The sequence below is a fragment of the Bradyrhizobium sp. AUGA SZCCT0158 genome (assembly GCF_018130065.1).
Lineage (GTDB): Bacteria > Pseudomonadota > Alphaproteobacteria > Rhizobiales > Xanthobacteraceae > Bradyrhizobium.
The window spans coordinates 57,672-115,342 of the sequence record NZ_JAFCME010000012.1; the positions used below are offsets into that span (position 1 = coordinate 57,672).

Annotated in this window: 49 protein-coding genes (1 of these 49 only partly in view); 25 read left to right on the forward strand and 24 right to left on the reverse strand. The window is 63.1% G+C overall.

Features of this window, described 5'->3' with window-relative positions; translation table 11 throughout:
- Both JQ574_RS35905 and JQ574_RS18685 read right to left on the reverse strand, forming a co-directional pair.
- Nucleotides 1-149: the 5' portion of a DUF2185 domain-containing protein gene (locus JQ574_RS35905; RefSeq protein ID WP_409363370.1), read on the reverse strand. The gene continues 103 nt to the left of window position 1, outside the view; 149 of the gene's 252 nt are visible here — the first part of the coding sequence; it begins with the start codon at nucleotides 147-149; its stop codon lies off the left edge, out of view.
- Between the two features lie 203 nt (nucleotides 150-352).
- Nucleotides 353-1,486, reverse strand: a complete 1,134-nt coding sequence (locus JQ574_RS18685; RefSeq protein ID WP_312014673.1) for a helix-turn-helix domain-containing protein — start codon at nucleotides 1,484-1,486, stop codon at nucleotides 353-355.
- 163 nt (nucleotides 1,487-1,649) lie between these two features.
- On the opposite strand from JQ574_RS18685, the gene JQ574_RS18690 reads away from it, so the two are divergent.
- The 5 genes from JQ574_RS18690 to JQ574_RS18710 all read left to right on the forward strand — a co-directional run bounded on the left by JQ574_RS18690 (nucleotide 1,650) and on the right by JQ574_RS18710 (nucleotide 6,150).
- Complete coding sequence (locus JQ574_RS18690) at nucleotides 1,650-1,985, forward strand: helix-turn-helix domain-containing protein (protein ID WP_249119429.1); 336 nt, start codon at nucleotides 1,650-1,652, stop codon at nucleotides 1,983-1,985.
- A gap of 301 nt (nucleotides 1,986-2,286) precedes the next feature.
- Nucleotides 2,287-2,952 (forward strand): hypothetical protein, encoded by a 666-nt coding sequence (locus JQ574_RS18695; protein WP_409363375.1) that lies wholly within the window; start codon nucleotides 2,287-2,289, stop codon nucleotides 2,950-2,952.
- Between the two features lie 117 nt (nucleotides 2,953-3,069).
- A complete protein-coding gene (locus JQ574_RS18700) occupies nucleotides 3,070-4,500 on the forward strand; it encodes a DUF1254 domain-containing protein (protein WP_212205140.1) in 1,431 nt (476 codons plus the stop codon).
- A gap of 83 nt (nucleotides 4,501-4,583) precedes the next feature.
- Nucleotides 4,584-5,705 carry a transporter gene (locus JQ574_RS18705; RefSeq protein ID WP_409363560.1) on the forward strand — a complete coding sequence of 374 codons (1,122 nt, stop codon included), beginning with the start codon at nucleotides 4,584-4,586 and terminating at the stop codon, nucleotides 5,703-5,705.
- Between the two features lie 10 nt (nucleotides 5,706-5,715).
- Entirely contained in the window at nucleotides 5,716-6,150 is a 435-nt protein-coding gene (locus JQ574_RS18710) for a DUF2721 domain-containing protein (protein WP_212205136.1), read from the forward strand.
- A gap of 138 nt (nucleotides 6,151-6,288) precedes the next feature.
- On the opposite strand, the gene JQ574_RS18715 is transcribed toward JQ574_RS18710, so the two are convergent.
- From JQ574_RS18715 to hpaR, 7 genes are all read right to left on the reverse strand, one after another.
- Entirely contained in the window at nucleotides 6,289-7,167 is an 879-nt protein-coding gene (locus tag JQ574_RS18715; RefSeq protein WP_212205134.1) for a transglutaminase family protein, read from the reverse strand.
- The gene (locus JQ574_RS18720; protein WP_249119430.1) at nucleotides 7,164-9,686 is read right to left on the reverse strand and encodes a circularly permuted type 2 ATP-grasp protein; all 2,523 of its coding nucleotides are present in this window, start codon (nucleotides 9,684-9,686) and stop codon (nucleotides 7,164-7,166) included. Before JQ574_RS18720 ends, JQ574_RS18715 begins: the two co-directional genes overlap by 4 nt.
- A 23-nt stretch (nucleotides 9,687-9,709) precedes the next feature.
- Entirely contained in the window at nucleotides 9,710-12,985 is a 3,276-nt protein-coding gene (locus tag JQ574_RS18725) for a DUF2126 domain-containing protein (protein WP_212205132.1), read from the reverse strand.
- Between the two features lie 245 nt (nucleotides 12,986-13,230).
- On the reverse strand, nucleotides 13,231-14,754 hold the full coding sequence (locus tag JQ574_RS18730; protein ID WP_212205130.1) for a UxaA family hydrolase: 1,524 nt from the start codon (nucleotides 14,752-14,754) through the stop codon (nucleotides 13,231-13,233).
- A gap of 115 nt (nucleotides 14,755-14,869) precedes the next feature.
- On the reverse strand, nucleotides 14,870-15,649 hold the full coding sequence (locus tag JQ574_RS18735; protein ID WP_212205128.1) for an HpcH/HpaI aldolase/citrate lyase family protein: 780 nt from the start codon (nucleotides 15,647-15,649) through the stop codon (nucleotides 14,870-14,872).
- A gap of 52 nt (nucleotides 15,650-15,701) precedes the next feature.
- Entirely contained in the window at nucleotides 15,702-16,787 is a 1,086-nt protein-coding gene (locus JQ574_RS18740; protein WP_212205126.1) for a malate/lactate/ureidoglycolate dehydrogenase, read from the reverse strand.
- 211 nt (nucleotides 16,788-16,998) lie between these two features.
- A complete protein-coding gene (hpaR, locus tag JQ574_RS18745) occupies nucleotides 16,999-17,529 on the reverse strand; it encodes a homoprotocatechuate degradation operon regulator HpaR (protein WP_212205118.1) in 531 nt (176 codons plus the stop codon).
- A gap of 134 nt (nucleotides 17,530-17,663) precedes the next feature.
- Between hpaR and hpaH the strand changes: the two genes are divergently transcribed.
- The 6 genes from hpaH to JQ574_RS18775 all read left to right on the forward strand — a co-directional run bounded on the left by hpaH (nucleotide 17,664) and on the right by JQ574_RS18775 (nucleotide 24,070).
- Nucleotides 17,664-18,470, forward strand: coding sequence for a 2-oxo-hept-4-ene-1,7-dioate hydratase (hpaH, locus tag JQ574_RS18750; RefSeq protein ID WP_212205116.1), 807 nt, complete (start codon nucleotides 17,664-17,666; stop codon nucleotides 18,468-18,470).
- Between the two features lie 31 nt (nucleotides 18,471-18,501).
- Entirely contained in the window at nucleotides 18,502-18,900 is a 399-nt protein-coding gene (locus JQ574_RS18755; RefSeq protein ID WP_212205113.1) for a 5-carboxymethyl-2-hydroxymuconate Delta-isomerase, read from the forward strand.
- Nucleotides 18,893-20,437, forward strand: coding sequence for a 5-carboxymethyl-2-hydroxymuconate semialdehyde dehydrogenase (hpaE, locus tag JQ574_RS18760; protein WP_212205111.1), 1,545 nt, complete (start codon nucleotides 18,893-18,895; stop codon nucleotides 20,435-20,437). Before JQ574_RS18755 ends, hpaE begins: the two co-directional genes overlap by 8 nt.
- 116 nt (nucleotides 20,438-20,553) lie before the next feature.
- Nucleotides 20,554-21,537, forward strand: coding sequence for a 3,4-dihydroxyphenylacetate 2,3-dioxygenase (gene hpaD / locus JQ574_RS18765; RefSeq protein WP_212205109.1), 984 nt, complete (start codon nucleotides 20,554-20,556; stop codon nucleotides 21,535-21,537).
- An 8-nt stretch (nucleotides 21,538-21,545) separates the two neighbouring features.
- Entirely contained in the window at nucleotides 21,546-22,415 is an 870-nt protein-coding gene (locus JQ574_RS18770) for a fumarylacetoacetate hydrolase family protein (protein WP_212205107.1), read from the forward strand.
- 26 nt (nucleotides 22,416-22,441) lie between these two features.
- On the forward strand, nucleotides 22,442-24,070 hold the full coding sequence (locus tag JQ574_RS18775; protein WP_212205105.1) for a thiamine pyrophosphate-dependent enzyme: 1,629 nt from the start codon (nucleotides 22,442-22,444) through the stop codon (nucleotides 24,068-24,070).
- Here the strand turns inward: JQ574_RS18775 and JQ574_RS18780 are convergent, their stop codons facing one another.
- From JQ574_RS18780 to JQ574_RS18810, 7 genes are all read right to left on the reverse strand, one after another.
- Entirely contained in the window at nucleotides 24,071-25,309 is a 1,239-nt protein-coding gene (locus JQ574_RS18780; protein WP_212205103.1) for an MFS transporter, read from the reverse strand.
- Nucleotides 25,310-25,526: 217 nt separating this feature from the next.
- Nucleotides 25,527-26,180, reverse strand: coding sequence for a DNA oxidative demethylase AlkB (alkB, locus tag JQ574_RS18785; RefSeq protein WP_212205101.1), 654 nt, complete (start codon nucleotides 26,178-26,180; stop codon nucleotides 25,527-25,529).
- Between the two features lie 27 nt (nucleotides 26,181-26,207).
- Nucleotides 26,208-26,954: a 2OG-Fe(II) oxygenase gene (locus JQ574_RS18790; protein WP_212205099.1), complete on the reverse strand. Its 747-nt coding sequence runs from the start codon at nucleotides 26,952-26,954 to the stop codon at nucleotides 26,208-26,210.
- 193 nt (nucleotides 26,955-27,147) lie between these two features.
- A complete protein-coding gene (locus tag JQ574_RS18795) occupies nucleotides 27,148-27,834 on the reverse strand; it encodes a DUF2848 domain-containing protein (RefSeq protein WP_212205889.1) in 687 nt (228 codons plus the stop codon).
- Nucleotides 27,827-29,182 (reverse strand): amidase, encoded by a 1,356-nt coding sequence (locus JQ574_RS18800; RefSeq protein ID WP_212205097.1) that lies wholly within the window; start codon nucleotides 29,180-29,182, stop codon nucleotides 27,827-27,829. The genes JQ574_RS18795 and JQ574_RS18800 overlap by 8 nt, the downstream gene beginning before the upstream one ends.
- A 30-nt stretch (nucleotides 29,183-29,212) precedes the next feature.
- On the reverse strand, nucleotides 29,213-29,533 hold the full coding sequence (locus tag JQ574_RS18805) for a hypothetical protein (RefSeq protein ID WP_212205095.1): 321 nt from the start codon (nucleotides 29,531-29,533) through the stop codon (nucleotides 29,213-29,215).
- 1 nt (nucleotide 29,534) lies between these two features.
- Nucleotides 29,535-30,875, reverse strand: a complete 1,341-nt coding sequence (locus JQ574_RS18810) for an acyclic terpene utilization AtuA family protein (protein ID WP_212205093.1) — start codon at nucleotides 30,873-30,875, stop codon at nucleotides 29,535-29,537.
- 204 nt (nucleotides 30,876-31,079) lie between these two features.
- Here JQ574_RS18810 and JQ574_RS18815 point away from each other — a divergent pair, with 204 nt between their 5' ends.
- From JQ574_RS18815 to JQ574_RS18830, 4 genes are all read left to right on the forward strand, one after another.
- Nucleotides 31,080-31,493, forward strand: a complete 414-nt coding sequence (locus JQ574_RS18815) for a Zn-ribbon domain-containing OB-fold protein (protein WP_212205085.1) — start codon at nucleotides 31,080-31,082, stop codon at nucleotides 31,491-31,493.
- Between the two features lie 5 nt (nucleotides 31,494-31,498).
- Entirely contained in the window at nucleotides 31,499-32,638 is a 1,140-nt protein-coding gene (locus JQ574_RS18820; protein ID WP_212205083.1) for a thiolase C-terminal domain-containing protein, read from the forward strand.
- 175 nt (nucleotides 32,639-32,813) lie between these two features.
- Nucleotides 32,814-33,728 carry an SDR family oxidoreductase gene (locus JQ574_RS18825; RefSeq protein WP_212205081.1) on the forward strand — a complete coding sequence of 305 codons (915 nt, stop codon included), beginning with the start codon at nucleotides 32,814-32,816 and terminating at the stop codon, nucleotides 33,726-33,728.
- A 409-nt stretch (nucleotides 33,729-34,137) separates the two neighbouring features.
- Nucleotides 34,138-35,073 carry an SMP-30/gluconolactonase/LRE family protein gene (locus tag JQ574_RS18830; protein WP_212205079.1) on the forward strand — a complete coding sequence of 312 codons (936 nt, stop codon included), beginning with the start codon at nucleotides 34,138-34,140 and terminating at the stop codon, nucleotides 35,071-35,073.
- A 102-nt stretch (nucleotides 35,074-35,175) separates the two neighbouring features.
- Here JQ574_RS18830 and ppc read toward each other — a convergent pair whose 3' ends face one another.
- The 3 genes from ppc to JQ574_RS18845 form a co-directional block, all read right to left on the reverse strand.
- Complete coding sequence (gene ppc, locus JQ574_RS18835; protein ID WP_212205077.1) at nucleotides 35,176-37,959, reverse strand: phosphoenolpyruvate carboxylase; 2,784 nt, start codon at nucleotides 37,957-37,959, stop codon at nucleotides 35,176-35,178.
- 218 nt (nucleotides 37,960-38,177) lie between these two features.
- A complete protein-coding gene (locus JQ574_RS18840; RefSeq protein WP_212205075.1) occupies nucleotides 38,178-39,722 on the reverse strand; it encodes an acyl-CoA synthetase in 1,545 nt (514 codons plus the stop codon).
- Between the two features lie 144 nt (nucleotides 39,723-39,866).
- Nucleotides 39,867-40,682, reverse strand: a complete 816-nt coding sequence (locus tag JQ574_RS18845) for a crotonase/enoyl-CoA hydratase family protein (RefSeq protein ID WP_212205073.1) — start codon at nucleotides 40,680-40,682, stop codon at nucleotides 39,867-39,869.
- Nucleotides 40,683-40,780: 98 nt separating this feature from the next.
- On the opposite strand from JQ574_RS18845, the gene JQ574_RS18850 reads away from it, so the two are divergent.
- Together JQ574_RS18850 and JQ574_RS18855 are read left to right on the forward strand one after the other, a co-directional pair.
- Nucleotides 40,781-41,656: an SDR family oxidoreductase gene (locus JQ574_RS18850; protein WP_212205071.1), complete on the forward strand. Its 876-nt coding sequence runs from the start codon at nucleotides 40,781-40,783 to the stop codon at nucleotides 41,654-41,656.
- A gap of 194 nt (nucleotides 41,657-41,850) precedes the next feature.
- Nucleotides 41,851-43,431, forward strand: a complete 1,581-nt coding sequence (locus JQ574_RS18855; protein ID WP_212383768.1) for a fatty acid--CoA ligase — start codon at nucleotides 41,851-41,853, stop codon at nucleotides 43,429-43,431.
- A 95-nt stretch (nucleotides 43,432-43,526) separates the two neighbouring features.
- On the opposite strand, the gene JQ574_RS18860 is transcribed toward JQ574_RS18855, so the two are convergent.
- Nucleotides 43,527-44,801 (reverse strand): acyl-CoA dehydrogenase family protein, encoded by a 1,275-nt coding sequence (locus JQ574_RS18860; protein ID WP_212205067.1) that lies wholly within the window; start codon nucleotides 44,799-44,801, stop codon nucleotides 43,527-43,529.
- Between the two features lie 205 nt (nucleotides 44,802-45,006).
- Here JQ574_RS18860 and JQ574_RS18865 point away from each other — a divergent pair, with 205 nt between their 5' ends.
- On the forward strand, nucleotides 45,007-45,786 hold the full coding sequence (locus JQ574_RS18865) for an enoyl-CoA hydratase-related protein (RefSeq protein ID WP_212205065.1): 780 nt from the start codon (nucleotides 45,007-45,009) through the stop codon (nucleotides 45,784-45,786).
- A 118-nt stretch (nucleotides 45,787-45,904) separates the two neighbouring features.
- Here JQ574_RS18865 and JQ574_RS18870 read toward each other — a convergent pair whose 3' ends face one another.
- The 3 genes from JQ574_RS18870 to JQ574_RS18880 are packed head-to-tail and all read right to left on the reverse strand — an operon-like array spanning nucleotide 45,905 to nucleotide 48,055.
- A complete protein-coding gene (locus JQ574_RS18870) occupies nucleotides 45,905-46,279 on the reverse strand; it encodes a DUF6285 domain-containing protein (RefSeq protein WP_212205056.1) in 375 nt (124 codons plus the stop codon).
- A 1-nt stretch (nucleotide 46,280) separates the two neighbouring features.
- Entirely contained in the window at nucleotides 46,281-47,267 is a 987-nt protein-coding gene (locus tag JQ574_RS18875) for a phosphotransferase family protein (protein ID WP_212205054.1), read from the reverse strand.
- Nucleotides 47,264-48,055: an enoyl-CoA hydratase/isomerase gene (locus JQ574_RS18880; RefSeq protein ID WP_212205052.1), complete on the reverse strand. Its 792-nt coding sequence runs from the start codon at nucleotides 48,053-48,055 to the stop codon at nucleotides 47,264-47,266. The genes JQ574_RS18875 and JQ574_RS18880 overlap by 4 nt, the downstream gene beginning before the upstream one ends.
- A 150-nt stretch (nucleotides 48,056-48,205) precedes the next feature.
- Between JQ574_RS18880 and JQ574_RS18885 the strand changes: the two genes are divergently transcribed.
- Nucleotides 48,206-48,985 carry an SDR family NAD(P)-dependent oxidoreductase gene (locus JQ574_RS18885; RefSeq protein WP_212205049.1) on the forward strand — a complete coding sequence of 260 codons (780 nt, stop codon included), beginning with the start codon at nucleotides 48,206-48,208 and terminating at the stop codon, nucleotides 48,983-48,985.
- Between the two features lie 811 nt (nucleotides 48,986-49,796).
- Here JQ574_RS18885 and htpX read toward each other — a convergent pair.
- Nucleotides 49,797-50,735, reverse strand: a complete 939-nt coding sequence (gene htpX / locus JQ574_RS18890; protein WP_212210721.1) for a zinc metalloprotease HtpX — start codon at nucleotides 50,733-50,735, stop codon at nucleotides 49,797-49,799.
- 239 nt (nucleotides 50,736-50,974) lie between these two features.
- Between htpX and JQ574_RS18895 the strand changes: the two genes are divergently transcribed.
- From JQ574_RS18895 to JQ574_RS18920, 6 genes are all read left to right on the forward strand, one after another.
- Nucleotides 50,975-51,346, forward strand: coding sequence for a hypothetical protein (locus tag JQ574_RS18895; protein ID WP_212210719.1), 372 nt, complete (start codon nucleotides 50,975-50,977; stop codon nucleotides 51,344-51,346).
- Between the two features lie 83 nt (nucleotides 51,347-51,429).
- Nucleotides 51,430-51,837: a FixH family protein gene (locus tag JQ574_RS18900; protein ID WP_212210717.1), complete on the forward strand. Its 408-nt coding sequence runs from the start codon at nucleotides 51,430-51,432 to the stop codon at nucleotides 51,835-51,837.
- The gene (locus JQ574_RS18905; protein WP_212210715.1) at nucleotides 51,834-53,246 is read left to right on the forward strand and encodes an efflux RND transporter periplasmic adaptor subunit; all 1,413 of its coding nucleotides are present in this window, start codon (nucleotides 51,834-51,836) and stop codon (nucleotides 53,244-53,246) included. The genes JQ574_RS18900 and JQ574_RS18905 overlap by 4 nt, the downstream gene beginning before the upstream one ends.
- Entirely contained in the window at nucleotides 53,243-56,407 is a 3,165-nt protein-coding gene (locus tag JQ574_RS18910; protein ID WP_212383769.1) for an efflux RND transporter permease subunit, read from the forward strand. Before JQ574_RS18905 ends, JQ574_RS18910 begins: the two co-directional genes overlap by 4 nt.
- Nucleotides 56,408-56,437: 30 nt before the next feature.
- Complete coding sequence (locus JQ574_RS18915; protein WP_212210708.1) at nucleotides 56,438-57,061, forward strand: trans-aconitate 2-methyltransferase; 624 nt, start codon at nucleotides 56,438-56,440, stop codon at nucleotides 57,059-57,061.
- Nucleotides 57,062-57,131: 70 nt separating this feature from the next.
- Nucleotides 57,132-57,665 carry a Spy/CpxP family protein refolding chaperone gene (locus tag JQ574_RS18920; RefSeq protein ID WP_212210706.1) on the forward strand — a complete coding sequence of 178 codons (534 nt, stop codon included), beginning with the start codon at nucleotides 57,132-57,134 and terminating at the stop codon, nucleotides 57,663-57,665.
- Nucleotides 57,666-57,671 lie beyond the last annotated feature (6 nt).

Genomic DNA, 57,671 nt, shown 5'->3' on the forward strand with positions numbered 1-57,671 from the left:
GCTGCATCATTCATGTAGTCGTCTGTTTCGCCCGGCCATGAACCTCTATCCGCTATCGATCGAGTTGCCGGCCTTTTCCCGGTACATGAAGCGGACGCGCATGCCGTCGACTTTGATCCTGTCCGTTGCGAAACATGCTCCGTAACCACAGGCGAGCGGTTTGAAATCTCCGGCAGTCTTTGCGAACCGCTTCTGCATCAGGCCTCTCACCGAACGGGTAGCGCGGCCACAATGATCTAGCTTTGTGCAACGTTCAGATAAGGTCAAAAGCTGACTTCCGGCGTGGACGTCAATTCCGCTTGGATCCAAAACGGACATTGAACCCGTCGAAACAGCTTCGTAGAAACAAATATTATCGAGGTCGCCATTGTTCGCGAAACTGCCCCGGCGTTACGCCGGCAACCCTCCGGAAGGCGCGGGTAAAGTGGGCAGGATCCGCGTAGCCAGAAGCGAACGCGATTTCGATGATCTTGGAATCGGTGTTACGTAAGAGCTGCCTGGCATTTTCAAACCTGACGGCATCCACAAGCTCCGAATATGTAAAGCCGGCGCGCGAGAGCTTGCGTTGAAGGCTACGCGCACTGACCCCTGCCAGTTCTGCAATTTCAGCAAGCATTGGAGGTCGCTCGTCCAGGTAGGAGGGAAGCATCAGCTTCAAGGCCTGGATGAAGTCAAAACTTGAATGTTGGACGTGGTCGCTCTTCAGATCGAGAGAACTTTCGCTGGACCTGTTAGGGAGTGCCAGAAGCGAAACAGGCACGTCGATCCACGATGCTTCTTGACCGGACAGGAATCGAGAGGTCGGCCAAAATGACTGACATGCCGGACCCGGCGTGTACCGCGCTTCAAAGGCGATAGTTGCCGGAGCCCAATCCGGTCCGGCGAATTGCCGGACGATGTAAATCGGAAAAACGTTCTGAAGCCACTGTGAATGCTCGAGATGCTGAAGCCCCTTGGTCCCGGCAAGCCTGCTGCAATAGCGCACATGATCGTCGTGGTGCTCGAGCCAGTTGCTCAAGTTTGAGTCTTCGAGCGATGCCCATTTGCAGGCCTGTTGTAGCGCGACAAGCAGCGTCGGAGAATGACCGATTAAAATCCGGGTCCTTTCACTCAGGTGGCCGAAATGTAGCGTCTTGGCAGCGTGGAATCCGAAATCCTCTATGCCCTGCGACCTACTGGCAAACTCCGCAAATTCGATCGCAGGTAAAATCGGAACGTAGTGATCGGATTTTTCCTCCAGCGACGCTGGTAAACGAAATTTCTCCAGCAGCGAAGCGGTTGGCGTGCCAAGATTATTCAGAATGTCCGCGAAAGGACTAAGGTGTTGACAACGCGTCAAATGAATCTTCGGCACTGACTGCACCTCAAAACGAAATCTAAAACGTACTAAAGAACGCGCAGTTGGCAGCCCAACTGCATGCCTGCCTGAATCTTGTCGACAGACTATCAGTTCCGCACCGCTTTTTGCTTCCGTTTTATCGAGCACAATCCTTCCGAGAGAGTTTCAGGTTTCGGACAATTCCATTTGACGAAAATTTTGGCGCCTATTGGCCAGATGAGTCCCATCAAGGGCCCGTAGTCTCATCACCCGAATTCCATTGAGGGAGCATAGGCTTCGCGCCTCGCACCAACCGATGAGAGCTGTCCGCTTGCCTTCACCCAAGGCGGTCCGCGCCGCCATTGTTGCATCACTGCGGCACGGTGACGCAACCCTGGATAGCACAGCCCACGCGCTCAAAATCAGTGGACGCACATTGCAGCGTCATCTCGAACGCATGGGTACAAGCCACGGCAAACTGCTCGCCGAGGTGCGTTTGCAGATCGCGTGCCACTTGCTCGCCGATTCGAGTAAGCGCTTGTCGGATATCGCTAAATTCCTCGGTTATACCAACGCGAGCAGCTTCAGCCGATCTTTTGCCCGTTTGATGAAAATTCAACCTGTTGTTTATCGGCGGCAGCAACGTGGCCGCAAGCATGATGGTTGATTTGCTCGCCGTCGTTCTCATGCGATCAGCCGCTGAACAACTTCTGACGATTGGCGCGAAATGGCAAGACGCGCGATGTGAATTGGCGCGAAATGCAGAACGGTCGCCGCGGCGGTGAAAGCGTCACCAGCGCGAGCGAGCTATCCCGCCATTGATCTATATCAATGACGACCATGGTGAATTGGGAGGTGTCGCTAGCGTTTTCGGCTTGTCTGCACGGCGCTGCTCCAAGCTGCTTTTTGAATTGCTCAAGTGCCGATCGAAAAAGAACAACCAGCCTGCAAAGGAGAACACCATCATGATGGCTCGCCTTGCCCTGATCGCGGCTTGCGCCGCTGGTTTAGTGGCTCTTCCGCACCAACTTCTTGCTCAATCGCCGGCAGAGAACAAGCCGCACATTCCGCTTGATAAATCCATCGGTCAGGCAAAGCCGGAAGTGGTCCCGTCTCTTTTTGTCCTCAACTCGCGCGGCGCGAGTCTGAAGGAAGGTAAACTGGTGCTGACGGGAATTTCACCGAATGCGATCGTCTTTGCCGATCGGCCTGTTCGCGCCGCCGGGCATGATCTCACGTCGCGAATTGTCGAGGATTGGGGCAACGGCAGCGACAACTTTGCGAAGGATCCCCCAAACGCCACCGTGTCCGGATTCAAGAAGGACGGATCATCCGTGGTCGATGCCGTCGTCGTACTGAAATCGCCCAAGCTTGAGGGTGACAAGCTGACTTTCGATGTCGACATACTCGAAGGCGATCTCGCTGGAGCGGACGGCCCGGCATCAGTCTTTATCGACATCATTGGCCGGCCATTCACGCCGTTGTCTTTCGCCGGCGTCGCCCGCCGCACGGCCTGGCGGGGAGCGTTCTACCGTGGCGCTGCTTTCGCGGGAGCGGCCGCTGTGGCCGGCGCAGCGGCGTATCCCTATTACGCTCCCCGATGCGGATACTACCCCTATCCGCCTTGCTATTGAGCGTTGCCGATTAGCGGCATCGTAGCCGCCAATTTTTACACTCGTCTAAACGACGCCGTTGCAAAAGGCGTGAGCCACGAACCTACGTCATTCGTTTGTATCAGGAAGGAGATAACGATGAACATCACCCGTCGATCCCTCGCACTTGGCGGAATGGGGTTGCTCGCAGGAGTCGCCGCAACACGACCGACTCTTGCGCAGGATTCCTTTCTCGGAGTGGGACAAGGCCTGGAAGAGTTTTGGCTGGCCAGCGACGCCTACATCTTCGGCTATCCGCTGATGACGATGGAGATGACCCGGCGGATCATCACCAATGTCGCCGAGCCCGTGGGCACGCGCGGCCCGATGGGGCATATCATCAAGCTACGACAATATCCCGACGCCTCGTTCCGGGACGTCACGGCGCCGAACGCGGACACGCTCTACACGACCTCGTTTTTCGATGTCGGGAAAGAACCATGGGTGCTCAGCATCCCCGACATGAAGGGACGCTATTTCCTGATGCCGATGCTGGACGGTTGGACGACGGTTTTCCAGGTGCCCGGCAAGCGTACCACTGGCACCGGCGCGCAGACCTACGCGATTACCGGGCCCGGTTGGAAAGGCACGCTGCCGGATGGCGTGAAGCAGTATAAGTCGCAGACCAATATCGTGTGGCTGCTCGGCCGGATCTACTGCACCGGCACGCCGGAAGATTACGCGGCCGTACACAAGCTGCAGGACGAGTGCAAGCTCGTGCCGCTCAGCGCTTACGGCAAGCCGTACACGCCGCCTGTGGGCAAGGTCGATCCGTCGATCGACATGAAAACGGCCGTCCGCGAACAGGTCAATCGCATGGACGCGGTGTCGTATTTCAAGCTGCTGTGCGAACTCATGAAGTCCAATCCGCCCTACGCAGCTGACGCACCTCAGCTTGCGAAATTTGCTCGCATCGGCATCGTACCCGGGCAGGATTTTGACGAGAGCAAGCTGAAGGCGGACTTCCTGAAGCGCGTGCCGGAGGTGTCGTTTGACCGGATCATGGTTCAGTTCAAGATCAACAAGGCCATCAAGGACGAGAACGGCTTCGCTTTCACGACGAAGACCGGCATCTATGGCACCGATTATCTGATGCGTGCCCTGGTGACAGCGATCGGACTTGGTGCCAACCGTCCGCAGGACGCGGTGTATCCCACCTCGCAAAAAGACGCCGATGGTCACAAGTACAATGGCGCGAACAAGTACGTGATGCGGTTTCCCAAAGGCCATTTGCCTCCAGCGGAGGGATTTTGGTCGCTTACGATGTATGACAGCGGCTATTTCTTCGTAAAGAACCCGCTCAACAGGTACTCGGTCAGTGCTCGTGAAGATTTGAAGGAAAATCCGGACGGCTCAACCGACCTGTACATTCAGAAGGACTCTCCCGGCAAAGACAAGGAATCCAACTGGCTGCCTGCGCCAGAGGGAGATTTTATCCTCATGCTACGCATGTACTGGCCGCAGGAGACAGACCCGTCGATCATCAACGGAACATGGACGGTTCCTGCAGCCAGGAAGGTTGGCGCTTGAGACCACGGTCTCATGCCGGCGCGACGGCGCCGGCATGAGGCCGACCGTTCGGAGTAGGGCTTAAGGCGCGGTACTCTCAAAACATGCGGGGGGCTATCATGTGGGGGCTTGACCTTGGAAGAGGAAGACACCGCGTTGGACGAAGCGAGGTAAGGTCATCTCTCCGTCCCGCGTTCAAGAATGCGGCCATTGCCTCGGCGATTGCGGCGCTGTTGGTGCCCGCTACCACCGTCCGCGCCGATGAGGGCGGCGTGTCCTACTGGCTTCCTGGCCGCTTCAGCAGCCTTGCTGCGACACCTCAGGTTCCCGGCTGGTCGATGGCGGCAGTCTACTATCACACCAGCGTAAGTGCATTTGGTACTGCGGCCGCCGCGAGAGAAGTTCACGTCGGCAGAATTCCCGCAACAGTAAACGTCGATCTGAACTTGCGTCTGAATGGGCGGGGGGATCTCGTCCTGCTCAATCCCACTTACACCTTCGCAACGCCGGTGCTGGGCGGGCAACTCGCCATCGGTGTAACGGGACTGTTCGGGCGATCGAGCGCCGATCTTGCCGGAATGCTGACGGCGGCCGTTGGCCCGTTCGGGGTAACGCGTGCGGGCAGTTTCGGCGACTCCGTCACATCGGTCGGCGATCTCTACCCGCAGGCGACGCTCAAGTGGAACGCAGGCGTCCACAATTTCATGACCTATGTCACAGGAGATATTCCCGTTGGCGCTTACAGTTCGACCCGGCTCGCCAATCTCGGCATCGGTCATGCTGCCATCGACGGCGGCGGCGGCTACACATACTTCAATCCGCAGGCCGGTCACGAGTTTTCCGCCGTCGCGGGCCTCACCTACAATTTCAAGAATCCGGATACGCAATACCAGAACGGCATCGACTTCCACGTGGATTGGGGAGCCTCGCAGTTTCTGTCGAAGCAGGCCTTCGTTGGCCTCGTTGGCTATGCTTATCAGCAGATTACCGATGACTTCGGCCAGCATCCCGCCTTGGGAGGCTTTCGGTCCCGTGTGCTAGGCATCGGTCCGCAGGTCGGCTTCCTGTTCCCTGTGGGAGACATGCAGGGATATCTGAACCTGAAAGGTTACGGTGAGTTCGCTGCCGAGAATCGCCCGGCCGGCTGGAATACATGGTTGACCTTCTCAATCTCGCCGATGGCGCCAACCAGCACGGTGACGCCAACCAGGCGGCTAGCGAAATAGCGGCCAGCCAATGTTGCCGGACACGCCATCAATCAGTCAGCTCTCTCACGTCATTTCCCAGGCGGCCGCACCCGCGTTTCTTCTTGGCGCACTGGCGGCCTTTATCGCCCTGCTGATATCTCGCCTGAACAGGATCATCGATAGGTCGATCTACCTGAACCAGATTTCTGATCAGGACCAAGCGAGAAGCCGGCTCAAGGCAGACTTGCCCCGCCTTGTTCGGCGTGCCGCCATGATCAATCGTGCGATCTTCTGGGCCATCATGGGAAGCATTTCGATAGGCATCGTCATCATCGTGGGCTTCGTAAGTGCATTCTTTGAGATCCGGCACGAACGAGGCGTCGCCATCCTCTTCGTCATTTCTGTTTCAGCCTTCATCGTGTCTCTGACGGATTTCGCGCGAGAGGTTCGGATTGCGCCGAACGAGTTTGACCATTACGGCTGATTTGACCTATACCTGATTCGGTCAAAGACATTAGAAAACAGCAGCTTAGTTTAGGGTATAAAGATACCGGTGCTGTGCATGGGGTTGTTTTCAACATTTTGAGTCCGGCCCACCGGCGCTCACCTGGAACGGTACTGATTACTCCACCGGCACCACGTCCACGGCCACCGCGAGCTTTTGCTTGCGCGATCCCACGATGATGCCATCGACCGGCGAGACGTCGGAGAAGTCGCGCCCGACCGCCAGGATGATGTGGTCGTTCTCGACCAGGAGGTCGTTGGTCGGATCGAACCCGATCCAGCCGATCTCACTGCCGCACCACACCGACACCCAGGCATGGGTGGCGTCGGCGCCCTGCAGGCGCGGCTGGCCCGCCGGCGGGTAGGTGCGTAAGTAACCGCTGACATAGGCCGCCGGCAGCCCGAGGCCGCGAAGGCCCGCGATCATCACATGGGCAAAGTCCTGGCAGACGCCGTGGCGTTTCTCGAACACTTCTCGCAGCGGCGTCGAGATCACGGTGGCTTTCGGATCGTATTTGAACTCGTGGCGGATGCGGTGCATCAGGTCGATGGCACTAACGAGAATGCCCTGCCCTTGCGGAAAGCTTGCAGCGGCGTAAGCGGTAACCGGCCCGAGCACCGGCACCAGCGAACTTGCAAAGACGTAGCCGACCGGCGAGGCCGGACCGAGGCTTGAGGCCTCGAAGGCGACGTCGCGCACGCTCTCCCATGACGGGCTCGGCGCGGTGCGGGCGAGCGCCTGGCGCGCGACCTGCACCCGCGACCTGGAATCTATCCGCAAGCTGCGATGCGCGGTTTCGATCAGCACGCTCTCGGTATGGGTTCCGAAAAAATCCCGCCGTATCGTGCGCTCCGCCGGCTTGGGGCGGATCTCGACGGAATGCGAGACCAGCTGCTGCCCGTCGCCGCTGCGCGGCTCGAGCCGCAGCGAGCAGCGCGCAAAACTCACCGGGCTCTCATAGCTATAGGTCGTGACGTGACGGATGTCGTAGATCACGCGAGGCCCGTCAGCTTCTCCGGCCGGCTCGCATTCGGTCCGTGCGGGAAGTAATGCAGGCCGATGGCGTCGGCGAGGTTGAGCAGGTCCTGCTCCAGCGCGAACAGGGCTTTGACATCCAGCGCTGCGGCCTCCGCGGTCGTCAGCATCGCCTGCAGCGCCACCGCCAGACGCTGCGGCCGCTCGATCAAGCCATGCTCCTTGAGGCTCGGAAGGCTCGCAATGTGCTCGTTGAGCGCCGCCACCTGAAACGCTACCGAGCGCGGATTGTAGGGGTCGAGCACCGCCAGATCGCGCACCGGCGCCAGGGCCGGCCCGACCAGATAGCGCGAACGGTAGGTGATCTGGCAATCCACCAGCGTCAGCAAAACGTCGAGGTCCTCGTCGCCGGCCTCGTCATAGGCGAACTGTCGGGCAAACCGCGCGGTGTTGATGGCGCGCTCGGCGCGGCGGCCCATCTCGAGGAAGCGCCAGCCGGCGGCGCGGTTCATGTTCTCCTGTGCGAGCCCGGCAAAGCTCGCGAGCTCCTGCAAGGACAACTCGGCGGCGCTGACGATGCCGTCATCATCGTCGGCTTCCACAGAGAGGCGTTCCACCATCTCGGTGATGACCTGCCAGGCGTCGGGCGAAAGCCGCTCCCGCAGCGAGGTCGCGGTGCGCTGCGCCGATCGCAGCAGCGACAGTGCCGAGCCGAATTTTTCCGCACTTTGCAGCGCCTCGGCGGCGACCTTGGCGGAATTGGCCCGGCTCGCCTGCGAGGTCGCGCCCCAGGTCACCAGAAGCCGCTGGATGCGCTCGACCGAATGCAGCGCGGTCGATGCCCCGCTCGGTGCGCCCTTGCCGGAATCGCGCGTCGGCGTGCCGAGCGCGCGGATCAGCCGCAGCGTCGCCTCGGCGCGTTCGAGATAGCGGCCGAGCCAGAACAGATTGTCTGCGGCACGGCTGGGCACCACGCCGGCGATGCGCCTGATCCGCACCGTGTCGGCCGCCGGCAACAGCGTCGAAGCCGCTATTGGTTTGTCGGACACCACCCAGACGTCGGCCGCGCGCGCCCCGTCGCCCATCGACACCGCACGGGCGTCGGGCTGATCGGCGATCCGGCAGAAGCCGCCCGGCAGAATGGTCCAGCCGTTCGGGGTGGCGGCGGCAAACACCCGGAGTACGAACGGACGCGGCGTGATCCGGCCGTTCTCCCAGGTGGGCGTCGTCGACAGCCGCACCAGCTCCTGGCCGACAAAGTCGATGCCGCGGTCGGAAATCGCAGACCTGAGCCGCTCGCGCTCGGGCGGAGACAACTCGCCCGCAAGCACGGGTCCGCTGCCCGGAAAGCCCGGCACGGCACGGCCATAGGCGCCCTCGATCGCAAAATCGTCGAGCCGCGACAGCACTTCCTCGCGCGCCGATTTCTGGCCGCACCACCAGGTCGCGATGTGCGGCATCAGCAAATCCTCGCTGAGCAGGCGGCGGCACAGATTGGGCAGGAAGCCGAGCAGCGCCCGCGCCTCCAGCACGCCGGAGCCGGGCATGTTGGCGACCACGACGCCGCTCTTGCGCAGCACGTCGATCAGGCCGGGCACGCCAAGATGCGAGGACGCATCGAGCTCCAGCGGATCGAGGAAGTTGGAATCGACCCGGCGCAGCAGCACATCGAGCCGCTTCAGGCCGGCGACGGTGCGGATATGGATGCGGTCGCCGCTGACGGCGAGATCATCGCCCTCGACCAGCAGGAAGCCGAGATAGCGCGCGATCGTCGCATGTTCGAAATAGGTTTCGTTGAAGGCGCCCGGCGTCAGCAATCCGATGCGCGGCTCGTCGCGGTCAGCGCTCGCGCGCAGCGCGTCGCGGAACGCCTCAAAGAACGGCGCGACGCGTTCGACATTCATCGACTTGTAGAGATTGGAGAAGGCGCGCGACAGCACCAGGCGGTTTTCCAGCGCGTAGCCGGCGCCCGACGGCGCCTGCGTACGGTCGCTGAGCACCCACCAGCGGCCATCGGGGCCGCGGCCGACATCGGCGGCGTAGAGATGCAGGTAGCGTCCGCCCGGCGGTTTGACGCCGCAGACCGCGCGCAGATATTCGTTGCTGCCGGCAATCGCCGCCGCGGGCACGGAGCCATCCGCGACCAGCCGGCCCTCGCCATAGAGGTCGCGCAGGATCATTTCGAGCAACTGCGCGCGCTGGGCGATGCCCGTGGTCAGTTGCCGCCAGTCGGTCTCGTCGATGATCAGCGGCAGATGGCTCAGCGGCCAGAGCCGGTCAGCGGTCTCGCCGGGCGCGCGATAGGTGACGCCGGCCTCCCGCAGATGGCGATCCGCGGAGGCGAACCGGCGCTCGATGTCGGCGGGCGAAAGCGCGGCAAAGGCATCGAAAAACCGCGCCCAAGCTGGCCGGGGCGCACCGTCCTGGCCGATATATTCATCCGGAATACCCGGCAGCCGGGCGTAGTCACGGGTCCATTGCGCCATCCGGCGCTGGCCCGGACGGGTCTTGCTATCCTGACTGCCGGCGTGCCCCGCCATCCGACTCTCCGATCTCAGCGCCTTTAGTGCCGGAGCGGCGTCCTCAAGTCGAGCGTCAAAGGAAATTCTATTGTGCGTTCCTCGGGCGGCAGATCGACCTTGCCCGGGGTGTGGCCGTGATCCTGAAACCGGGCCAGCCGCCGCGCCTCGGCCTCATAGGAATTGACCGGCTTGGTGTCATAGCTGCGGCCGCCGGGATGGGCGACATGATAGACGCAGCCGCCGAGCGAGCGGCCGTTCCAGGTATCAATTAAATCAAATGTCAGCGGGGCGTGGACCGGAATGGTCGGATGCAGCCCGGATGCCGGCTGCCAGGCCTTGAAACGGACGCCGGCGACCGCCTCACTGGCGCGGCCGGTGGCTGTCATCGGCATCCGCCGGCCATTGCAGGTGACGACGTGGCGGCCTTCGACAAAGCCCGACGCCTTGACCTGCAACCGCTCCACCGACGAATCGACATAACGCACGGTGCCGCCGGCCGAGCCCTCCTCGCCGAGCACGTGCCACGGCTCCAGCGCCTGACGCAGCTCCAGCGATACGCCGCCGTGATGGACCCGGCCGAACACCGGGAAACGAAACTCGAGCTGGGCCGAATACCATTCCGGCGAAAAATCGTAGCCGGACAGCTTGAGTTCTTCGAGCACCCCCAAGAAATCTTCCCAGAGGAAATGCGGCAGCATGAAGCGATCATGCAGCGCGGTGCCCCAGCGCACGAATTGGCCTTGCTGCGGCTCGCGCCACATTTTTGCGATCAGCGCCCGGATCAGGAGTTGCTGCGCCAGCGACATCCGCGGATCGGGCGGCATTTCCAGCGCGCGGAACTCGACGAGCCCGAGACGGCCGGTCGGGCCATCAGGCGAATAGAGCTTGTCGATGCAGATTTCGGCGCGATGGGTATTGCCTGTTATGTCGACCAGGATGTGCCGGAACAGGCGATCGACCAGCCATAGCGGCGCCTCGATGCCCGGCGGCGGCACATGGGCCAGCGCGATTTCAAGTTCATAGAGGCCGTCATGCCGCGCTTCGTCGATGCGCGGCGCCTGGCTGGTCGGGCCGATGAACATGCCCGAGAATAGGTAGGACAGCGACGGATGGCGCTGCCAGTACAGCACGAGACTCTTCAAGAGATCGGGCCGGCGCAGGAACGGCGAGTCCTGCGGCGTAGAGCCGCCGACCACGACGTGGTTGCCGCCGCCGGTGCCGGTGTGGCGGCCGTCGACCAGGAAACGGTTGGCGCCGAGGCGCGTTTTCGCGGCGTCCTCGTAAAGGCCGAAGGTGATGTCGACCGCCTCGCGCCAGCTCTGCGCCGGCTGGATGTTGATTTCGATCACGCCGGGATCGGGCGTCACCTTGATGACTTCGACGCGCGGATCGTATGGCGGCGAATAGCCCTCGACATGGACCTGCAATTTCAGCTCTTCGGCGGTCGCCTCCACCGCCGCGATCAGCTCCAGATAATCTTCGAGCTTCTCGACCGGCGGCATGAAGGCGCACAAAACGCCGTCGCGGATTTCGATCGACATCGCCGTGCGCACGGGCTCGAGTTTTGGCTTCTCTTTGGCCTTCGCGTCCTCGGCCTTAGTCCCCGTGTCGGAAGCTGCCAGTTCGTCGCGCGGCTCCATCGGATCCTGCTCGACGATATAGGGATATTCTTCCGGCGGAATGTGTTCCAGCGAAGCGATCGGCAGCCGCAGGCCGAGGGGGGAATCGCCTGGAAACAGGAACAGGTGGCCGCGCCGGATCTTCCAGCGTTCGCTGCGCCAGTGGCCAGGTGGGTGCTTGAAGGCCTCGTTCCAGCGCTGGATCGGCAGCACAAATCCCTTTGGCTTGTTGAGGCCGGAATCGAACACCCGCGCCATCCGCGCGCGTTCTTCCGGATCAGCCAATTTGGAGTCGGTCGGATCGACATTGGCCGGCAGCGCCGCTTCCTTCTGCAGCCAATGCGCGGTGTCCTCGAACGCGGGCAGCACGTAGTCGGTTGTGAGTCCGAGCTTTTGTGCGACGCCTTCGGCAAAATGCTCGGCGTCGGCGATTTCGGCCTTGCGCGGATTTTCGATGTTCGCGATCAGTTCGGCGTTCTTCCAGATCGGCACGCCATCCTTGCGCCAATAGAGCCCGAACGCCCAGCGCGGCAGGCTCTCGCCCGGATACCATTTGCCCTGCCCGTAATGCAGCAGGCCGCCGGGCGCAAAACGCACGCGTAATTTGCGAATGAGATCGTCAGCGAGCGTGCGCTTGGTCGGACCGACCGCGGCGATATTCCACTCCGGCGATTCCAGATCGTCGACGGAGACAAACGTCGGCTCGCCGCCCATCGTCAGCCGCACGTCTTCCATTTTCAGATCGGCGTCGACGGCTTCGCCTAACCTGTCGAGACGCGACCAGGATTCGTCCGAGAACGGCCGCGTGATCCGCGGCGCCTCGCGGATGCGCTTGACGCTCATCTCGAAGCCGAATTCGGTGTTGGCGAATCCTGCGGTGCCCGAGATCGGCGCCGCCGAGCGGTAATGCGGCGTGGCGGCGACGGGGATGTGCCCCTCGCCGGTCAGCATGCCCGAGGTGACGTCGAAGCCGATCCACCCTGCCCCCGGCAGATAGACCTCGGCCCAGGCATGCAGGTCGGTGAAATCGCTTTCGACCTCGCGCGGGCCTTCGACCGGATCGATGTCGGGGCGGAGTTGAATGAGATAGCCGGAGACGAAACGCGCGGCGAGTCCGAGATGCCTGAAGATCTGGATCAGGAGCCAGGCGGAGTCGCGGCAGGAGCCGGAGCCGGCGGCCAGCGACTCCTCCGGCGTCTGGATGCCCGGCTCCATCCGGATGACGTAACCGATTTTCTTCTGCAGCTGCGCGTTGAGGTCGACCAGGAAATTGACCGTGCTGTCGGCCTCACGCGGGATGTCCTTCAGATAGGCGGCAAACAGCGGCCCCTCGTCCGAGGTCGCCAGATATGGCGCCAACTCGGTCTTGAGATCGTTGGTATATTGAAACGGAAAACTGGTGGCGTAGGGTTCGACGAAGAAGTCGAACGGATTGACCACGGTCATCTGCGTCGAGAAATCGACCTCGATCTTCAGCTCGCTCGCCTTCTCCGGAAAAACGAATCGCGCCAGCCAGTTGCCTTGCGGATCCTGCTGCCAGTTCACGAAGTGATTTGAGGGCGTGACCTTGAGCGAATAGCTCAGCACCGGCGTGCGCGTGTGCGGCGCCGGCCGCAGGCGTACGGTTTGAGGCCCGATGTCGATCGGTCGGTCGTATTTGTAGTGCGTAACGTGATGCAGTGCGACGAAGATCGACACGGACGGGCTACTCCAGCAGCTTTTTTAAGCAGAACACTGGTTCCGGTGTGGATCAAGCACTAACAACGGGCAGCGGTTGCCTATGGGAAGTGCGGATATCGCCCTCGGTGTCGTCCCGGCCTTGAGCCGGGACCCATACCGCGTGATCTCTCTATGGGGCACACTGGCCAACACCTTCCGCAAAACCAAAGCCTGTGGTTATGGGTCCCGGCTCAAGGCCGGGACGACAGCGGAATGTGCGTCATCTACATCGTCGCGCCAATCACCCATGGCGCGAACTCCGCGCCGCCGAAATCAAAACTCTCGCTCTTGGTCGGCTGGCCGGATGCGGTTTTCAGCATCAGTTCGAAGATGCGCTGGCCGCATTCCTGCACCGTCTCCTGGCCGTCGAGGATGGTCCCGCAATTGACGTCCATGTCCTCTTCCATACGGGTGTACATCGGCGTGTTGGTCGCAAGCTTGATCGAGGGCGCGGGCTTGCAGCCGAACACGCTGCCGCGGCCGGTGGTGAAGCAGACCAGATTGGCACCTCCAGCCACCTGCCCGGTCGCCGCGACCGGGTCGTAGCCGGGCGTGTCCATGAACACAAAACCCTTCTTGGTGACGGGCTCGGCGTAGTTCAGCACGTCGACCAGATTGGTGGTGCCGGCCTTGGCCATCGCGCCCAGTGACTTTTCCAGAATGGTCGTGAGGCCGCCGGCCTTGTTGCCGGGACTCGGATTGGCGTTCATCTCGGCGCCTTCCCGCGCCGTGTATTCATCCCACCAGCGCATCAGGCCGACGAGTTTCTCGCCGACCTCGCGGCTGACCGCGCGCCGCGTCAGCAGATGTTCGGCGCCATAGGTCTCCGGCGTTTCCGACAGAATGACGGTGCCGCCATGGCGCACCAGCAGATCGCTCGCAGCTCCCAGCGCCGGATTGGCGGATACACCGGAATAGCCGTCGGAGCCGCCACATTGCAGGGCCACGGTCAGTTCGCTCGCCGGTACCGGCTCCCGCTTCACTTTATTCGCGTCGATCAAGGCTTCGCGCACAAAGGCGACGCCGGCCTCCACGGTCTTGCGGGTGCCGCCGACTTCCTGGATGTCCATCGCGCGCAGACGGCCCGCGAGCTTCTGCTCCTGCATCAAGCCGCCGATCTGGTTGACCTCGCAGCCGAGGCCGAGCACCACGACGGCCGAAAAATTCGCATGCCGTGCGTAACCGCCGAGCGTCCGCCGCAGCAGCGCCAGCGGTTCGTCCTGCGTCATGCCGCAGCCGGTCTTATGCGTCAGCGCCACCACGCCGTCGACATTGGGAAAATCCGCGAGCGGATTGTCGCCGGTGAACGGATTTTTCTTGAACATGTCAGCGACGATACCGGCGACATGCGCGCTGCAATTCACCGAGGTGAGAATGCCGATATAGTTGCGGGTCGCGACCCGCCCGTCGGAACGGCGAATGCCGTCGAAGGTCGCGGGCAGGTCGAAATTCGGTGTCGGGGTGACGTCGACGCCGAACGCATAGTCCTTGGAAAAATCGCCCATGCCGCAATTCTGGGTGTGGACGTGCTGGCCCGGCGCGATAGGAATCGTCGCAAAGCCGATGATCTGGCCGTAACGCCGCACCGGCTCGCCGGCCGCGATCGGCTTGATCGCCACCTTGTGGCCGGCGGGAATCCGCTCGACCGTGGTGACGCCGTCGGCCACGACCATGCCCGCCGGCAGGCTGGAACGTGCAATCAGCACGCCATCATCGGGGTGCAGGCGGATCACGGGGGCTGGGGCCATGACAGGTCTCCTGGCTAAGTTGGCGAATAGCGAGTGGCGAGTAGCGAATGGTTTTACTCCACTCGCTACTCTCTCGAAACCCTATTCGCCATTCGCTACTCGCTATTCGCGAGTCTTACGCCTTGCCGGCTGAGTCCTTGCGGGTCTGGTTCACCTGCATCTTGGCGTAGGTCGCCATCAGGCCGCTCTCGTTCGACAGCGTCACCAGCTTGAAGCCCATGTCGATCGCGCGGACGGCGCCTTCTGCACCCGAGCAGTGGATGCCGGCGTGCAGACCGCGCTTGCCGCATTCCTTGATGATCTTCTCGTAGATCTTGAGGATTTCCGGCTCTTCGCGGTCGAGCTTCGGCACCAGGCCATAGGAGAAGCCGAGATCAGAGGGTCCGATATAGACGCCGTTGATGCCCTCGACATCGAGGATCGCTTCCATGTTCTCGACCGCGGTCTTGGTCTCCATCATCGGCAGCAGCACGATTTCGTCATTGGCGGTCTGCTGATAGGTGCCGGCGGAACCGTACATGCCGGAGCGGATCGGGCCGTTCGAGCGCGTGCCCTTTGGCGGATACTTCGCATACTGAACCAGGTTCTTCGCTTCCTCCGGCGTGTTGATCATCGGGCAGATCACGCCATAGGCGCCGCCATCGAGAACCTTGCCGATGATGCCCGGCTCGTTCCAGGGAACGCGGACCATCGGCGTCACCGGGTGACCGTTCATCGCCTGGAAACACTGCACCATCGACAGGTAATCCTGCACACCGTGCTGCATATCCACGGTGACGCTGTCGAAGCCGCATTGCGCGATCACTTCGGCCGAAAACCCTGACGGGATGGCCAGCCAGGCGTTGACGACGGCCTTGCCCGAAGCCCAGACTTTCTTGACGTTGTTTGTAGTCATTGATCGCGTTTCCTTTTGTGATCGTTGCAATCGGTGGATTTCACGGAACAGCCTAGCTCACGGCCCGCTGGATACTGACCTCGCTGACACCGACCTCGCGGGCGGTATTGACGATCGCTGCCCAGGTATCATCAGGCAGCGGCACACCATTCTTGGTGCGGTCGGCACGCATTTTCTTCTCGGGATCGCCGGGGATCAGCACGGCGTCAACGCCTGAGATCGGCTTGGTGGCCCGGATGAAGTCGACATAGCGCGAGATTTCGCCGTCGAAGAAATTGCTGGTGTCGACCACCTTGGGATCGACATAGATCGCGAGCATCCCGTTGGCGAATTGCCGGTCCGCCGAAGTAGCACCGGTGCCGGTCAATGCGCCGCCGAGCAATTCGCAGATGAACGCGAGCCCTGATCCCTTGTGCTCGCCGAACGCGCGGATCGCGCCGGTACCCTTGGTGTGATCGCGCGGGCCTTCCGCGCTGTGCGGCCCGTACAGCACCGCCGGATCTTCGCTTAGCGTGCCGTCGGCATCGACCAAAGCTCCCTTTGGCAATTTCTTGCCGCCGCGGCTTGCGACCAGCACCTTGCCTTCGGCGACGACCGAGGTCGCAAAATCGAGCACGATCGGATCCTGGCCCTTTCGCGGAATGCCGACGCAGTAAGGTGCGGTCGACAGCCGTTTCTCGACGCCGCCATAGGGCGCAACCAGCAGCGAGCCGGCCGCGTTGACGAAATGCACCGAGACCAGGCCTTCGGCCGCAGCCATCTCCGCCCAGTCACCGACGCGGCCGATATGGCCGGCGTTGCGCAGCGCGATCGCGGCCAGCCCCGCCTTCCTGCATTTCTCGATGCCGATCCGCACGGCTTGCGGCGTCACCGTCTGTCCGTAGCCGAACTTGCCGTCAATGACAGCGAGCGAAGGCGTATCGACCACAACTTCGGCGATCTGATCGGGAACCACCGAACCCTTTTGCTGCCAGCTGACGTAGAGCGGTACCCGGATCACGCCATGGCTGTCATGGCCGGTCAGATTGGCTGTGGTCAGATAGGTCGCGATACGCCTTGCTTCTTCAGGTGAGGATTTCGAGCGGGAAAAAACCTCGGCAACGAAATCGATCAAATTGCTGACTTGGATCGTGACCATGTCTGGAGTTCAGCCTGTTCTTCGTCTTGGGTCCAGCCGCATCATCCCGCGACGAAACCGCTAGCTCCCGCGCCGGTTTTCACGACCAGCTTGGCTGCACTTTGAGCGAAAAATCGCGTGCGTGTCTATGGCCTCAGTCGCACTCCGGCAATGATTGCAATCATTTGCCGCCCGCTATGCGTGGCGCCGGTAGCATCATGCAAATTTGTGCTCACTCCTCGATCTCGCCGCCTTCCTCGCCTGCCACTTCCATGGCCACGAGGCTGCGTTCCAGCACGCCCAGCATATCCTGCAATTCGGCAAGCTTGCGGGCACCATAGCGGCTGGTGATTTCGGCGTAGATCGCTTCCGAGGTCGGCGCCACCGCCTCGATCAGTTTCAATCCCTTGGCCGATATCGACACTACGGCGCGGCGCAGATCGGCCTTGGCCGTACGGCGCTCGATCAACTGCCGCGCTTCGAGGTCGCGCAGGATGCGCGACAGGCTTGGTCCCAGCAGAAACGCGACGCGCGCCAGTTCGGTGACTTCAATGGCATCCACGGTCGTGAGCGCGCGCAGGATCCGCCATTGCTGTTCGGTGAGGCCGTGATTGCGCAAGGACGGGCGGAACTGTCGCATCACGGCCTCGCGGGCGCGCAGCAGCGACATCGGCAGCGAACGCGAGAAGTCGCGCATCGGCGCGCGCCGCGTCGTCTCGGCCGTTTCCGTGCTGGTTTCCGTCTCCGACTTCTTCCGTGCCATCCGCCAATCGTCCGCCATCAGTAATGCTGATCAAAGGGAATAAAATTTTGCGGTGCAGCAAGCGCTAATTCGGTTTGATCGATTTCACTTAACATGTTAATCATCTCCCGGCACCCTCTTTTTGCTGAGAGCATATGGCCCTTTCCAACGACCAAATTCGCGCCGCCGCCGAGCGGCTGGACCATGCGGAAAAGACCCGCACGCAGATCCGGCAGATTTCGCTCGAACATCCCGGCATTTCAATCGCAGATGCCTACGCGATTCAGAAGGCGTGGGTCGACATGAAGATCGCGCAGGGCCGCATTGTCAAAGGCCACAAGATCGGCCTGACCTCGAAGGCGATGCAGAGCGCGCTCAATATCAACGAGCCGGATTCCGGCATCCTCCTCGACGACATGTTCTTTGCCGACGGCGGTCTGGTACCATCGGACCGCTTCATCGCCACCCGCGTCGAGGCCGAACTGGCGTTCGTGATGAAGACCCGGCTTTCGGGCCCTGACTGCACAGTGTTCGATGTACTCAACGCCACCGATTTCGTGGTGCCGTCGCTGGAAATTCTGGACACACGCGTCGAGCGGGTCGATCCGCAAACCAAGGCAACGCGAAAAATCTTCGACACCATCGCCGACAACGCGGCCAATGCCGGCATCGTGCTCGGCGGTCGGCCGATCCGCCCGATGGATGCGGATCTGCGCTGGATCGGCGCGCTGTGTTTTCGCAACGGCCAGCTGGAAGAAACCGGCCTTGCCGCCGGCGTGCTCAATCATCCCGCCACCTCCGTGGCCTGGCTCGCCAACAAGATCGCGCCCAATGGCCTGGCGCTGGAGGCTGGTCAGGTGGTGCTGGCGGGATCGTTCATCCGACCGATCGAAACCCGCAAAGGCGACACGATCCAGGCCGACTATGGTCCCTACGGCTCGGTGAGCTGCTACTTCGCTTGATGCTTTCGCGGGAAACGCTGGAGTTAAGGACATGCCGCATTTCACGATCGAATATTCAGCCAACCTCGACGGACGCGTCGATATGGGTGCTGTCGTGGAACTGGTACGCAAGGCCGCGGTTGAAACCGGTATCTTCCCGCTCGGCGGCATCCGTGTCCGGGCGATCAAATGCGAGCACTATGCCATCGCTGACAACAGACTCGATTACGGCTTCCTCGACATGGTGCTGCGGCTCGGCGAAGGCCGCGATCTCGCCACCCGAAAGAAGGCCGGCGAGCACATTTTCAAGGCCCTCTCGGCCCATCTCGATCCGGTATTCACCGAGACAAAGTTCGCATTGTCGTTCGATATGCAGATCAACGACAAGGACACCAGCTGGAAGCGCAACAACATCCACGAAGCCTTGAAGGTGGAGACGGTCAATGGATAAGGCGACACCGAAGGACGTATTCCAGGCCAACCGCGACCGCGCGGCTCCCCTGCTCGCCAAGCTGAAGGACGAGGGCATCGGGCACATGATAGACGGCAAGGTGGTGCCGTCGATTTCAGGACAGACGTTCGAGACCAAATCGCCGATCGACGGCGCGGTGCTGGCCTCCGTCGCGCGCGGCAAGCCTGATGATATCGACCGCGCCGCGACCGCGGCTTCTAAGGCGTTCAAATCCTGGCGCGATATGCCGGCGATGACGCGCAAGAAGCTGCTGCATCGGGTGGCCGATGCCATCGAAGACCGCGCCGACGATATCGCGGTGCTGGAATGTATCGATACCGGGCAGGCCCATCGCTTCATGGCCAAGGCCGCGATCCGCGCCGCGGAGAATTTCCGCTTCTTTGCCGATAGATGCGCCGAAGCCCGCGACGGCCTCAGCACGCCGAGCGAGGAGCACTGGAACATCTCGACCAGGGTGCCGATCGGTCCGGTCGGCGTGATCACGCCGTGGAACACGCCGTTCATGCTGTCGACCTGGAAAATCGCGCCGGCGCTCGCCGCCGGCTGCACGGTGGTCCACAAACCCGCCGAGTGGTCGCCGGTGACGGCCGATCTCCTCGCAAAGCTGGTGAAGCAGGCCGGCGTGCCGGACGGGGTGCTCAACACCGTGCATGGCATCGGCGAAGAGGCCGGCAAGGCGCTGACCGAACATCCCGCGATCAAGGCGATTGGGTTCGTCGGCGAAAGCTCGACGGGTTCGGCGATCATGGCGCAGGGCGCGCCGACCTTGAAGCGCGTGCATTTCGAACTCGGCGGCAAGAACCCCGTGATCGTGTTCGACGACGCGGATCTCGACCGTGCGCTCGATGCTGTCGTGTTCATGATCTACTCGCTCAATGGCGAGCGCTGCACCTCGTCGAGCCGGCTGCTGGTCCAGCAAGACATTGCGGAAAAGTTCATCGAAAAACTCACGGCGCGGGTGAAGGCGCTGAAGGTCGGCCATCCCCTCGATCCCGTGACCGAAATAGGTCCGCTGATCCATGAGCGGCATCTGGCAAAAGTCTGCAGCTATTTCGAGGTCGCGCAGAAGGACGGCGCGACCATCACGGTCGGTGGCAAGCCGCATGACGGCCCTGGCGGCGGACATTACGTGCAGCCGACGCTGGTTACCGGTGCGAATTCAAAAATGCGTGTCGCGCAGGAAGAGGTGTTCGGGCCGTTCCTGACAGTAATTCCGTTCAAGGACGAGAACGACGCGATCGAGATCGCCAACGGCGTGCAGTACGGCCTCACCGGTTATGTCTGGACCGGCGACATGGGGCGCGCGCTGCGCGTCGCGGACGAACTGGAAGCCGGCATGATCTGGCTCAACTCCGAGAACGTGCGCCATCTGCCGACGCCGTTCGGCGGCATGAAATCATCCGGCATCGGCCGCGACGGCGGCGATTACTCGTTCGACTTCTACATGGAAACCAAACACGTCTCGCTGGCGCGCGGGACGCACAAGATACAGCGTTTAGGCACGACCTCATCCTGAGGAGCGCGCGTAAGCGCACGTCTCGAAGGATCGGTTACGGGCCTCATGGTTCGAGACGGCGCAAGAGCGCCTCCTCACCATGAGGAGAAGCAACACCGCGAAACTGGGAAAGTGACATGCCGGTACCTACACACACCTTCGATCCGCCGTTCAACATCATCCGCTCCAGCCACGCCGTGCTCGACGTGACGGATCTGAACGCCTCTAGCGACTTCTACGAAAAGACCGTCGGCCTCCATGTCGAGGATCGCGACGACAACGCGGTCTATTTGCGCGGCGCCGAGGAGCACCAGCATCACTCGCTGGTGCTGCGAAAGGCGCAAACCGCGGCCTGCAACCGGCTCGGCTTCAAGGTCGGCAATGACGGCGATCTCGACAAGGCAGCGAGCTTCTTCTCCGAGAATGGCATAACCTATGCCTTCGCCGAGCAGCCGTTCCAGGGCCGCACGCTGCACTTTACCGATCCCTTCGGCTTCCAGATCGAGCTCTATGCGACGATGGAGAAGCGCCCGCATCTGCTGCGGCGCTACGACCTCTACAAGGGCTGCCATCCGCAGCGGCTCGACCATTTCAACGTCTTCGCGGCCGAGGTGCAGGGCACCGTCGACTTCTACGCGCGGCTCGGTTTCCGCCTGACCGAATATGGCGAGGAGGACGGGCCGAACGGGCGCATCGCGGCGGCCTGGATGCACCGCAAGGGCAATGTGCACGATTTTGCGATCACCAACGGCAAGGGCCCTCGCCTGCACCATTTCGCTTATTGGGTGCCGACCGCGATGAACGTGCTGCATCTCTGCGACGTGATGGCTTCCAGCGGCTTCCTCAAAAATATCGAGCGCGGTCCCGGCCGCCACGGCATTTCGAACGCCTTCTTCCTCTACATCCGCGACCCCGACGGCCATCGCCTCGAACTCTACACCAGCGATTATTTTACCGGCGATCATGACCACGAGCCGCTGCGCTGGTCGCTGAAAGATCCGCGCCGGCAAACGCTGTGGGGCGCACCGGCGCCGCGCTCCTGGTTCGAGCAGGGCTCGCCGTTCACGGGCCAGGCGGTGCGCGAACCGGCGTTCGTCGCCGACGTCACGATTGCGGATTAGGATCCCAGATGACCTCACCTCGCCTCGCGACCTATTCAATCGGCGGCGCCGCCAAGTATGGCGCCGTGACGGATGCCGGCATCGTCGATCTTTCCGCGCGCTTCGGCAAGGAGTATCCGACGCTGCGCGAAGCCATTGCCGCCGGCGCATTGACAAAACTAGCCGAGGACGCCGCAAAGCGCTCGCCGGATCATGCGCTCGACGCCATCACATGGCAGCCGCCGATCCCGGCGCCGGAAAAGATCATCTGCATCGGCGTGAACTATCCGGACCGCAACGCCGAGTACAAGGACGGCCAGGACGCGCCGAAGTTTCCCAGCATGTTCATGCGCACGCCGCGCTCCTTTGTCGGCCACAACGCGCCGCTGATCCGCCCGCGCGCGTCAGCGCAGCTCGATTACGAGGGCGAACTGGTGCTGGTGATCGGCAAGGCCGGCCGCCATATCAGGGAGAGCGACGCGCTGGATCACATCGCCGCCGTAACGCTCTGCAATGAAGGCACGATCCGCGACTGGGTGCGGCATGCCAAGTTCAACGTCACGCAGGGCAAGAATTTTGATTCCACCGGCAGTCTTGGCCCATGGCTGGTTCCCTACACCTGTGAAGCACAAATTGCGGACGTCCGCCTGACCACAAAGGTCAATAGCGAGACGCGGCAGGACGACCGCACCTCGCGGCTGATCTTCGGTTTCCGCTACCTCCTCAACTACATCTCGACCTTCACCACGCTGGTCCCCGGTGACGTCATCGTGACGGGAACACCGACGGGCGCCGGCGCACGGTTCGATCCGCCCCGCTACCTGAAGCCGGGCGACGTGATCGAAGTCGAAGCCGAAGGCGTCGGCATCTTGCGCAACGGCGTCGCCGACGAAACCTGATCACCCTGCAATGATGGAACAGTGACATGACTTCAACATCCGGCGGCGAAGCGATCGTCAACGGCCTCGTCGCGCACGGCGTCGATACCGTGTTCGGCCTGCCCGGCGCGCAGGTCTACGGGCTGTTCGACGCCTTCCATCAGGCACAGCTGAAAGTGATCGGCGCGCGACACGAGCAGGCCTGCGGCTATATGGCCTTTGGCTATGCGCGCGCCAGCGGACGGCCCGGCGTGTTCAGCGTGGTCCCCGGCCCCGGCGTGCTCAACGCAAGTGCGGCGCTGCTGACGGCATTCGGCTGCAACGAGCCGGTGCTGTGCCTGACTGGCCAGGTGCCGACGGCGTTTCTCGGCAAGGGCCGCGGCCATTTGCACGAGATGCCGGACCAACTCGCAACGCTGCGCACCTTCGTCAAATGGGCTGATAGAATCGAATATCCCGACGACGCCCCGGCAAAGGTCTCGCGCGCGTTCCAGGAAATGCTGTCGGGACGCCGCGGTCCCGTGTCGCTGGAAATGCCGTGGGACGTGTTCACGCAGCGTGCGCAGGTCGGCGGTTCAGAGCCGTTCGATCCCTTCCCGGCGCCGCAGCCTGATCCTGATCGTATCAAAGCGGCCGCGGCGCTGGTCTCCGGCAGCAAGCGGCCGATGATCTTTGTCGGCAGCGGCGCGATCGACGCATCCGAGGAAATCCTCGAACTCGCCGAAATGATTGATGCGCCCGTGGTGGCGTTCCGCAGCGGCCGTGGCATCGTCTCCAACGCGCACGAACTAGGGCTGACGATGGCGGCGGCCTACAAGCTGTGGCCGCAGACCGATTTGATGATCGGAATCGGGACGCGCATGGAATTGCCGGCATCGGGCTTTCGGTGGCCGTTCCAGCCGGCCGGCTTGAAGTCCATTCGTATCGATATCGATCCGTCGGAAATGCGACGGCTGACGCCGGACGCCGCCGTGGTCGCCGATGCCAGGGCCGGCACCGCCGATCTGGTCGCCGCCGTGAAAAAGGCCGGTTACAGCAGGACCAGCGGACGCCGCGCCGCGATCCGCGAAGCCACCGCCGCCGCGCATCAGGAGATCCAGAAGGTTCAGCCGCAGATGGCGTATCTGAACATCCTGCGCGAGGTGCTGCCGACGAATGCCATCGTCACCGACGAACTGTCGCAGGTCGGCTTCGCCTCCTGGTACGGTTTTCCGATCTACGAGCCGCGTACCTTCATCACGTCAGGCTATCAGGGCACGCTCGGCTCTGGATTCCCGACCGCGCTCGGCGCCAAGGTCGCGCATCCGGAGCGGCCGGTGGTCGCGATCACGGGTGACGGCGGTTTTATGTTCGGCGTGCAGGAACTTTCAACCGCGGTGCAGTTCAAGATCGGCGTGGTAACGCTGATCTTCAACAACAACGCCTATGGCAATGTGCGGCGCGACCAGCGCGAGCGTTTCGACGGCCGCGTGGTGGCGTCCGATCTCGTCAATCCGGATTTCGTCAAGCTCGCGGAATCCTTCGGCGTCGGTGCCGCGCGCGTCACCTCGCCCGATCACTTCCGCGCCGCGCTGGAAAAGGCGCTGGCCGATGGCGGGCCCTATGTGATTTCGGTGGAAGTGCCGACCGACTCCGAGGTCAGCCCGTGGAAGTTCATCCATCCGGCGATGCCGTAACTAAGCCCCCCGCGCCATCGCGCCGCGCTGTACCCGCGAAGCCGCGATCACCAACAGGCCCGCACCCGCGACCGTCCAGCAGGCGACCGGCGCCCAGTGCAACAATGGCGCGTATTCCGGCAGCTTTTGCAGGCCGCCGGCGACTGCCGCCATCCGCGCAAAGGTCGCCAGCGCCAGCGCTGAAAACATCAGCCCGATCACCTTGCCCTCGGCGCCGGTGTCGCCGATCGCCAGCGCCGCCGATACCGCGCTCATCAGCATGCAACCCCACGCCGCGCCCGCCACAAACTGCGCGACGATCAGGATGTTGAGACTGCTCGACAATTCTGCGGCGAGCACTGCCAGCGCGCCCAACAGGCCGGCGGCACCCATCACGATCAGCCCGCCGCGGTGCTTGACCACGACACTCGCCGGAAACATCGCGATGTTGAAGCCGATCCAGAACACCGGCAACAGCCACTGCAGCTGATCTTGCGTCGTGAAACGCAGGAAGAACGACGAACTGTTGAGGCTGAAGTGCAGTTGATAGCCGAGCGACAGGATCACCATCGAGGCGATGAAGAACATGGGGATCGTGCTGAGCGCTTTGGGTGGGACTGCCTTCTCGCTCGGGGCGGGCGCTTGTGCCACAGCGTCGCGCTCGACCTTCGACAGCGCCAATGTGGTGAGCAGCAGGACGACGCCCGAGATCAGGAACGGCAGCCGCGGATCATGGTTGCGCAGCACCGTTCCAAGATAGGGCGAGATCGCGCCGGCCAGGCCGTAACCCAGCATCGCCAGCGCCGCCAGCAACGGCACCTGTGACCGCGCGCGATGCTTGCCGAGCAGCGTCAGCGGCGGCGCACGCAACGCCGACGACGTCACGACCCAGATCACGATCAGCACGATGAACCAGGCTTGCGCGCCCGGACCCGTGCCGGCCACGAACGGCAACGCCACGAACGCCGCGCAGGAGATCGCGGTCAGGATGCCGACGAAGACACCGAGCCGGCCGATAAAGGGGGCGATCTTGTCGGCCGCGATTCCCATCGCGGTGTCGGTGATGGTGAAGATCGCCTGATCGAGCATCAGGATGAAGATCACCATGCCGGGTGCGATCCCGACCTGCGCTGCAAGCTTCGGCAGATAGATGACGTAAGTGGTCCAGCCCAGCGTGAAGATCAGTTGCAGCACGGCCAGGTAGATGCCGGTGCCGCTGGCGCCCGCGCGGCTGTCGGCTTTTGCCTCAGTCGTGGTCATATTTCGCTCCCCGCCCGACGGAGAGCATAGACCAGACGAAACTTCGATGGGAAGTCCTTCCCTCTCTTCCTTCTCCCCTTGTGGGAGAAGGTGGCGCGAAGCGCCGGATGAGGGGTCTCTATCGTCATCGCGAAATCCTGCCGTGAGGAAGCAACCCCTCACCCGTCTTCGCTTCGCGAAGCCACCCTCTCCCACAAGGGGAGAGGGGAAGAGACCATCAACGCGCTTTTCGAAAAGTCAGGTTGATGCGCTGGCGGCCCATGGCTGCGTGTTCGCCGTCGGCCAGCGGGGCCACGCCGTGAAAGAACAGCCGCGACGGCCCGCCCCAGACCACGACGTCGCCATGCACCAGCCGAAACCGGGCCGGCTTGTCGCTGCGTTTTGATCCCCCGAACAGGAAGATCGCGGGTATCCCGAGCGACACCGAGACGATCGGCGCGGCAAAATCCTGCTCGTCCCTGTCCTGATGCAGCGACATCCGGGCGCCTGGCTGGTAGCGGTTGATCAGGCAGGCATCGGGTGAAAAGTGTTCGAAGCCGCCTTCGGTCGCCGCTTCGGCGGCCAGTCCGCGAAACACCGCGGGCATCGCCGGCCACGGCTGGCCGGACTCGGGATCGACACCGTCATAGCGATAGCCGGTGCGATCGGTGACCCAGCCGGCATTGCCGCAATTGGTCATCGCCACCGACATCTGATGGCCGCCCGGCGTCGACATATGACGAAACGGCGCCTGCGCCACGATCCCGCGCAGCGCCGGAATCAGATCGGCTTCAAAGCGCAGCGCGAAGCCGCGCAGCAGCACGGCGCCGTCGGCCATCGCTTCTCGCGACGGCGGCACATCGGCGATGGCGTCGAACAAATCTGCAGTCAATGCGCTTCGCACTCACATGGCGGTGAATTACTTGGCGTCGTGAAAGATCACGCCGACGGTATGACGGTGGCCGGACCGGATCTGGCTGACGCCATGGCGCAGATTAACGCGATAGAACCCGCGCGTCCCCTGCACCGGGCGGTGATGCACAGCAAATGCCACCGCGTCGCCTTGTGTGAGCGGCACCACCTCGGGCCGCGACTGCATCCGCGGCCGCTGCTCGGTCAGCACGAACTCGCCACCGGTGAAATCGCGCCCCGGTTCCGAGAGCAGGATCGCGACCTGCAGCGGGAACACATGCTCGCCATAGAGATCCTGATGCAGGCAATTGTAGTCGCCGGGCCCATATTGCAGCAGCAGCGGCGTCGGCCGAATTTGCCCCGCGTCATGGCAGCGCTTCAGGAATGCCTGATGCGCCAGGGGATAGCGGATATCGATCCCCATCGTCTGGTTCCAGCGATTGGCAATACCGCACAGCCGCGCATACAGCGCCGGGCGCAGTTCCGCGATCAGGTCGGGCAGTGGATAGGAAAAATACTTGTATTCGCCGCGCCCAAAACCGTGACGCCCCATCACGATGCGGCTGCGGAACTTGCTGTCATCAGGATACAGCGCCGCGATCGCCCGGCATTCGTCCGGCGACAGCAATCCCTTCAGCACGGCGCAGCCCTGCCCGTCGAGATCGGCCGTCACCTGCGTCCAGTCGATGGCATCGACCCGGGCGGCGATGTCGGGGGAGGCGTGGCGATCGGTGGTTTTTGCGGTGGCTTTCATGGCGGGCAGTTTCGCAAGACGGGTAGCGGTGTGCCACCCGATTTCCGTTAAGCGTCGTCCCGGCCTAGTGCGCAATTGCGCACGGGGGCCGGGACCCATAGCCACCGGCGGGAATGTTGCGAAAGGTCTCTGCCGTCGTGCCTAATCGACAGATCACGCGGTATGGGTCCCGGCTCAAGGCCGGGACGACAAATCAACCCAACACCGGCAGCGCAATCACATCATAGCCGTGGCCGATCTTGCGCTTCAGCACTGGGTCTTCCAGTTCGAACTCGAAGCGATCAGCCGGGCGGATGCCGCCCTTGGCCGCGAAGGTGCCGCCGAACATCGCGCAGCCGTCCGGCAGGCCTTTGCCGCCAAAGCCGCGTTCGATCAGGTCCTTGACCGGCAGCATGGCATCGAGCGTGCCCTCCTGGTACAGCACCTTCTTGCCGTCGATGACGGCCCAGGAGCGCAGGATCATCTGGTCCCAGTGGCCGATGATCTCCTCCAGCTCCCACAGCGTGGATGCCATCGGCTTGTCGCACATCTGCTTGGAAACCGTGACGCTGTAGGCTTCCACCTTGCGATCGGTATGGTCGGAGCCGCAGCCGACAAGGATCCGCCCCTGCCAGCCGATCAGCACGAACTCGACCTCACCGCTGGAATCGCCGCCGCTGACTTCGATGTTGTCAGTGGTGGTGATCCGGCACGCGGAAACACGGTAGTAGATCGGCGTCGAGGCCGGCCGCGCGATGCCGATCGCTTCCAGTTCCGCAATGTGCTTGTCGCGCGCCACCGGATCGCGCCCGGTCCAGCCGGCAATCACGGCTTGATCGATCGCCAGCGTCAGCGGCGTCGGCGCGCCCTTGTCCTGAACAGTAAAGGTAAGATCAACCACGGATGACATTCTCCATTCCAGCCGCGAGTTCAAAGATGCAGCGATCTCTTCCGCCAGCGCCCGCCAGCATCAAGCCGACCGGCACCTCGCCTTCGCGGTGCGCGGGCAGCGAGATCGCGCAGCCGTCGAGCATGTTGATCAGCGTGCAGTTGCGCAACGCGCGCAGGTTCTGCGTGGCAAACGCCTTGTCGTCCGCGAGATCGGCGATCTTGGGCGGGGTGTTCGCCGTGGTCGGCATGACGAGCGCGTCATAGGGGGCGATGCGCGCCTCGGTATGCTCGATGAACGATTTTCGCGCGCCGAGCAGATCGATGTAGTCGGCGGCGCTCATGCCTTCGCCGCGCAGGATGCGGACGTGCACGCGGGGATCGTAGACGTCGCCCTTGCTGACGATCAAATAGCGGTGCCAGGCATAGCTTTCGGATGCTGCAAAGCCGCCTTTGGCGTTCATCGCGCCAACATCGAGGAATTCCGGCACCTCGATCCGTTCGATCAGCGCGCCCTGCCGCGACAGCGTTTCCAATGCGCGCTCAAAGGTCTTTGCGACTTCGTCATCGAGATCATCGAGCGCGACCGTGGTCGGCACCGCGAGCCGCATGCCCCTGACAGGGCGCGGCTGCAGGACAGGCAGTTCGGGTTCATCGGCCAGCACGGCGTCCATCGTCGCGCAGCACTGCACCGTGCGCGCCAGCGGCCCAAAACTGTCGAGCGAGGATGACAGCGGCACGCCGCCGTCGAGCGGCACGCGGCGCTGCGTCGGCTTGAAGCCGACGATGCCGTTGAACGCCGCCGGAATCCGGCAGGAGCCGCCGGTGTCGGTGCCGAGCGCACCATGGGCCATGCCGTCGGCGACCGAGACCGCCGCGCCCGAAGACGAGCCGCCAGGCACGTGGCCGACGCCGCGGTTCCAGGTGCTTTTCGGCGTACCGTAATGCGGGTTGATGCCGATGCCGGAATAGGCGAACTCGGTCATGTTGGTGCGGCCGATCACGATGAAGCCGGCGCGGCGCAGCCGTGCCACCACGGGCGCATCGGCTTCTGCCGGCGTGCAGTCTTCCTCGAGCGCCCGCGAGCCGGCGCGGGTCACCTGCCCCTTGATGTCGAACAGATCCTTGATCGAGACCGGGATGCCGGCAAACGGCGACGGCGCCGCATGGGCCTTGCGCAGCCGGTCCATCGCGTCGGCCGCACCAATGGCGCCTTCCTTGTCGACATGGATGAAGGCGCGCGACCCCTCACCCGAGGCGTCGGCGATTTTGGCGAGACATGCCTCGACCAGCTTGCGGGCGGAGGTCGCTCCGCTATCGAGATCGGCGGCGAGTGAGGCAAGTGTTGTTGTGTTCGGCATGAGTTTCTCTCGCTGCTTCTCTTCGCTTTGCTACTTGTCATCTGATCCGGGCTCAATGTCGAGATCGAGCAGGGCCGAACTCAACGATTTGCCGTGGGCATCGAGCGCCAGCGAACGGGTGACGCCGCCGCCGAGCGCCTGCGTCATCACGAAATTCAAGGCCGATAGATTGGGCAGCTCGTAGCGAACCACTTCGCCCTCGACGACCCCGGCGAAATGCGCCTTCACCCGTTCGCTGGTGACCTGCTCGCGCAGCAGCGGATAATGCTTCGCATCATAGGCGATGACGGAAATGTTCGAAATGTTGCCCTTGTCGCCGGTGCGGGAATGGGCGATCTCGCGCAGCCTCACCTTATGCCCCCACGAAACGAACTTGCGGCTTTGCCAGTTCGCGGGGCAACAGCACCGATGCCACCGCGACGACATCGCGCGCGGATTTCCAGGCGCCGCCGCCGGCTGCCGGGCCGTTGGTATAGAGCGTTTCGACCTCGTTGCCGATCCTGACCGCCTCGCGCAGATTTTCCGTGCGCCCCGCGACCCGAACGCGCACTTCATAGGGCTCGTTCGCGCGGTTCGAGATTTCCGCGCCGTGCAGGGAATCGACGCCGACCAGCTCGAACCGCAACTCGCTGGACGCGACGCCGGTCAGTTTCAGCCGTTCGCGCACGATCTCCAGCGCGAGCCGGCCGCGCGCCAGCGCCCCGGGGCCGGCATAGGAAATCTGCCCTTCACCGATATAGCTGTCGACATAGCCGACCGAGACTTTCAGCGTATCGGTTCGCTGGTGACCGCGCCCGCCACTGACGCGCACACGATCGGGCCCGATCTCCTCAATGGACACTTGCGAAAAATCCGCGACCACGTCCGGCTGGAAATACTGCCGTGGATCGTGCACCTCGTAGAGCAACTGCTCCTTGCAGGTCCGCGCCGTCACCGCCCCACCGGAACCCGCAACCTTGGTGATGACGAGACTGCCGCCCTCGCCGACTTCACCGATCGGAAAACCGAGCCGCGCCAGATCCGGAACATCCTTGTAACCGGGATCGGCAAAATAGCCGCCGGTGATCTGCCCCGCACATTCCAGCAGATGCCCGGCAACGGTGCCCTGCCCGAGCAAATTCCAGTCGTCCATCGCCCAGCCGAAGGCGTGGATCATCGGCGCCAGGAACAGCGCCGGATCCGAAGCCCGCCCGGTGATGACGATATCTGCGCCTGATTTCAGCGCCTCTGCCATTGGCTCGGCGCCGAGATAGGCGTTCGCCGACAGCAAGCGGTTGCCGAGCTGCTTGATGGTGCCGTCGAATTCCATGATCGGCAGATCGCCGTCCTTGCAGGCGTCGAGCACGTCGTCACCGACGATGGCGGCGATCTTCAGCGCGGACAGCCCAAGCGACTTCGCGATCTCGGCGGTCCGGCGCGCGGCGGCTTCCGGATTGGCGGCGCCCATATTGGTGACGATCTTGATACCTTTGGCGGCACACTGCGGCAGCACCGCGCGCATCCGCTCCTCGAGCAGCGGATCGTAGCCGCCTTCCGGGTTTTTCATGCGCGCCTGTTGCGCCAACGCTACCGTGCGCTCGCCGAGGCACTCGAACACCAGGTACTGGATGTCGCCCTTTTCGGCGAGTTCAAGCGCGGGCTCGATGCGATCGCCCGAATAGCCGGCACCGGATCCTATTCGAATCGTTCGCACATCGCCTCCATCGTCACCGCGGACATTCCGTGCGGCGCAATCAGCAACACCCTAGCGCGGGAAATCACTGGCATACAAGCGCTGTCGGCTTGCGGGAATGCGGCCATGCGACGGCGCCGCTGGACCGTTGACGCGGAATGGTCAAATGTCGCATCAAGATCGCAACATGCGGGCCGAAGCCCGCCTCGAGGAGGAATGCCTGATATGGCAGAGCCAGCGCGCGCTAAACCGAAGCCGACCCCGGAAACCCAGCATTTCTGGGACGGTACTGCGGCCGGCGAATTGCGCCTGCAGCGCTGCGACGCCTGCGCCAATGTCTATTTCCCGCCGCGCCCGTTCTGCCCGTCCTGCGCCTCGCGCAAGGTCAGCGTGTTCAAGGCGAGCGGCAAGGCCAGGCTTTACAGCTACGTCATCAACCATCGCCCCGCCGCGCCCGGCTTTACGCCGCCTTACGCGATCGCCGTCGTCGAGCTCGACGAAGGTCCGCGCATGATGAGCAACATCCTCGATTGTCCGCAGACGCCCGAAGCGCTCGTACTCGACATGAAGCTCGAGGTCGCCTTCGAGAAGCTCGACGACAAGATCACCCTTCCCCAGTTCCGTCCGGCGAAGGGCTAGGCATCATGCGCAGAAACCAGGTCGCCGTTGTCGGCGCTGCCGAGACCACCGAACTCGGCGTCATCCCCAACATGTCGCAGATCCAGCTTCATGCGGATGCGGCGCTCAACGCCATCGCCGATGCCGGGCTAAAGCTGTCCGACATCGACGGTATCGCCACGGCGGTGGAAACCCCGCAGCAGATCGCCCACTATCTCGGTATCAAGCCGACCTGGGTCGACGGCACCTCCGTCGGCGGCTGTTCGTTCATGCTACATGTCCGCCACGCCGCGGCCGCGATCGAGGCAGGCCTCTGCAAGACAGTACTGATCACGCACGCCGAGAGCGGCAAGTCGATGATCGGAAAGCTGCCGCGCTCGACGCCGCCGGACAGCCTCAACGGCCAGTTCGAACAGCCGTTCGGCGTGTTCGGCCCGCCCAGCATGTTTCCGATACCCGTGCTGCGCTACATGAAGACTTACGGCATTACCCATGAGCAGATCGCCATGGTCGCGGTGGTGCAGCGCGAATGGGCCGCGAAGAATCCCCGCGCCACCATGAAGGCGCCGATCACCGTCGAGGACGTGCTGAACTCGAAGATGATCGCCTATCCGTTCCGCATCCTGCAGTGCTGCCTCGTCACCGACGGCGGCGGCGCGCTAATCCTCACGTCAGCCGACCGCGCCAAGGATTTCCCGAACAAGCCGGTCTATATCCTCGGCACCGGCGAGAGCGTGGAAACGCCGATGGTCAGCCAGATGGAGACTTTCAACTCCTCGCGCGCCTTCACGACCGCGGGACCGCTCGCCTTCAAGGAGGCCGGCATCGCCCACAAGGACGTCGATCATCTGATGATCTACGACGCCTTTGCGCATCTGCCGCTGTTCGGTCTCGGCGATCTCGGCTTCATGCCGCACGAAGAAACCGGCAAGTTCATCGCCGAGGGCAACACGCGCCCCGGCGGCAAGCTGCCGCTCAACACCAATGGCGGGGGCCTGAGCTACATGCATTCGGGCATGTACGGCATGTACGCACTGCAGGAGAGCGTCCGGCAAATGCGCGGCATCGCGCCGGCCCAGGTCAAGGACGCGAGGATATCGGTGTGCCACGGCGTCGGCGGCATGTTCGCGGCATCAGGCACGATCATTTTTACGAACGAGAAGTGACGATGAGCCGACCTTCCCTGCTCCCTCGCCCCGCCCTTGCGGGGAGAGGGTCGGGTGAGGGGCTCCCTCGGCAAAGTCGGACTCGCGGAGAGTCCCCCTCACCCGGATTGCTTCGCAATCCGACCTCTCCCCGCAAGCGGGGCGAGGTAAGAACAAACAGCATCGGAGAACCACCATGACCAAATCACTGCAGGACAAAGTCATCATCGTCACCGGCGCTGGCCGCGGCATCGGCAGGGAGATCGCCCTGCTCTGCGCCGCCGAAGGGGCAAAGGTCGTGGTCAACGATCCCGGCGTTGCCGCCGACGGCGCGGGCAACAGCGCAGCTCCCGCAGAGGAAGTGGTGGAAGAGATCAAGAAGCGCGGCGGCACGGCCGTGGCCAATTTCGAGTCGGTGGCGGACGCGATCCCCGCGAGCAAGATCGTGAAGACGGCGACCGATCATTTCGGCCGGCTTGACGGTGTCGTCAACAATGCCGGCATCCTGCGCGACATGATCTTCCATAAAATGAGCGTCGAAGCCTTTGAATCCGTCATCAAGGTGCATCTGATGGGCTCGTTCTATGTCAGCCACGCCGCGGCACGACTGTTCCGCGAACAGGAGAGCGGCTCCTTCGTGCACTTCACCTCGACCTCTGGGCTGATCGGCAATTTCGGCCAGGCCAATTACGCGGCCGCCAAGCTCGGCATCGTCGGCCTGTCCAAGTCGATCGCGCTCGACATGGGCCGCTTCAACGTCCGCTCGAACTGCGTCTCGCCGTTCGCCTGGACCCGCATGATCGGCACCATCCCGACCGAAACCGATGCCGAGAAAGCGCGCGTCGAGAAGATCAAGCAAATGGGCCCGGAGAAGATCGCGCCGGTCTGCGCGCACCTGCTCAGCGACGACGCCAAGGACGTGACCGGACAGATTTTTGGCGTGCGCATGAACGAGATCTTCCTGTTCGGCCAGCATCGTCCGGTGCGCTCGGTTCACCGCGGCGAAGGCTGGACGCCGCAGACCATCGCCGAGCACGGCATGCCGGCGCTGAAGGGATCGTTCTCCAAGCTCGACCGTTCCGCGGACGTTTTCACCTGGGATCCGATCTAAGCCGCGACAACACAGGGTGGGCAAAGACGCTTTGCCCACCCTCCAAAGCTGGCCCGGCTCCCGGCATAAGGACGCTACTTCCGCTTCATCCCCAGGTTGTTCGAGCGAAACTCGCCTGCTTTACGCCCAATTGCGGGCACATGATTTCCTTCCAACGAAAAACTGGGAGGAAAAAATGACAACTCCGCTACCCCAACCTTACTCCGCTGACACCAAGGCGAACGGACTGGATCGCCGCGCGCTCTTGCGCGGTGCAACCGTGCTGGCCACCACGGCCGTAACCATGACAGCGGCCTCCGCGGCAAGCGTAGCCCCCTTAGGCCAAACGGGCGTCCCAACCCCGTCAACCGGCCCGCTGCCCCTGGGTCCGCTACCCGGGGCCCGCTATCCGGATGCCCGCCTTGAGTCGATGAAAAAGAAGGGGGTCTCGTTCGGGCCTACCGGTTTCCCGGCCTTTGCCGGCACCATGGCCGTCGAGCGCGTCGCAACCGGCTTCCGCTGGGCCGAGGGGCCGGTTTACTTCCCGGCCGGCCGCTACGTGCTGTTCTCCGACATTCCCAACAACCGCATCATGCGCTTCTCGGAGGATGACGGTCACGTCAGCGTCTACCGCCAACCATCGATGAATTCGAACGGCAACACCATCGATCGGGAAGGACGCCTGATCACCTGCGAACATAGCGGCCGGCGGGTCACCCGGACCGAACTCGACGGCTCGATCACCATCATCGCCGACAAGTACAATGGCAAGAAGCTGAACTCGCCGAACGACGCGGTCGTCGCGGCCGATGGTTCGATCTGGTTCTGCGATCCGGCCTACGGCATCGGCGGCTTCTATGAGGGCATCAAGGCCGATGCCGAGCAGGACAAGAAGAACGTCTACCGGGTCGATCCGAAATCCGGCGACATCAAGATGGTCGTCGACGATTTCGTGCAGCCGAACGGCCTTTGCTTCTCGCCCGACGAGAAGAAGCTCTATATCTGCGATACCGGCTTCACCGACGGGCCGGACAACCCGTCGCATATCCGCGTGTTCGATGTGGATCTCGCGGGCGGAAAACTCTCGAACAGCAAGGTGTTTGCGGACATGCCCAAGCCCAGCATTACCGACGGGCTGCGCTGTGACACCGCCGGGCGTCTTTGGTGCTCCGTGGGTTGGGGCGATCCGAACGAGGACGGCGTGCGCTGCTACATGCCTGACGGCGATCTGCTCGGCAAGATCCACATCCCGGAGACGGTTGCAAACTTGTGCTTCGGCGGCATGCAGCGTAACCGGCTCTACATCTGCGGCTCGTCATCGCTCTACGCCGTCTACACCAGTGCGCAAGGCGCCATGAAGCCGTAAATCACCGCAGTCATTCCGGGGCGACGCGAAGCGTCGAACCCGGAATCTCGAGGTTCCGGGTTCGCGCTTGCGCGCGCCCCGGAACGACGGTGATCGAACTCCCTACCCGCTATTCCTCAACCCCGCCGAAATCCCGTTGATGGTGATCTGAATGCCGCGAAGTACCTGCTCGTCGGGGTTTTGCGCGCGGTGCTCCTTCAGCAATTCCACCTGCACGTGGTTCAGTGGGTCGAGATAGGGAAAGCGGTTGCGGATCGAGCGTTCGAGCAGCGGGTTACTCTGCAGCAAACGGTCCTGTTGCATGATCTTCAGCAGCAGATCGATGCAGCTATGCCATTCTTCGCGGATGCGGCTGAAAATCTTCTCGCGCAGCGCCACGTCGGGCACCAGTTCGGCGTAGCGGGAGGCGATCGCGATCGAGCTCTTGGCCAGCACCATGTCCATATTCGACAGCAACATCCGAAAGAACGGCCATTCGCGATAGAGCTCCTGCAGGAAGGGCATGCCCTGCTCGGGATGCTCTGCGATCCAGGTCTCGACCGCGCTGGCAAAGCCGTACCAGCCCGGCAGCATCAGGCGACATTGCGCCCAGCTGAACACCCAGGGGATGGCGCGCAAATCCTCGATCTCGCGGGTTTTCTTGCGTGAGGCCGGACGGCTGCCAATGTTGAGCGTGGCAATCTCGTTGATGACGGTGGAGCCCCAGAAGTAGTCGGCGAAGCCCTCGGTCTCATAGACCAGCCCGCGATAGGCCCTGAAGGCCAGCGCGGACAATTCCTCCATCGCCTTCAGATATTCGGCGCGCGGCGCGCTGTGCTTCGGCTGCAGCAGGCTCGCCTCCAGCGTCGCCGCCGTCAGAATTTCCAGATTATTGCGGCCGACCTCGGCGTTGGAATATTTGCTGGAGATGATCTCGCCCTGCTCGGTGATGCGGATCTGGCCGTTCACCGCGCCGCCGGGCTGCGCGATGATCGCGTCATAGCTCGGCCCGCCACCGCGGCCGACCGATCCGCCGCGGCCGTGGAACAGCCGCAGCCGGACGTGGTGGCGTTCGAACACCTCGATCAGGCCGATTTCAGCCTTGTAGAGTTCCCAGCCCGAGGTGACGAAGCCGCCGTCCTTGTTGCTGTCGGAATAGCCGAGCATCACTTCCTGAATCGCTCCGCGACTGTCGACCAGTTTGCGGTAATCGTGCAGCGACAATATGCGGTCCATGACGCCGCTGGAGCCCTGAAGATCCTCGATGGTCTCGAACAGCGGCACGATGTTGATCGCGCAACGGCCCGAGGGGCGAACGAGGCCGGCTTCCTTCAGAAGCAGCGCGACCTCCAGCATGTCGGACACCCCCTTGCACATGGAGATGATGCACTGGGGGATAGCGGCGGAACCATAGCGGGCATGCGCCTCGGCGGCCGCATGGAACAGCGCGAGTTCGCCGATCGTTTCCTCGCTGTACTTCACAAAAGCCGACGTCAGCGGACGCGCATTGCCAAGCTCCTTGACGAGCAAGGCGATCCGCGCCTCCTCAGTCAATGCCAGATAGGACATGCCGGGCATCGCCGCGTCGATCAGCTCTGCAACGGTACGTTCGTGCACGGCCGAATTTTGCCTGATGTCGAGGCTCGCCAGGTGGAAACCGAAGCAATCCACGGCCCGGCGCAACAGGCGCAGCCGACCGCGCGCAATCACGCCGGAATTGTTCGAGATCAGCGAGCGATAGAGGATATCGAGATCGGCCTTGAATTCCGCGACATCGGCATAGGGCGCGGCCTCGCCGACCGCCGGACGTCTGGTCTCCACGTCCAGCCTTGTCGCGGTCGCGGTGAGGCGCGCGTAGATGCCGGATACCGCAAGACGATAGGGCTCGCCGCTTCGGTGCGGCGACTTATCCGGCGAACGCTCCGCAAGGACACGCAAATCCTTGGAAACATCGGCCAGATGCGCCGCCATCGACAGTTCGGCGCCGAGCAGATGCAATTCCTCCAGATAAAACCGCAGCACCCGGCTGGACTGCAATTTCAGCGTCCCGCGCACCACGTCGGCGGTCACGAACGGATTGCCGTCGCGATCGCCGCCGATCCAGCTTCCGATCTTGAGAAACGAAGCCAGTTCGCCCCTTGAGCTGTCGCCCTCGTTCAGCCGGTCCTCCAGCGCGCAATGCAGCCGCGGCACCTCATGCAGGAACGTGTAGTCGTAGAACGACAGGCCATTGGCGACCTCGTCGAGCACCGTGAGCTTGGTCCGGCGCAACAGGTTGGTCTTCCACAACGTCAGTACCGCGCGGCGCAATTGCTCGTCGCTCGCCTCGATCTCATCCGGCGTCAGTTGCACCCGCTCCTTGCGGTCGAGCAGCGCGGCGATTTCCATTTCGCGATCGATCGTGCTCTTGCGGCGGACTTCGGTGGGATGGGCCGTGAGGACCGGACTGACCTGGGCGCTTGCGAAAAACTTGCGCAGATCGGCGGCGCTGATTCCGACCGTGCGCGCGTGCGCCAGGGTCTGGGCCAGCATGCTGGCGCGCGGCGCCCCGCCGGGCTCGGTCCGCGCCCGCATCTGGCGGATGTTGTTCTGGTCCTCGGCAATGTTGGCCAGATGCGAAAAATAGCTGAAGGCGCGCACGATCCGCACCGTCTGGCTGATCGACATGCTGTCGAGGATCTGCTCGAGCTCGCGCCGCGCCGGCTTGTCGTCGTCGCGGTGGAACCGGATCGAGGTCTGCCGGATGCGCTCGACCAGGTCGAAGACGTCGGCGCCCTCCTGGTCACGCACGGTATCGCCGAGAATGCGCCCGAGCAGCCTGATATCGGTCCGCAACCGGGCGTCCTCCGCGTCTTCGACGCGATTGGCACGGACTTCGGGATCGGAAGGCACGGTCTGGGGTGACATGGCTTGCTACTCCAGAGGGCTTGCCCGGCAAGTTCTGGAGTGTGCAAGTTTTTTGCCGCAGTGCAAGATAAAGATGGAGGCGGTGCAAGCCCAACGACTTTCACCCACCAACCTCATCCTGAGGAGCGGTGTCTTCGCCGCGTCTCGAAGGATGGCCGCATCGGGGGCCTGCATGGTTCGAGACGCGCCGTTGGCGCTCCTCACCATGAGGGGCTGGGCTAAATCTTCCTCCCCGCCCGCTCCCAATAGGGATCGCGCAGGCGGCGCTTGAAGATCTTGCCGGAATCCTCGCGCGGCAGCTTGGTCTGGATTTCGACGTGCTTGGGCACCTTGTAGTCAGCCAGTGACTTCTTGAGCTCGGCGCGGACCGCGGCGACGTCGAGCGTCACGCCCGGCTGCGGCTCCACGACAGCCATCAACGCTTCGCCAAACTCCTCGTCGGGAATGCCGAACACCGCGCAGTCATGGACGCCGGGCACGGCGTGCAGCGCGGCTTCGATCTCGGCGGGGTAGATGTTGACCCCGCCCGAAATCACCATGTCGCGCTTGCGGTCGCAGATGAAGACATAGCCGTCCTGATCGATATACCCGACATCGCCCGAGGTAATGAATCCCTCGCGGTCGATCTCGGAACGCTTCTCCGGCTTGTTGTGATAGGTGAAATCCGGATTGCCTGAAATCCGCGAATAGATTTCGCCGATCTCGCCCGGCGGCAGCACGCGCCCGTCATCGCCGATGAAGCGCAGTTCAGCGCCCGGCGATATCTTGCCGACGGTGCCGGGCTTCTTCAGCGCGTCCTCCGAATTGGCAAAGGTGACGGCGCCTGACTCGGTCGAGCCGTAGAATTCGTAGATCACCGGCCCCCACCATTCGATCATCGCGCGCTTGACGTCGGCCGGACAGGGCGCGGCGGCGTGGATGATGTGTCGCAGCGAGGACATGTCATATTTCCTGCGCACGGCCTCCGGCAGCTTCATCAGGCGGATGAACATGGTCGGCACCATGAATATCGTGTCGACCCGCTCCGTTTCGATCAGCCGCAAAAATTCCTCGGGCTCGAAGCGCGGCATCAATATCAGCGCGCCACCAAGCCGCCCGGCGCGCAGGCCGAACGAGTTCGGCGCGGAGTGATACAGTGGTCCCGGCAGGATCGTGCGCGCGCCCGGCTTGAGGCCGTAAATCATCGCCCGCATGGCTTCGGCGTTGGCAGACTGCGCGGGCGTCGGCGCAAAGCGGCGCACGCCCTTCGGGTGGCCCGTCGTGCCCGAAGTGTAGATCATGTTCTGCGGCTGCGGTACCACCGGCCCGTCATAGCGCGATTGTTGCTGGAGCCAGGATTCGAAGTCGATCGCGAAATCGGGCGTCGAGAGGTGATCGGGGTTGATCTTGTAGTTCGCCAAAATCTCCGGCGGCGTCGGCACGCTGAGCGCGGTGACGCCTGATGGAATCGCATCGCGCAATTGATGCAGCATGTCGGCATGCGCGATCAGCACCGAAGTGCCGGAATCCTTCAGCACGTAGTTGATTTCCTCCGGCTTGAAATGCCAGTTCACGGGAACGCCGTAAGCGCCGAGCCGCATCGCGGCATAAGCGGCCTCGATGAAGGCGATGTCATTGCGCATCAGCATGCATACGCTGTCGCCCGGCTTGACGCCGAGCTGATGCAAGCCGCTGGCGATGCGGTCGGTGCGCTCGGCGACCTCGGGATGCTCGCGCCGGCGCTGGCCGCTGATGATGCCGAGGAAGGGGGATGATGTTGTCATTGTCTTTTCCGATCTCTCGCCGGGTTTAAGGAAACTGTCATTCCGGGGCGTGCGCAGCACGAACTCCGATGTGCAATTGCACATCGGAGAATCTCGAGATTCCGGGTCTGGTGCTAGCGCACCATCCCGGAATGACAGCAAAAATTATCCCGCATCCGCAAACTTCGGCGCCCGTTTCTCCAGATTGGCGCGCACGGCTTCCTGCTGGTTGGGCCCACCCATCAGCTTCATCTGCTCGACGGATTCGGCGAGCAATGCCGGGCCGGGATCGACGGACAGGTTGTTGAGCATGCGCTTGGCGGCGCGGATCGCGTCGGGGCTCTTGCCGGCGATCTCACGCGCCACCTCGAAGGCCGCGGCGCGGGGGTCGTCGCAGATCCGCGTTGCAAGGCCATAGCTCATCGCTTCCTGCGCCGAGAAGATGCGCCCGGTGTACGTGAGATCGCGCAGGATATCGTCGCGTACCAGGCTGGCGAGGATCGGCGTGCCCGCCATATCAGGCACCAGGCCCCACTTGATTTCCATGATCGACATCCGCGCATCAGGGGTGAGGAAGCGCATGTCGGCGCCGAGTGCGAGCTGGAACCCGCCGCCGAAGGCGACGCCCTGAATTGCCGCAATCACCGGCACCGGAAGTTGCCGCCAGCCCCACACCGCCTGCTGTGGAAAATTGGCGAGGCCATGGGTGCGCGCCGAAAGGTCGCGCTTCTCGCCGCCGGCGATCCCGTTACCGCCCTGCTCCTTCATCGCGGCGAAGCGGCCCATATCGAGGCCGGCGCAGAACGACCGTCCTTCGCCGGACAATACTACCGCCCGGACCCCTTTCTCATGCGCAAGTCGTTCAGTTGCAGCGACAATCGCCTCGAACATCGCGGCATCGAGCGCGTTCATTTTGTCGGCCCGCACCAGCCGGACGTCGGCAATGCCGTCCGAAATCGATATCGAAACGCGCTGCTCCATGAGAATTCTCCTCCATTCGTTGTTATCGCTTTACAGAACGGCGTTGTCCGGATTTAGTCAATCGACCAATTAACAGCAATTCCTTTCAGGTGGAAACGATGTTCAACGATCAGCTTCTCACCGGGCGACGCATTCTCGTGACCGGGGGCGGTACCGGCCTCGGCAAATCCATGGCAGCGCGATTCCTTGAGCTTGGCGCCGAGGTCCATATCTGCGGCCGTCGCAAGAGCGTGTGCGACGAGACCGCGACCGAATTGATGGACCTGCACGGCGGACGTGTGGTCAGCCACGGCGTCGATATCCGCAACGCGCTGGCGGTCGACGAGATGATCGAACAGATCTGGACCGGCGGTCCGCTCACCGATCTCATCAACAACGCCGCCGGCAATTTCGTCTCGCGCACCCAGGACCTGACGCCACGCGGCTTCGACGCGATTGCCAATATCGTGATGCACGGCACGTTCTATGTCACCCACGCTATCGGCCGCCGCTGGATTGCCGAGAAGCAGCGCGGCAATGTGGTGTCGATCACCGTGACTTGGGTCCGCAACGGTTCGCCCTATGTGGTGCCGTCGGCGATGAGCAAATCGGCGATCCATGCCATGACCATGTCGCTGGCGATGGAATGGGGACGCTATGGTATCCGTCTTAACACCATCGCACCCGGTGAAATTCCGACCGAAGGCATGAGCAAGCGTCTCAACCCGGGCGATGAACCCGGTGCACGCACCATCGCACGGAATCCGATGGGACGCGTCGGCAAGATGGAAGAGTTGCAGAACCTTGCCGTGTTCCTGATCTCGGGCGGCTGCGACTGGATCAACGGTGAGACCATTGCGATGGACGGCGCACAGGCGCTGGCAACCGGCGGAAACTTCTACGAGCTGCGCGAGTGGTCCGATGCCGACTGGGAGCGCGCGCGGGATTCGATCAAGGCGCAGAACGAAAAAGACCGCGCGGCGCGGGGCGGGTAAAACTCTACGTCGTCCCGGCGAAGGCCGGGACCCATAGCCACCGTCGCCAATTGTTACGAAGGCGACTAACCGCATCTCTTCACCGATGGGCCGCGGCGTATGGGTCCCGGCCTTCGCCGGGACGACGCTGCTTGTTTTTCGCGCGCGATACCGTCACACTCCTTGCAACTAAAACAAGACACGACGGGAGAAACATGTCCGCCACACAAGCGCCGGCAAATCTTGCCGATATGGTGCGCGAGCGCGCCAGGAGCCGCGGCAATGCGCTGGTCTATGAATTCGAGGGACGTCAGACCAGCTTCGCCGAATTCGACATCAAGACCAACCGCGTTGCGAATGCGCTTGTAGCGCTCGGCGTCAAGCCGGGCGAGCGCATCGCTTATCTCGGCAAGAACAGCGACATCTATTTCGAACTGTTGATGGGCGCGATGAAGGCCAATGTGGTGATGGCGCCGGTGAACTGGCGGCTCGCCGGGCCCGAGGTCGCGTTCATCGTCGCGGATTGCCGGGCGCCGGTGCTGTTCGTCGGACCGGAGTTCATCACGCAAGCCCGCAATATCAAGCCGCAGCTGCCTGACCTTCGCACCATCATCACCACCGAAGGCGGCGCGCCGGAATGGCCGGATTTTACGGTGTGGCGCGATGCGCAGAGCGGCGATGACCCCAAGGTGCCGATCAGCCCCAAGGACGTCGCGATCCAGCTCTATACGTCGGGCACGACAGGCAAGCCGAAGGGCGCGATGCTGTCGCATGCCAATTTCCTCAACCTGGTGCAGACCGGCAGCGAGGCCGAGAAGCCCGACTGGAACAAATGGTCGACCGACGACGTCTCGCTGGTGGCAATGCCGATCTTTCACATCGGCGGCTCCGGCTGGGGCGTGATGGGGCTCTATCATGGCGCCAAGGGCGTGATCGCGCGCGAGTTCGATCCCACCAAGGTGCTGGATTTCTTCGAACAGTCCGGCATCACCAAATTGTTCATGGTGCCGGCCGCGATGCAGTTCGTGGTGCGGCAGCCGCGGGCGCGGCAGGTCGATTTCTCGCGGCTTAAATACATGCTCTACGGCGCCTCGCCGATACCGGCGGCGCTGCTGAAGGAATGCATCGAGGTCTTCAAATGCGGCTTCGTGCAGATGTACGGCATGACCGAAACGACAGGCACTATCGTGGCGCTGCCGCCGGAGGACCACATCGAAGGCCTCGACCGCATGCGCTCGGCCGGCAAGGCGCTGCCCGGCATCGAACTTGCTATCCTCGACGCCGACGGCACGCGGCTGCCGGTCGGTGAAGTCGGCGAGATCGCCACGCGTTCCGGCTCCAACATGGTCGGCTATTGGAACCTGCCGGAAGCCACCGCCAGGACGCTCGACCGCGACGGCTGGCTGCGCACCGGCGATGCCGGCTATATGGATAAGGATGGCTATCTCTACATCCACGACCGCATCAAGGACATGATCATCTCCGGCGGCGAGAACATCTATCCCGCCGAAGTCGAGAGCGCGATCTGCGATCACCCTGACGTCGCCGAAGCCGCCGTGATCGGCATCCCCGACGACAAGTGGGGCGAAGCGGTCAAGGCGATCGTGGTGATGAAGCCGGGCAAGCAAGCTACTGCCACCGACATCATCAACTTCACCCGCGAACGCATCGCCGGCTTCAAGACACCGAAGTCGGTGGATTTTCTCGAAGCGCTGCCGCGCAATCCGTCGGGCAAGATTTTGCGGCGGAATTTGCGCGACCCGTATTGGACGGGGAAGGACCGGCAGGTGAATTGATCCGTCATTGCGAGCGCAGCGAAGCAATCCATATCGCGGCATAACGGATGGATGGATTGCTTCGTCGCTAACGCTCCTCGCAATGACGGAAGCCCTCAATGCTTCCCCGCCCCCATATACCCGAACAAAAATCCCGCCACTTTCCGCTTCTGGATTTCCTCGCTGCCTTCGGTGATGCGGTAGCGGCGGTGGTGGCGGTAGATGTGTTCGAACGGTTTGTGGCGCGAGTAGCCCATGCCGCCATGGACCTGCATGGCGCGGTCGGCGGCTTCGCAGCAGAGGCGATTTGCCCAGAAATTGCACATCGAGACCCGGTCGGAAAGCGTGTGCTCGACCTCGGCCTGGGTCAGCTTGTCCATCTCCCACGCGGTCTTGCGGATCAACAGCCTCAGCATCTCGGCTTGCGTGGCCAGTTCCACCAGCGGCCACTGGATCGCCTGGTTCTCGGCCAGCGCCTTGCCGAACGGCTTTCGCTCGCGCGCGTATTTAACGCTTTCGTTGATGCAGTAGACCGCGGCGCCGAGCGAACTCGCCGCCTGCCGGATCCGGTTCTCGTGCACGAAGCATTGCGCCAGCGACAGGCCGCGGCCGACCTCGCCGAACAGCGCATCGTCAGGCACGAACACGTCGGTAAAGCTGACACGGGGGTGATCGGTCGGCATGTTGAAGGTCCACATATACTCCTCGACCTTTACGCCTTCAGCTTTGGCCGGCACCAGGAGGCAGGTGATGCCGCGCGCGTCGCCGTCATCGCCTGAGGTGCGGGCGAACAGCGCACAATGCGTCGCCACATGCATGCCCGTGGTCCACATCTTCTGGCCGTTGACGATCCAGCCCTTGACGTTGTCACGGGTCGCCGGCACCGCCCTTGTTTCCATATGCGTGGCGTCGGAGCCGTGCTCGGGTTCCGTGAGGCCAAAGGTGATGCGGTACTTTCCGGTGATCGAACCGTCGATCATCGCCTTCTGTTCGTCGGTGCCGTAGCGGTCGAGCATGGTCACGATCGGCAGATTGCCGACGATCGAATGCTCGTTCTGCAGATCGTTGTGCAAGCCCAATCCCTGGGATGCAAAGTGCTCGCGGATCACGGCCATCCAGAGGTTGGAACCGTCCTTGCCGCCGTAGCGTTTCGGGATAGCAAAGCGCAGATGTCCAGCGGCGTCGGCGAGGTTTTTCGCCTTGCGCAGCAGCGCTTCCCATTCATGCCGCGGCAATCCGCCCATGTCGAAATCGGTGCGCGCCCATTCGCGGCGATGGTCGAAGAAGCGGATGTTGTCGTCGGCCTCTTCCAGCGGCTTGATCTCGCGCGCGATGAACTTGTCGAGTTCGTCGAGGTAAGCGACGAGGTCGGCGGGCAATGCAAAATCCACGGCGGTCTCTCCCGAAAATGTCGTTTATTGTGTTTAGTGGCTAGCCGGACCAGGCGGCGCATGTTCGATTAAGGTTGGAATACCCTGGCCAAGTCAAGCAACGGAATATCGCTTGTGACGCGCGGCTCGCTTGCGTAATTGAATGGGTTCCGGCGGCTGGCACCGCGCTATTATTCCTCGTCACAGAAAAACAGCGGGAGCGAACATGGATCTGAAATTCTCGAAAGTGACTCGCAAGGGTCCGATCACCATCATCACGTTGAACCGCCCCGAAGTGTACAATGCGCTGCATATCGATGCGCATTTTGAACTCAACAAGGTGTTCGACGATTTCTCCGCCGATCCCGGCCAGTGGGTGGCGATCGTCACCGGCGCCGGCGACAAGGCCTTTTGTGCCGGCAACGATCTGAAATGGCAGGCGGCCGGCGGCAAGCGCGGCTGGGACAAGGGCGGCTTTGCCGGCCTCACCTCGCGGTTCGACTGCGACAAGCCGATCATCGCCGCCGTCAACGGCGTCGCGATGGGCGGCGGGTTCGAGATCGCGCTGGCCTGCGACCTCATCATCGCTTCCGAGAACGCGACCTTCGCGCTGCCCGAACCGCGCGTCGGCCTCGCCGCGCTCGCCGGCGGCGTGCACCGGCTGCCGCGCCAGATCGGCATGAAGCGCGCCATGGGCATGATCCTGACCGCGCGCCACGTCTCGGCGAAAGAAGGTCTCGAACTCGGCTTCGTCAACGAAGTCGTCCCCGCCGGCGAAGCACTGGCCGCGGCCGAGCGCTGGGCCGAGACCATTGCCAAGAATTCGCCGATGTCGATCCGCGCCTCCAAGCAGGCGATCCAGAAGGGCATGGCGGTCTCGCTGGAACAGGCGATCGCCGAGCAGCGCGAATATCCGGCGGTGAAGGCGATGGCGGCCTCGCAGGATTACATCGAGGGACCGAAAGCGTTTTCGGAGAAGCGCGCACCGAAATGGCTGGGGAAATAAGGATCGCGCTATCCACGTCATTGCGAGCGCAGCGAAGCAATCCATCTATCCCCTTGCGGTGAGATGGATTGCTTCGTCGCTTCGCTCCTCGCAATGACGGGGTGAGATTCTCGGCCACTCACTTATTCCCCAACTCCCTCTTGTACGACGCATAATTCGGCTGATCGACGGCGAGCTTGTCCATCGTGGTTTGCCAGAGATGATCGGCCAGCCCCGGCGTTTGCAGATCGACCTCGCCGTTTGCAATTTTATCCGACAGCGCGCGGTTGAGGTCTACCAGCGCGCCGTCGATGCCGAGCAGTTGCTTGAGCCGCGCGGCTTCCGCGCTATCGCTATCGCCTTCCAGCGCCAGTTGCCGCGTCACCAAGTCGAGGCCGTTGATGGCGACGCGGAGCTTGAAGGCGTTGTGGCCCTTGATGGCGGGCGTGATCTCGTTGCGCAGAAAATCCGCGACCGCCTTGATCAGCTCGGTGGGTGTCGGTTCGTCCTGCATCTTATTTCCCCCTCGGGGCCAGCAGTCTCAGCAAATCGATTTCGGTCTCCGACGAACGCCGCCCGATCATCGCGCGCTCCATCGAATGATCGGGGCCCTGGCGAAACCGCTGCATCATGCCGCAGCACATGATGCCCCAGCGCAGCGTGCCCATCACTTCCCAGAACATCACGCGGTCGGGATCGGCCTTGCGCCCGGCCGCCTCATAGCCGGCGAACAGATCTTCGCGCGAACCAAAGCCCCCGACCGGCTTGTCGATCTCACCAAAGCGCCAGGAATTGACGCAGATCCAGCCGAGATCCTCCATTGGATCGCCGAAATGCGCCAGCTCCCAATCCAGCACGGCGCGGACGCCGTCGGGCCCGATGATGAGGTTGCCGTGGCGGAAATCGCCGTGCACCAGCGTTACTTCCTTGGAAGGACCGGGATCGCGTTCGCGCAGCCAGCGCAGTGCCAGCTCGAACACCGGACGCGGCCGGCCAAAACTGCGATACTCGCGATCGAGATCGGCGATCTCCTTTGTCGCCGTCATCTCGCGCAGCTTTGGCAGTTTTGCCGCCGGCAAGCCGTGGATGCCCGCGACCACCCCACCAAGCTGGCGCGCCAGCATCGGGCGCGCCGGTGCGAATTGTTCGTCACGCAGAATTTTTCGCGCGATGGTTTCGCCCTCGATGCGTTGCATGATGAAGCCGGTGCCGAGTTCGTCCTCGGGCTTCAGGACATGCATCACGCGCGGCGACGGCAGGCCGGCATCGTGCGCCAGCTGCATCAGCGTCGCCTCGGCATCGAGCCCGGCGGCGCGGCCGGGTGACGCGCCATAGCCCGGCGGCGCGCGGCGCAGGATCGCGCCGACATTGCCGCTGGGATGCACGATGTCGAACGTCCAGGTCTCCTGGCTGGCGCCGCCGGAAAGCTTTGCCGCGCCAGTGACGCCGGTCGCGCCCGGATACCAGGCGGCGACGCAGCGTCCGAGTTCGGCCTCGATCATTTGCCCTTGAACTTGGCTGGACGCTTTTCAAGGAACGCGGTGACGCCTTCCTTGAAATCCTCCGCCGAGCCCGCGATACGCTGCGACTCGAACTCGAGGTTGAGCTGTTCCTCGAAGGAGTTTTCCGGGCTGTCCCAATAAAGCTTGCGGATCAGTGACAGCGCGATCGTTGGGCCATTGGCGAGATCATGCGCCAGCTTCATCGCCTCTTCCATCAGGACCGCATCGTCATGGACGCGGTTGACGAGACCCCATTCCAGCGCCTTTTCCGCCGGCAACCGCTCGCCCATCAGCGACAACTCGACCGAGCGCGCCTTGCCGATCATGCGCGGCAATAGCCAGGTCGATCCGCAATCCGGCACCAGGCCGATGCGGCGGAACGCCTGCAGGAAATAGGACGAGCGCGCGCACAGGATCATGTCGCCCATCAGCGCAAAGCTCATGCCGGCGCCGGCGGCGGGGCCGTTGACGGCGGTCACGAGCGGGCAATGAAGCTTGCGGATACGCCGCAGGAAGGGATGGAAGCCAACTTCCAGCGAGGCGCCGGCGTTGCTCTTGCCGGGCTTCTGATTGTTGCGGCCCTGCAAATTGGCGCCGGTGCAGAAGGCGCGGCCGGCGCCTGTCAGCACGACGCAGCGCACTTGTTCCTTCTTGTCCTCGATCTCGTCGAGCGCATCGGCAAGCCCACCCAGCATGTCCATCGAGACCGCGTTCATGACCTCCTGGTGGTCGAGCCTGAGAACGGCGACCGGGCCATCGAAATCGAGCGTGACGTGCTTAAACTGCATTGTTTCCTCATGAGTTGTGTTTACGCGCTATCAGGCAGCGCGATGGGCGGATGTGTTGCTTGGGACCATATTTGATTTTCCTGATCGGCTTGTCCATGGTTGAACGCGAACATCTGCCCGCCATCCGGCGCACGACTTGAGGATACATTCATGAGCATTTTCGACCTCTCCGGCCGCGTCGCAATCGTCACCGGCGGTAATGGCGGCATCGGCCTCGGCATCGCGCAGGCGCTGAACGCGGCCGGCTGCACCGTTTCGATCTGGGGCCGCAACGCCGACAAGAATGCGAGCGCGGCTGCAAGCCTCGCCAAGGGTCCCGGCAGGGTCGATACAAGGATCTGCGACGTCAGTGACCCCGCCTCGGTCAAGGCCGCGATGAAGGCCACGCTGGATGCGCTCGGCCGCGTCGACGGCTGCTTTGCCAATGCCGGCATCGGCGGCGGCGGACGGCGCGCCTTCATCGACCGCACCGAGGAGGAATGGCGAAAAATGTTCGCGACCAATCTCGACGGCGTCTTCCATGTGTTTCAGGCCGCCGCCCGCCACATGACCGAGCGCGCGGAAGCCGGCGACAAGTTCGGACGGCTGGTGGCGACCTCGAGCCTGGCGTCGCTGTTCGGCACCGCGCGCAACGAGCACTACGCCGGCACCAAGGCCGCGCTGAACGCGCTGTGCCGCGCGCTCGCCGTCGAACTCGCCCGTCACGGCGTGACGGCGAACGCGATCCTGCCCGGCTGGATCAAGAGCGACATGACGGCGGGCATCATGGCGAATGACAAGTTCGTCGCCAACGTGATGCCGCGCATTCCAGTGCGCCGCTTCGGCGAGCCCGCGGATTTCGGCGGCATCGCGGTGTACATCATGAGCCAGGCCTCGTCGTATCATACGGCGGATTGCTTTGTGATCGATGGCGGGTATACGGCGTTTTGAGGGTGGACGTGGCGAAGCTCTCTACACTCGTCGTCCCGGCGAACGCCGAGACCCATACTCCGCGGCGGATGTTGTTTGCAGAAGGTCTCCAACGCCAGCGCTCCAATTGATGGGCCGCGGCGTATGGGTCCCGGCTCAAGGCCGGGACGACGAAAATTATTCTCGCGGCGCAATGCGCCCGAGCTTTGCCCGAAATTCCTTGCCCTCCAATGAGAGGGCGCAGGGAAGACCGGGTGCGCGCTGCACCCGCGGTCCCGTGTGCGGCTTGCACTAAGTAGGCTGCACACGAGCATACAGGGCAGCGGTGAACACCCGGCCTTCCCTGCGCAATGGCTTTACGGCTTATGCCGTGATCTCCCCGGAGACGAGTTCTTGGTTGACTCCGTCGCTATCGTTTCCGCTTGCGCTTCTCCGACAGCTTGACGCCTGCAACGGGCGCCAGGACCACACGGTTTTGCCGTACGCTAAATCCACGCCGTCGTCAGACGTGAACCAGCGTCCACCGCATCCCGCCGCGCGTTCGTGACGTGCGCACGCCCCTCTTGTCGGGCGGGACGCGACAATTCAAACCGCTGATTTGCCCGACGAGGGAAGCGGAATTTTGCCCGTCGGGTTAATTTGTCGCAGCAGCCCACCCACCGTCACTCCCCGATGCGCAATTGCGCATCTGAGGGCGATGCGCAGCATCGAGCCCGGAATCCATCAGGCGACAGTCCATGCGGGCTGATGGATTTCGGGCCCGCGCCAAGTGGCGTGTCCTCAGATGCGCAATTGCGCATCGGGGAATGACGAGGTGAGAGACGTTACGCGCTCACCCCCACGGGCCGCGCGAGGCCGAGGGGCGGCCCCACGGGCCGCGGCGCGGCGTGCTGCGGCCGGCACCAGCGGAAGCCGTGCCGCCCGCGCCCAATTCCGCCGCGAGCTGCTGCAGGGCGGCGATGCGGTTCTCGGTCGAGGGGTGCGTCGTGAACAAATTGTCGACGCCGTGTCCCGACAGCGGGTTGATGATGAACATGTGCGCGGTTGCCGGATTGCGCTCGGCCTCCATGTTCGGCACCTGGTGCGCCGCGCCGGCAATCTTGGACAGCGCGGAAGCGAGCCACATCGGCTGACCCACGATGCGCGCGCCGAGATCGTCGGCGGCGTATTCGCGGGTCCGGCTGATCGCCATCTGCACCAGCATGGCGCCGAGCGGCGCCAGGATCATCATCGCGATCGAGCCGATGATGCCGGGGCCGTGGTTGTTGTCGCGGTTGCCGCCGAAGAACGCGCCGAACTGCGCCACCATCGAGATGGCGCCGGCAATGGTCGCGGTGATCGTCATCAGCAACGTGTCGTGGTTCTTGATATGCGCGAGCTCGTGCGCGATCACGCCGGCCAGTTCCTCGCGGCTGAGCGACTGCATCAAGCCGGTGGTCACGGCAACCGCCGCGTTCTGCGGATTCCGGCCGGTGGCGAACGCATTGGGCTGCGCCTCGTCCATCACGAAGACGCGCGGCATCGGCAGGCCGGCGCGCCCGGCAAGCTCGGCCACGAGGTTGTAGAGGTCGGGCGCGGTTTGCCGGTCGACCTCATGGGCGCCGTACATCGACAGCACCATGCGGTCCGAATTCCAGTAGGCGAAAAGATTGGTCGCGGCGGCGATCACAAGCGCGATCATGGCGCCGCCGGCGCCGCCGATCAGATAGCCGACGCCCATGAAGAGGCCGGTAAGACCGGCCAGGAGAATGGCAGTCTTGAAATAGCTCATTGTTGTCTCCCTGCCGCCGCGGCGGCATGCCGTGGCAGACATGACAGGATGTATGGAGCCTACTGGCCTCCCTTCAAGAAGCCATGGTGCGTCGAGGCGCCGCGGATTACCCGGATGTAATCTGGCGGATAGCGGACGGAATCGATTAGTTAATGGCTTGAGCCATCCAGCGGGTATTCTGGCGAATTAGTGATCCAGCCGAGGTTCCCTTGGTGGCCGGAACGTGAGAAAATGCACGGGTGAAAATATCGTTCCACCTTTCCCGGCTGCTGGCGATCTTCGTGATCGCAGGGCTCGTGTTTGCGCCGCTTTCCCGGCCTGCGAATGCGGGCGGCGGTATGGCCATGGCTGCGCCGGTGGCGGCGGAGATGTCTGAAATGGCCGCCGACATGCCATGCTGCCCGGACAAATCCGTGCCCATGGATTGCGACCAGTGCCCCCTGATGGCGCTCTGCATGGTCACGAATTTTCAGGTGCCGTCGCCGGCCGGAATGATTGAAATCCGGCCCGTCACGGTCCGGCTGCTGGCGCCGGGCAGCGATCCCGAAGCGGATAGCCTCGGCCAACATCCCCCGCCAAGACCTCCCCGACTCCTGGTCCATTCGGCTTAACGCCTGACGTCGTGCGGCGCTTTGATGCGCCCGTGATCCATGCCGCTCACGCGGCAGATCCAGGACAATCGAGGATATAGAAAATGAAGACGTTCACCCATGCGCGCGCCTTGCGGGCCGCGCTGATCGCTGCCGCCATCGGCGGCGCAAGCACGGCCGCGCTCGCGGACATCAAGGACTACAAGTTCGAACTCGTCGATCAGACCGTCCAGGCCGGACCCGACAAGACCATCACGGTTCGGCTGATGAACACGAAAACCGGAAAGCCGGTACCGGATGCCGTAATCTTTGCCACCCGCCTGGACATGGCTCCGGACGGCATGCAGGAAATGGCGACCAAGCTCACGCCGGTGCCGGGTGCAGAGCCAGGTACCTATAAGTTCAAGGCGACATTCGGCATGGCCGGCCGCTGGCAGCTTTCGCTCGGCGCGAAGGTCCAGGGCGAGACCGGTACCGTCGACAACAAGCTTGTCATCACGGCGCAGAAATGAACCGCGCCGTCATCGCAAGCGCCACCGCCGTGTTGATCGCGGCGGCGGGTGCCGGGCTCGTCCTCGCCGGCGCGCAGGGACTGCCCGCGCGCGCCATCGCCATGATCACGCGCGCTGCGGCCGACGAGAGCCGCGCGCCGATCTATTTTCAGGACCCGGACGGCAGACCGTCGTATTCGCTGGCGCCGAAAAAGACGCCCGACGGCCGCGACTATCGCCCCGTTCCGGCCGGAGCCGACGTCAGCTTCGATGAGGAGGCTCCCGAGAAGACAACGCCGGCGGCGTCCGCCGGCGGCGCTGATCGCAAGATCAAATACTACCGCAACCCAATGGGACTGCCGGACACCTCCCCTACCCCCAAGAAGGATCCGATGGGGATGGATTACATCGCCGTCTATGAGGGCGAGGACAGCGATGACGGTTCGGTAAAATTGTCGCCGGGAAAAATCCAGCGCACCGGCGTCAAGTCCGAGCCGGCGGCGCCGCGCACCATCCGCAGCACGATCCACGCGCCGGGCACCATTCAGCTCGACGAGCGCCGCGTCTCCGTGATCGCGATGCGGGCCGAAAGCTACCTGCAGAAGATCGCCAACGTCACCACCGGGAGCCGCGTCGCCAAGGGCCAGCCCTTGATGGAAGTCTACAGTCCGGCGATATCGTCGGCTGCGGCCGAATACATTTCGACTATCAACTCGAAGGCCATCAGTGGCGACGCGGCCTATGGCAAGGGTTCACGGCAGCGGCTGATGAATCTCGACGTGCCCGAAGCGGCCATCGTCGCGATGGAGAAAAGCCGGACGGTTCCGATCGGGATCGAGTGGACGTCGCCGCGCGACGGCATCGTGCTCGAACGCAACGCCATCGAGGGCGCGCGCGCACAGCCGGGCGACGTTCTATTCCGGATCGCCGACCATGCTTTGCTCTGGGCCATTATCGACGTCGCCGAACGCGACATGGGGATGCTGACGGTGGGGCAATCGGCGACCGTCAAGGCGCGCGGCTTTCCCGGCCGCACCTTCACCGGGACAATCAGCGTCATCTATCCGCAGATCAACAAGGAGACGCGCACCGGGCGCTTGCGAATCGAGCTAGCCAATCCCGACCTGGTGCTGATCCACGACATGTATGTCGAGGCCGAAATCGACATCGGCAATTCCACGCCGGTGCTGACAATCCCGGAGAGCGCCGTGATGGACACCGGCCGGCGTCAGGCGGTGTTCGTTGACAAGGGCGAAGGCCGTTTCGAGCCGCGCGAAGTCAAGCTCGGCCATCGCGGCGATGGTTATGTGGAGGTACGGGACGGCGTCAGCGAAGGCGAGCCGGTGGTGGTTTCGGCGAACTTCCTGATCGATGCGGAGAGCAATCTGAAGGCCGCGCTGAAAGGTTTTGCCGACGGAGCGCAGCCATGATCGCCCGCCTGATCGCGTGGTCGGCGCGCAATCTGCTGCTGGTGCTGTTCGGCGCCGGTTTCGCCACCGCCGCCGGCCTCTATGCGCTGGCGCATCTGCCGCTGGACGCCATTCCCGACCTCTCCGACACCCAGGTGATCGTCTATACGGAGTATCCCGGCCAGGCGCCGCAGGTGATCGAGGACCAGGTCACCTACCCCTTGACCACGGCGATGCTGACGGTGCCGCGCTCAAAGGTGGTGCGCGGGTTCTCGTTCTTCGGCGTGTCGTTCGTCTATGTGATCTTCGAGGACGGCACCGATATCTACTGGGCGCGCTCGCGCGTGCTCGAATTCCTCAACAGCGCTTCGGCGCGCCTGCCCGCGGGCGTGACGCCGACAATGGGACCGGACGCCACCGGCGTCGGCTGGGTCTACCAATACGCCGTGATGTCGAAAGAGCTGAACCTTTCCGACACCCGCGCGATCCAGGACTGGAATCTGAAGTTCGCACTTGCCAAGGCCGAAGGCGTCGCCGAGGTCGCCAGCGTCGGCGGCTTCGTCCGGCAATACAACGTGGTGCTCGATCCGCAACGCATGCGCGACCTCGGCATCACCATGCCAAAAATGCGCGACGCCATCCGCGCCAGCAATGCCGATGTCGGCGGCCGCACCGTCGAATTGTCCGAGTTCGAATACGTCATTCGCGGCAAGGGCTACATCAAGGGTATCAACGACCTCGGCAATATCGTGCTCAAGAGTAGCGGCGGCACGCCGGTGCTGCTGAAAGACGTCGCCCGCGTCGAACTCGGGCCCGACGAGCGGCGCGGCATCACCGAACTCAACGGCGAAGGCGAAGTCGCCAGCGGAATCGTGCTGCAGCGTTTCGGCGTCAATGCGCTGGACGTGATCCAGAACGTCAAGAAGCGGATTGCCGAGATCGCCAGCGGCCTGCCGAAATCGGTCGAGATCGTCGCGGTCTACGACCGCTCGGACCTGATCAACGCCGCGATCGATACGCTCAAGCGCACCCTGTTCGAAGAGAGCGTGATCGTCGGGCTGGTGTGCATCGTGTTCCTGCTGCATGTGCGCAGCGCCCTGGTCGCGATCCTGATGCTGCCGGTCGGCGTGCTGATGGCGTTCGGCGCCATGAAGCTGCTCGGCCTCGGCTCCAACATCATGAGCCTCGGCGGCATCGCGATCGCGATCGGCGCGATGGTCGATGCGGCGATCGTGATGATCGAAAACGCGCACAAGCATCTGGAGCGCGCCGAGCCCGGGCGATCGCGCATCGATGTGCTGATCGAGGCGGCGTCACAGGTGGGGCCCGCGCTGTTCTTCAGCCTGATGATCATCACGGTGTCGTTCATGCCGATATTTACGCTGGAATCCCAGGAAGGCCGGTTGTTCAGCCCGCTCGCCTTCACCAAGACCTTTGCGATGGCGGCGGCGGCCTTGTTGTCGGTGACGCTGGTGCCGGCACTGATGGTGATCTTCGTGCGCGGCAAGATCATTCCCGAGCACAGGAACCCGATCAACCGCTTCCTGATCTGGGTCTACCGTCCCGTCATCAAGGCCGTGATGCGCGCCAAGGTGCTGGTGATCCTTCTGGCGGTAGCGGTGCTCGCCGTGACGATCTGGCCGGCGCGGCAGCTCGGCACCGAGTTCATGCCTAACCTCAACGAAGGCACTTTGCTCTACATGCCGACGACACTGCCCGGCATATCCGTCACCAAGGCCGGTGAATTGCTGCAGACCCAGGATCGGATCATCCGAAGTTTTCCGGAGGTCGCTTCCGTGTACGGCAAGGCCGGACGCGCCCTGACGGCGACCGATCCCGCCCCCTCCGAAATGTTCGAGACCGTGATCAATCTCAAACCAAAGGCGGAATGGCGGGCCGGCGTCACCGTGGAGAGCCTGACCGCCGAGATGGACCGGGCGCTGCAGTTTCCCGGCGTTTCCAACGCCTGGACCCAGCCGATCAAGGCGCGCATCGACATGCTGTCGACCGGCATCCGGACGCCTGTTGGCGTCAAGGTGATCGGCACCGACCTCAACGAGATCGACCGGCTCGCAAAACAGATCGAACAGGTGCTCAAAGCGGTGCCCGGCACGTCATCGGCCTATGCCGAACGCGGCATCGGCGGCTATTACCTCGACATCGTCCCCGACCGCGCCGCACTGGCGCGCTACGGCATCATGGTGCAGGACGTCAACGACGTGATCGCGACCGCGCTTGGCGGCCAGACCGTCACCACGACCGTCGAAGGGCGCCAGCGCTTCGGCGTCAACATGCGCTATCCCCGCGATCTGCGCGGCGATACGCAATCGATCATCCGTGACGTGCTGGTGCCGATGCCGGGCGGCGGCGCGGTGCCGCTCGGCGAAGTCGCCAAGGTCGCACCGTCGCGCGGGCCGACCTCGATCCGTACCGAGAACGGGCAGCTCGCGACCTACATCTATGTCGATATCCGCGACCGCGATATCGGTGGCTACGTCGCTGACGCGCAGGCTGCCGTAAAGGCCAGCATCGAATTTCCGCCGGGCGCCTATGTGATGTGGAGCGGCCAATACGAGTATCTCGAACGCGCCACGGCGCGGCTGAAGATCGTGGTGCCGGTGACGCTGATGATCATCTTTCTGCTGCTCTATCTCAACTTCCGCTCGCTGACCGAAACCATGATCGTGATGCTGTCGCTGCCGTTCGCGCTGGTCGGCGGCCTGTGGCTGATGTGGTGGCTGGGCTTCAACCTGTCGGTCGCCGTCGTCGTCGGCTTCATCGCGCTTGCCGGCGTTGCCGCCGAGACCGGCGTGGTGATGCTGATCTATCTCAACCAGGCGCTCGACGAGATCAGGGCACGCCGGGCGGCCGAAGGCCGCGCGCTGACGAAGCAGGACCTTTACGATGCGATCATGGAGGGCGCCGTCGAGCGGGTGCGGCCGAAAATGATGACGGTCGTTGCCATCATGGCGGGGCTATTGCCGATCATGTGGAGCACCGGCACGGGCTCCGAAATCATGCAGCGTATCGCGGTGCCGATGATCGGCGGCATGATTTCATCGACGCTGCTGACCTTGATCGTGATTCCCGCGATCTATGCGCTGGTCAAAGGCGCGCGGCTGGAGCGGGTCCGCAGCCCGGCGATGAATCTCAATGGCAAGCCGGGCGAGGCCGGAATATGATGTTGGCCCCGCAGGGCGAAGGAGGACGCGATGGAAAGCGAAAGCCGCCAGGCGCACTGGGAGAACGTCTACGCCAGCAAAGGCGAGAACGAGGTCAGCTGGTTTCAGGAAAACCCTGCCCCGTCGCTGGCGCTGATCGCCGAGATCGGGGCGACGCCTCATTCGGCGATCATCGACATCGGCGGCGGCGCGTCACGGCTGGTCGATCACCTCATCGATCAGGGATTTTGTGACGTCACCGTGCTCGATCTATCCGCGGCGGCATTGGAGGCCACCAAAGCCCGTCTCGGCGAACGCGCCCCACGCGCGCATTGGCTTGTGGCGGACGCCACCACATGGCAGCCGTCGCGGGCGTATGACATCTGGCATGACCGGGCGGCGTTTCACTTTTTGACCGAGGAGAGTGACCGCGCGAGCTACATCGCACGGTTCAAGCAGGGTTTGAAGATCGGCGGCCACGCCATCATCGCGACCTTCGCGCTGGACGGACCCGAGAAATGCAGCGGCCTGCCGGTGATGCGTTACGATGCGGCGCGGCTCCGGCAGACGCTGGGATCGGGGTTCAAGCTGCTGCAAAGCCAGCGCGACGACCATGCCACGCCCTGGGGATCGCAACAGCACTTTCAATTCAGCGTCTTTCAGCGCGTCGAGTAATTCTGACGGGACTTTGATGAACGCCCACCGGCGGCACTGTTAAGATCACGACGCACAGCAGGAGAATTTCATGAAAATCGTTGCCACCGCGATCACCGTCCTCGCCCTCGCTTCGACCGCCGCAATGGCGCAGTCGCCCTATGCGGGGATGCAGGGCCGCTCGATCAAGGCACTGTCCGCGCAGCAGATCGATGATCTCAGGGCCGGCAGGGGCATGGGCCTGGCGCTGGCGGCCGAACTGAACGGTTACCCCGGTCCGATGCACGTGCTGGAATTGTCCGACAAGCTGGCGCTGTCGGCGGCGCAGAAGCAACGGATTCAAACACTGTTTGAAACAATGAAAGCGGAAGCGACGCCAATCGGTCTCAGCCTGATCGAGCAGGAAAGCGCGCTCGACCGGCAATTCGCCGGCCGTTCGATCACATCAGACGCGCTGAGGGAAGCGACGACGAAGATCGGCCAGACGCAGGCGGAACTGCGCAACGCGCATCTGAAATATCACCTCGAAACGGCGCAAATCCTGTCTCCCGATCAGATGAAACAATATGCCCAGTTGCGGGGATACGCATCCGATTCCCCGGCGCGGCATCACCGCATGCATTAGCGGCAG

What these genes read in the sequence shown, in the direction of transcription:
- JQ574_RS18695 (WP_409363375.1), top strand. Translation starts at nt 2,287, where the DNA reads ATGGCTCGCCTTGCCCTGATCGCGGCTTGCGCCGCTGGTTTAGTGGCT.
- JQ574_RS18700 (WP_212205140.1), top strand. Translation starts at nt 3,070, where the DNA reads ATGAACATCACCCGTCGATCCCTCGCACTTGGCGGAATGGGGTTGCTC.
- JQ574_RS18705 (WP_409363560.1), top strand. Translation starts at nt 4,584, where the DNA reads ATGCGGGGGGCTATCATGTGGGGGCTTGACCTTGGAAGAGGAAGACAC.
- JQ574_RS18710 (WP_212205136.1), top strand. Translation starts at nt 5,716, where the DNA reads ATGTTGCCGGACACGCCATCAATCAGTCAGCTCTCTCACGTCATTTCC.
- JQ574_RS18720 (WP_249119430.1), bottom strand. Translation starts at nt 9,686, where the DNA reads ATGGCGGGGCACGCCGGCAGTCAGGATAGCAAGACCCGTCCGGGCCAG.
- JQ574_RS18730 (WP_212205130.1), bottom strand. Translation starts at nt 14,754, where the DNA reads ATGGCCCCAGCCCCCGTGATCCGCCTGCACCCCGATGATGGCGTGCTG.
- JQ574_RS18735 (WP_212205128.1), bottom strand. Translation starts at nt 15,649, where the DNA reads ATGACTACAAACAACGTCAAGAAAGTCTGGGCTTCGGGCAAGGCCGTC.
- JQ574_RS18740 (WP_212205126.1), bottom strand. Translation starts at nt 16,787, where the DNA reads ATGGTCACGATCCAAGTCAGCAATTTGATCGATTTCGTTGCCGAGGTT.
- hpaR (WP_212205118.1), bottom strand. Translation starts at nt 17,529, where the DNA reads ATGGCACGGAAGAAGTCGGAGACGGAAACCAGCACGGAAACGGCCGAG.
- hpaH (WP_212205116.1), top strand. Translation starts at nt 17,664, where the DNA reads ATGGCCCTTTCCAACGACCAAATTCGCGCCGCCGCCGAGCGGCTGGAC.
- JQ574_RS18755 (WP_212205113.1), top strand. Translation starts at nt 18,502, where the DNA reads ATGCCGCATTTCACGATCGAATATTCAGCCAACCTCGACGGACGCGTC.
- hpaE (WP_212205111.1), top strand. Translation starts at nt 18,893, where the DNA reads ATGGATAAGGCGACACCGAAGGACGTATTCCAGGCCAACCGCGACCGC.
- hpaD (WP_212205109.1), top strand. Translation starts at nt 20,554, where the DNA reads ATGCCGGTACCTACACACACCTTCGATCCGCCGTTCAACATCATCCGC.
- JQ574_RS18770 (WP_212205107.1), top strand. Translation starts at nt 21,546, where the DNA reads ATGACCTCACCTCGCCTCGCGACCTATTCAATCGGCGGCGCCGCCAAG.
- JQ574_RS18775 (WP_212205105.1), top strand. Translation starts at nt 22,442, where the DNA reads ATGACTTCAACATCCGGCGGCGAAGCGATCGTCAACGGCCTCGTCGCG.
- JQ574_RS18780 (WP_212205103.1), bottom strand. Translation starts at nt 25,309, where the DNA reads ATGACCACGACTGAGGCAAAAGCCGACAGCCGCGCGGGCGCCAGCGGC.
- JQ574_RS18790 (WP_212205099.1), bottom strand. Translation starts at nt 26,954, where the DNA reads ATGAAAGCCACCGCAAAAACCACCGATCGCCACGCCTCCCCCGACATC.
- JQ574_RS18800 (WP_212205097.1), bottom strand. Translation starts at nt 29,182, where the DNA reads ATGCCGAACACAACAACACTTGCCTCACTCGCCGCCGATCTCGATAGC.
- JQ574_RS18815 (WP_212205085.1), top strand. Translation starts at nt 31,080, where the DNA reads ATGGCAGAGCCAGCGCGCGCTAAACCGAAGCCGACCCCGGAAACCCAG.
- JQ574_RS18820 (WP_212205083.1), top strand. Translation starts at nt 31,499, where the DNA reads ATGCGCAGAAACCAGGTCGCCGTTGTCGGCGCTGCCGAGACCACCGAA.
- JQ574_RS18825 (WP_212205081.1), top strand. Translation starts at nt 32,814, where the DNA reads ATGACCAAATCACTGCAGGACAAAGTCATCATCGTCACCGGCGCTGGC.
- JQ574_RS18830 (WP_212205079.1), top strand. Translation starts at nt 34,138, where the DNA reads ATGAAAAAGAAGGGGGTCTCGTTCGGGCCTACCGGTTTCCCGGCCTTT.
- ppc (WP_212205077.1), bottom strand. Translation starts at nt 37,959, where the DNA reads ATGTCACCCCAGACCGTGCCTTCCGATCCCGAAGTCCGTGCCAATCGC.
- JQ574_RS18840 (WP_212205075.1), bottom strand. Translation starts at nt 39,722, where the DNA reads ATGACAACATCATCCCCCTTCCTCGGCATCATCAGCGGCCAGCGCCGG.
- JQ574_RS18845 (WP_212205073.1), bottom strand. Translation starts at nt 40,682, where the DNA reads ATGGAGCAGCGCGTTTCGATATCGATTTCGGACGGCATTGCCGACGTC.
- JQ574_RS18850 (WP_212205071.1), top strand. Translation starts at nt 40,781, where the DNA reads ATGTTCAACGATCAGCTTCTCACCGGGCGACGCATTCTCGTGACCGGG.
- JQ574_RS18855 (WP_212383768.1), top strand. Translation starts at nt 41,851, where the DNA reads ATGTCCGCCACACAAGCGCCGGCAAATCTTGCCGATATGGTGCGCGAG.
- JQ574_RS18865 (WP_212205065.1), top strand. Translation starts at nt 45,007, where the DNA reads ATGGATCTGAAATTCTCGAAAGTGACTCGCAAGGGTCCGATCACCATC.
- JQ574_RS18870 (WP_212205056.1), bottom strand. Translation starts at nt 46,279, where the DNA reads ATGCAGGACGAACCGACACCCACCGAGCTGATCAAGGCGGTCGCGGAT.
- JQ574_RS18875 (WP_212205054.1), bottom strand. Translation starts at nt 47,267, where the DNA reads ATGATCGAGGCCGAACTCGGACGCTGCGTCGCCGCCTGGTATCCGGGC.
- JQ574_RS18880 (WP_212205052.1), bottom strand. Translation starts at nt 48,055, where the DNA reads ATGCAGTTTAAGCACGTCACGCTCGATTTCGATGGCCCGGTCGCCGTT.
- JQ574_RS18885 (WP_212205049.1), top strand. Translation starts at nt 48,206, where the DNA reads ATGAGCATTTTCGACCTCTCCGGCCGCGTCGCAATCGTCACCGGCGGT.
- htpX (WP_212210721.1), bottom strand. Translation starts at nt 50,735, where the DNA reads ATGAGCTATTTCAAGACTGCCATTCTCCTGGCCGGTCTTACCGGCCTC.
- JQ574_RS18900 (WP_212210717.1), top strand. Translation starts at nt 51,430, where the DNA reads ATGAAGACGTTCACCCATGCGCGCGCCTTGCGGGCCGCGCTGATCGCT.
- JQ574_RS18905 (WP_212210715.1), top strand. Translation starts at nt 51,834, where the DNA reads ATGAACCGCGCCGTCATCGCAAGCGCCACCGCCGTGTTGATCGCGGCG.
- JQ574_RS18910 (WP_212383769.1), top strand. Translation starts at nt 53,243, where the DNA reads ATGATCGCCCGCCTGATCGCGTGGTCGGCGCGCAATCTGCTGCTGGTG.
- JQ574_RS18915 (WP_212210708.1), top strand. Translation starts at nt 56,438, where the DNA reads ATGGAAAGCGAAAGCCGCCAGGCGCACTGGGAGAACGTCTACGCCAGC.
- JQ574_RS18920 (WP_212210706.1), top strand. Translation starts at nt 57,132, where the DNA reads ATGAAAATCGTTGCCACCGCGATCACCGTCCTCGCCCTCGCTTCGACC.